Source organism: Silvimonas soli (assembly GCF_030035605.1).
Taxonomy (GTDB): domain Bacteria; phylum Pseudomonadota; class Gammaproteobacteria; order Burkholderiales; family Chitinibacteraceae; genus Silvimonas; species Silvimonas soli.
The window spans coordinates 4,319,227-4,376,897 of record NZ_CP106736.1; the positions used below are offsets into that span (position 1 = coordinate 4,319,227).

Annotated in this window: 45 protein-coding genes and 1 pseudogene (1 of these 46 running past the window's edge); 26 read left to right on the top strand and 20 right to left on the bottom strand. The window is 56.6% G+C overall.

Annotated elements, in window-relative coordinates; all coding sequences use genetic code 11:
- The first annotated feature begins 232 nt into the window (after window positions 1-232).
- From N7220_RS19825 to N7220_RS19885, 13 genes are all read left to right on the top strand, one after another.
- Window positions 233-3,010: a FimV/HubP family polar landmark protein gene (locus N7220_RS19825; protein ID WP_283149263.1), complete on the top strand. Its 2,778-nt coding sequence runs from the start codon at window positions 233-235 to the stop codon at window positions 3,008-3,010.
- 70 nt (window positions 3,011-3,080) lie between these two features.
- The gene (locus N7220_RS19830) at window positions 3,081-3,662 is read left to right on the top strand and encodes a hypothetical protein (protein ID WP_283149264.1); all 582 of its coding nucleotides are present in this window, start codon (window positions 3,081-3,083) and stop codon (window positions 3,660-3,662) included.
- A gap of 39 nt (window positions 3,663-3,701) precedes the next feature.
- Entirely contained in the window at window positions 3,702-4,484 is a 783-nt protein-coding gene (gene truA / locus N7220_RS19835; protein WP_283149265.1) for a tRNA pseudouridine(38-40) synthase TruA, read from the top strand.
- Window positions 4,485-4,588: 104 nt separating this feature from the next.
- The gene (locus N7220_RS19840) at window positions 4,589-5,209 is read left to right on the top strand and encodes a phosphoribosylanthranilate isomerase (RefSeq protein ID WP_283149266.1); all 621 of its coding nucleotides are present in this window, start codon (window positions 4,589-4,591) and stop codon (window positions 5,207-5,209) included.
- Window positions 5,206-6,417: a tryptophan synthase subunit beta gene (gene trpB, locus N7220_RS19845; RefSeq protein WP_283149267.1), complete on the top strand. Its 1,212-nt coding sequence runs from the start codon at window positions 5,206-5,208 to the stop codon at window positions 6,415-6,417. The genes N7220_RS19840 and trpB overlap by 4 nt, the downstream gene beginning before the upstream one ends.
- A gap of 223 nt (window positions 6,418-6,640) precedes the next feature.
- A complete protein-coding gene (gene trpA, locus N7220_RS19850; RefSeq protein ID WP_283149268.1) occupies window positions 6,641-7,444 on the top strand; it encodes a tryptophan synthase subunit alpha in 804 nt (267 codons plus the stop codon).
- Between the two features lie 17 nt (window positions 7,445-7,461).
- On the top strand, window positions 7,462-8,337 hold the full coding sequence (accD, locus tag N7220_RS19855; RefSeq protein WP_283149269.1) for an acetyl-CoA carboxylase, carboxyltransferase subunit beta: 876 nt from the start codon (window positions 7,462-7,464) through the stop codon (window positions 8,335-8,337).
- Window positions 8,337-9,620, top strand: a complete 1,284-nt coding sequence (gene folC, locus N7220_RS19860) for a bifunctional tetrahydrofolate synthase/dihydrofolate synthase (protein ID WP_283149270.1) — start codon at window positions 8,337-8,339, stop codon at window positions 9,618-9,620. Before accD ends, folC begins: the two co-directional genes overlap by 1 nt.
- Window positions 9,607-10,440, top strand: coding sequence for an SPOR domain-containing protein (locus tag N7220_RS19865; protein ID WP_283149271.1), 834 nt, complete (start codon window positions 9,607-9,609; stop codon window positions 10,438-10,440). The genes folC and N7220_RS19865 overlap by 14 nt, the downstream gene beginning before the upstream one ends.
- A 59-nt stretch (window positions 10,441-10,499) precedes the next feature.
- Window positions 10,500-10,991 carry a CvpA family protein gene (locus N7220_RS19870; RefSeq protein ID WP_283149272.1) on the top strand — a complete coding sequence of 164 codons (492 nt, stop codon included), beginning with the start codon at window positions 10,500-10,502 and terminating at the stop codon, window positions 10,989-10,991.
- A gap of 69 nt (window positions 10,992-11,060) precedes the next feature.
- Complete coding sequence (gene purF / locus N7220_RS19875) at window positions 11,061-12,593, top strand: amidophosphoribosyltransferase (RefSeq protein WP_283149273.1); 1,533 nt, start codon at window positions 11,061-11,063, stop codon at window positions 12,591-12,593.
- A 149-nt stretch (window positions 12,594-12,742) separates the two neighbouring features.
- Window positions 12,743-13,927: an O-succinylhomoserine sulfhydrylase gene (locus N7220_RS19880; RefSeq protein WP_283149274.1), complete on the top strand. Its 1,185-nt coding sequence runs from the start codon at window positions 12,743-12,745 to the stop codon at window positions 13,925-13,927.
- Between the two features lie 206 nt (window positions 13,928-14,133).
- Window positions 14,134-14,463, top strand: coding sequence for a DMT family transporter (locus N7220_RS19885; protein WP_283149275.1), 330 nt, complete (start codon window positions 14,134-14,136; stop codon window positions 14,461-14,463).
- A gap of 65 nt (window positions 14,464-14,528) precedes the next feature.
- Here the strand turns inward: N7220_RS19885 and ppk2 are convergent, their stop codons facing one another.
- Both ppk2 and N7220_RS19895 read right to left on the bottom strand, forming a co-directional pair.
- Window positions 14,529-15,356: a polyphosphate kinase 2 gene (gene ppk2 / locus N7220_RS19890; protein WP_283149276.1), complete on the bottom strand. Its 828-nt coding sequence runs from the start codon at window positions 15,354-15,356 to the stop codon at window positions 14,529-14,531.
- Between the two features lie 14 nt (window positions 15,357-15,370).
- Window positions 15,371-17,116, bottom strand: coding sequence for a SulP family inorganic anion transporter (locus N7220_RS19895; protein ID WP_283149277.1), 1,746 nt, complete (start codon window positions 17,114-17,116; stop codon window positions 15,371-15,373).
- Window positions 17,117-17,388: 272 nt separating this feature from the next.
- Here N7220_RS19895 and N7220_RS19900 point away from each other — a divergent pair, with 272 nt between their 5' ends.
- From N7220_RS19900 to nirD, 8 genes are all read left to right on the top strand, one after another.
- Entirely contained in the window at window positions 17,389-19,458 is a 2,070-nt protein-coding gene (locus N7220_RS19900; RefSeq protein ID WP_283149278.1) for a carbon starvation CstA family protein, read from the top strand.
- Window positions 19,451-19,822 carry a YbdD/YjiX family protein gene (locus N7220_RS19905; RefSeq protein ID WP_283149279.1) on the top strand — a complete coding sequence of 124 codons (372 nt, stop codon included), beginning with the start codon at window positions 19,451-19,453 and terminating at the stop codon, window positions 19,820-19,822. The genes N7220_RS19900 and N7220_RS19905 overlap by 8 nt, the downstream gene beginning before the upstream one ends.
- A gap of 354 nt (window positions 19,823-20,176) precedes the next feature.
- Window positions 20,177-22,165, top strand: a complete 1,989-nt coding sequence (locus N7220_RS19910) for an arylsulfatase (protein ID WP_283149280.1) — start codon at window positions 20,177-20,179, stop codon at window positions 22,163-22,165.
- A 2-nt stretch (window positions 22,166-22,167) separates the two neighbouring features.
- Entirely contained in the window at window positions 22,168-23,199 is a 1,032-nt protein-coding gene (locus N7220_RS19915; protein ID WP_283149281.1) for a formylglycine-generating enzyme family protein, read from the top strand.
- A gap of 3 nt (window positions 23,200-23,202) precedes the next feature.
- Window positions 23,203-23,973: a MetQ/NlpA family ABC transporter substrate-binding protein gene (locus N7220_RS19920; RefSeq protein WP_283149282.1), complete on the top strand. Its 771-nt coding sequence runs from the start codon at window positions 23,203-23,205 to the stop codon at window positions 23,971-23,973.
- Window positions 23,967-24,878 carry a YkgJ family cysteine cluster protein gene (locus tag N7220_RS19925; RefSeq protein WP_283149283.1) on the top strand — a complete coding sequence of 304 codons (912 nt, stop codon included), beginning with the start codon at window positions 23,967-23,969 and terminating at the stop codon, window positions 24,876-24,878. The genes N7220_RS19920 and N7220_RS19925 overlap by 7 nt, the downstream gene beginning before the upstream one ends.
- 496 nt (window positions 24,879-25,374) lie before the next feature.
- Window positions 25,375-27,798, top strand: coding sequence for a nitrite reductase large subunit NirB (nirB, locus tag N7220_RS19935; RefSeq protein WP_283149284.1), 2,424 nt, complete (start codon window positions 25,375-25,377; stop codon window positions 27,796-27,798).
- Between the two features lie 87 nt (window positions 27,799-27,885).
- Entirely contained in the window at window positions 27,886-28,203 is a 318-nt protein-coding gene (gene nirD / locus N7220_RS19940; protein WP_283149285.1) for a nitrite reductase small subunit NirD, read from the top strand.
- A gap of 107 nt (window positions 28,204-28,310) precedes the next feature.
- Here nirD and N7220_RS19945 read toward each other — a convergent pair whose 3' ends face one another.
- The 3 genes from N7220_RS19945 to N7220_RS19955 all read right to left on the bottom strand — a co-directional run bounded on the left by N7220_RS19945 (window position 28,311) and on the right by N7220_RS19955 (window position 33,719).
- Window positions 28,311-30,203, bottom strand: coding sequence for an MFS transporter (locus tag N7220_RS19945; RefSeq protein ID WP_283149286.1), 1,893 nt, complete (start codon window positions 30,201-30,203; stop codon window positions 28,311-28,313).
- A gap of 110 nt (window positions 30,204-30,313) precedes the next feature.
- The gene (locus N7220_RS19950) at window positions 30,314-32,353 is read right to left on the bottom strand and encodes a methyl-accepting chemotaxis protein (RefSeq protein ID WP_283149287.1); all 2,040 of its coding nucleotides are present in this window, start codon (window positions 32,351-32,353) and stop codon (window positions 30,314-30,316) included.
- A 262-nt stretch (window positions 32,354-32,615) separates the two neighbouring features.
- Window positions 32,616-33,719 (bottom strand): anhydro-N-acetylmuramic acid kinase, encoded by a 1,104-nt coding sequence (locus tag N7220_RS19955; protein ID WP_283149288.1) that lies wholly within the window; start codon window positions 33,717-33,719, stop codon window positions 32,616-32,618.
- Between the two features lie 200 nt (window positions 33,720-33,919).
- Between N7220_RS19955 and tyrS the strand changes: the two genes are divergently transcribed.
- Both tyrS and N7220_RS19965 read left to right on the top strand, forming a co-directional pair.
- Window positions 33,920-35,158 carry a tyrosine--tRNA ligase gene (gene tyrS / locus N7220_RS19960; RefSeq protein WP_283149289.1) on the top strand — a complete coding sequence of 413 codons (1,239 nt, stop codon included), beginning with the start codon at window positions 33,920-33,922 and terminating at the stop codon, window positions 35,156-35,158.
- Window positions 35,159-35,344: 186 nt separating this feature from the next.
- Complete coding sequence (locus N7220_RS19965; RefSeq protein WP_283149290.1) at window positions 35,345-35,650, top strand: hypothetical protein; 306 nt, start codon at window positions 35,345-35,347, stop codon at window positions 35,648-35,650.
- On the opposite strand, the gene N7220_RS19970 is transcribed toward N7220_RS19965, so the two are convergent.
- The 9 genes and pseudogenes from N7220_RS19970 to N7220_RS20010 all read right to left on the bottom strand — a co-directional run bounded on the left by N7220_RS19970 (window position 35,629) and on the right by N7220_RS20010 (window position 49,001).
- Complete coding sequence (locus N7220_RS19970) at window positions 35,629-36,546, bottom strand: histone deacetylase family protein (RefSeq protein ID WP_283149291.1); 918 nt, start codon at window positions 36,544-36,546, stop codon at window positions 35,629-35,631. The genes N7220_RS19965 and N7220_RS19970 overlap by 22 nt on opposite strands.
- Window positions 36,547-36,565: 19 nt before the next feature.
- Window positions 36,566-37,297: a lipoprotein-releasing ABC transporter ATP-binding protein LolD gene (lolD, locus tag N7220_RS19975; RefSeq protein WP_283149292.1), complete on the bottom strand. Its 732-nt coding sequence runs from the start codon at window positions 37,295-37,297 to the stop codon at window positions 36,566-36,568.
- Entirely contained in the window at window positions 37,290-38,525 is a 1,236-nt protein-coding gene (locus tag N7220_RS19980) for a lipoprotein-releasing ABC transporter permease subunit (RefSeq protein ID WP_283149293.1), read from the bottom strand. The genes lolD and N7220_RS19980 overlap by 8 nt, the downstream gene beginning before the upstream one ends.
- A gap of 114 nt (window positions 38,526-38,639) precedes the next feature.
- On the bottom strand, window positions 38,640-39,431 hold the full coding sequence (gene pflA, locus N7220_RS19985; protein ID WP_283149294.1) for a pyruvate formate-lyase-activating protein: 792 nt from the start codon (window positions 39,429-39,431) through the stop codon (window positions 38,640-38,642).
- A 165-nt stretch (window positions 39,432-39,596) separates the two neighbouring features.
- Window positions 39,597-39,767 (bottom strand): annotated as a pseudogene (locus tag N7220_RS19990) (glycine radical domain-containing protein); the annotation flags it as partial.
- A 79-nt stretch (window positions 39,768-39,846) separates the two neighbouring features.
- Entirely contained in the window at window positions 39,847-42,162 is a 2,316-nt protein-coding gene (gene pflB / locus N7220_RS19995; RefSeq protein WP_283149296.1) for a formate C-acetyltransferase, read from the bottom strand.
- A gap of 363 nt (window positions 42,163-42,525) precedes the next feature.
- On the bottom strand, window positions 42,526-44,118 hold the full coding sequence (locus N7220_RS20000; protein WP_283149297.1) for a peptide chain release factor 3: 1,593 nt from the start codon (window positions 44,116-44,118) through the stop codon (window positions 42,526-42,528).
- Between the two features lie 56 nt (window positions 44,119-44,174).
- Entirely contained in the window at window positions 44,175-47,081 is a 2,907-nt protein-coding gene (locus N7220_RS20005; RefSeq protein ID WP_283149298.1) for a PAS domain S-box protein, read from the bottom strand.
- A 6-nt stretch (window positions 47,082-47,087) separates the two neighbouring features.
- The gene (locus tag N7220_RS20010) at window positions 47,088-49,001 is read right to left on the bottom strand and encodes an ATP-binding cassette domain-containing protein (protein WP_283149299.1); all 1,914 of its coding nucleotides are present in this window, start codon (window positions 48,999-49,001) and stop codon (window positions 47,088-47,090) included.
- Window positions 49,002-49,291: 290 nt separating this feature from the next.
- Here N7220_RS20010 and N7220_RS20015 point away from each other — a divergent pair, with 290 nt between their 5' ends.
- The 3 genes from N7220_RS20015 to N7220_RS20025 all read left to right on the top strand — a co-directional run bounded on the left by N7220_RS20015 (window position 49,292) and on the right by N7220_RS20025 (window position 51,455).
- On the top strand, window positions 49,292-49,552 hold the full coding sequence (locus tag N7220_RS20015) for a hypothetical protein (protein WP_283149300.1): 261 nt from the start codon (window positions 49,292-49,294) through the stop codon (window positions 49,550-49,552).
- Window positions 49,553-49,625: 73 nt separating this feature from the next.
- Window positions 49,626-49,877 carry a hypothetical protein gene (locus N7220_RS20020; protein WP_283149301.1) on the top strand — a complete coding sequence of 84 codons (252 nt, stop codon included), beginning with the start codon at window positions 49,626-49,628 and terminating at the stop codon, window positions 49,875-49,877.
- 129 nt (window positions 49,878-50,006) lie between these two features.
- Entirely contained in the window at window positions 50,007-51,455 is a 1,449-nt protein-coding gene (locus N7220_RS20025) for an MltF family protein (RefSeq protein ID WP_283149302.1), read from the top strand.
- A 70-nt stretch (window positions 51,456-51,525) separates the two neighbouring features.
- Here N7220_RS20025 and N7220_RS20030 read toward each other — a convergent pair whose 3' ends face one another.
- The 6 genes from N7220_RS20030 to ppsR form a co-directional block, all read right to left on the bottom strand.
- Window positions 51,526-54,093 carry a [protein-PII] uridylyltransferase gene (locus tag N7220_RS20030; protein ID WP_283149303.1) on the bottom strand — a complete coding sequence of 856 codons (2,568 nt, stop codon included), beginning with the start codon at window positions 54,091-54,093 and terminating at the stop codon, window positions 51,526-51,528.
- A 19-nt stretch (window positions 54,094-54,112) separates the two neighbouring features.
- Window positions 54,113-54,922, bottom strand: coding sequence for a type I methionyl aminopeptidase (gene map, locus N7220_RS20035; RefSeq protein ID WP_283149304.1), 810 nt, complete (start codon window positions 54,920-54,922; stop codon window positions 54,113-54,115).
- Between the two features lie 95 nt (window positions 54,923-55,017).
- Entirely contained in the window at window positions 55,018-55,278 is a 261-nt protein-coding gene (minE, locus tag N7220_RS20040; RefSeq protein WP_283149305.1) for a cell division topological specificity factor MinE, read from the bottom strand.
- A gap of 3 nt (window positions 55,279-55,281) precedes the next feature.
- Window positions 55,282-56,091, bottom strand: a complete 810-nt coding sequence (minD, locus tag N7220_RS20045; protein WP_283149306.1) for a septum site-determining protein MinD — start codon at window positions 56,089-56,091, stop codon at window positions 55,282-55,284.
- 85 nt (window positions 56,092-56,176) lie between these two features.
- Window positions 56,177-56,899: a septum site-determining protein MinC gene (gene minC, locus N7220_RS20050; protein ID WP_283149307.1), complete on the bottom strand. Its 723-nt coding sequence runs from the start codon at window positions 56,897-56,899 to the stop codon at window positions 56,177-56,179.
- Window positions 56,900-57,088: 189 nt separating this feature from the next.
- Window positions 57,089-57,671, bottom strand: partial view of a posphoenolpyruvate synthetase regulatory kinase/phosphorylase PpsR gene (ppsR, locus tag N7220_RS20055; protein WP_283149308.1) — the 3' portion only. Its footprint extends 236 nt past the window's final position; 583 of the gene's 819 nt are visible here — the last part of the coding sequence; its start codon lies off the right edge, out of view; its stop codon occupies window positions 57,089-57,091.

The following is a 57,671-nucleotide window of genomic DNA, read 5'->3' on the forward strand; positions in this document are numbered from 1 at the left end:
TTGAAAAATAACAATTGCTTATTAAATTTGACAATTCTTATTGAATTGGCGATTTTTCGGATTATCCACTACTGGTAATCAGTGTGCTTGCTGCTTCACCTTGCGTCTTTTTGGCGTCGGGTGTTATGTTCGCGGCCCGGAATTTATGAATTTGCCAACCCTGTTTTGGGTTGGTCTATGCGAAAGAAATTGGGGGAAGTCTGTGCCTATCAAACCTGGAGTCAAAGCCTGCGTGCTAGCACTGATGCTGGCAGCGCCGTGGAGTGCCCAAGCGGCGGGGCTGGGACGTTTGAATGTCTTGTCCGGACTCGGACAACCGTTCCGCGGGGAAATCGATCTGGTTGCCGTGCAGCCAGAAGAGGCTGATTCGTTGGTTGTTGGCCTGGCGCCGCCTGATGCTTATGGCGCTGCGCAAGTGCCTTATCCATCGTCGTCGCTTGGTCTGCGTTTCAATATCGACAAGCGGGCCAATGGCCAGTACTTCGTGACTGTTTCTTCCAGCCAGGCCATCAGCGAGCCGGTTCTGGGGTTGCTGGTCGATCTGAACTGGGCGTCTGGTCATATCCAGCGCGAATACACGGCGCTGATTGATCCGGTCGGTTACGGCTCGGGCAACAATGCCAGCGGTACGGCGGCATCGGGTACGACTGCTAGCCACGCGCTGACAGGCGCCATTACCCCGGCTCGTCCGCAAACGGGCAGCTCAGGGACATCCCGCAAAGGTCGCAAGGTGCAACACGCACCTGCTGCGGCGGCAAGCAACGACACCAGCACCACCACGACGCCGGCAGCTTCGGCTGGCGCACAAGCCGGGGCAGATAGCTATACCGTCAAGGCTGGCGATACCTTGTCTACCATCGCTCATCAGGTTCAGCCGGATGGCGTGAGTCTTGAACAAGTATTGGTCAGCCTGTACCGCAGCAACGAAGATGCGTTCAACGGCAACATGAACCGCCTCAAGCGCGGCAAAATTCTGCAGATTCCGTCGGCTGCCAAGATGGCAGAAGTGACGCGTGGTGAAGCTTCCAAAGAAATTCATCTGCAATCGCAAAACTGGCACGCATATCGTCAGCAAGTAGCGGAAAACGCTAGCAAGACGCCAGCGGAAGATACGCAAAACCAAAGCACCAGCGGCAAGATCGGTGCCAAGGTTGAAGACAAGGGCGCAGCATCCGGCCAGCAAAGCAAGGATGTGCTCAAGCTGTCGAACGGCAGCAAGACCGGCGCTGCCGGTGCTGGTTCGAGTGAAGAAGACAAAGTTGCCCACGAAAAGGCGTTGAAAGACGCGCAAGCCCGGGTAGACAGTCTGCAAAAGAATGTCAAAGACATGAAGGGCCTGTTGGCACTGCAAGGCAAGGCGGTGGCTTCGCAAGCTTCTGCCGTTGCTGCGCCGGTCGCATCTGCCGTGGCTGCTGCATCGCAAACCGCCGCAGCGGCTGTCGCCGAAGCCAGCGCCACTGCCAGCGCTCCAGTCGCTGAGCCCGTTGCGTCGGCTGTGGCCGCCAGCAAGCCAGCGCGTCACCACGTGATGCCAGCTCCGGCGCCGGTTGCCGAACCGTCATTCTTTGATTCGCTGATGGAAAATCCGGTCCTGCCGGGTGCTGGTTTGCTGGTGTTGTTGCTGGGCGCGGGTGCGTTTGTTTATAACCGCCGCCGCAAAAAACCGGCTGCCTTTGATGACAGCATCATCACCGGTGGTGACCTCAAGCCCAACACGGTGCTGGGTCAGACTGGCGGTGCGGTCATCAGCACGCAACCGACAGAAAACTCATTCCTGACGGACTTTAGCCGCCAGGGTCTGGGCACTATCGATACCGATGAAGTGGACCCGATTGCCGAAGCTGAAGTGTATATGGCCTACGGTCGTGACGCTCAGGCTGAGGAAATCCTCAAGGATGCGTTGGCTCGCGATCCATCGCGTAACGAAATCCGCCTGAAGTTGCTGGAAATCCACGCGGCACGCAAGGACAAGACTTCGTTCGAAGAAGTGGCATCTGATCTGTACGCCAACCAGAACGGTCGCGGTCCGGTTTGGGAGCAAGCTGCCTATATCGGGCATAACCTTGATCCGGAAAATCCGCTGTACTTGCGGACCGAAGCTGCTGCACGTGCTGCTGAAGCGCATCCTACCGGCGCAAGCGGCACGGCGATCGCTGCCGGTGCGGCAGTCGCTGGCGCGGCAGTGGCAGGGCTGGCGGCAGAAGCTGCTCACCACGATCACAACCTGGACTTTGATCTGGGTCTGGATCATCCGGCCGCTACAACTCCTGTGGTTGAGCATGTAGCACCGATTGAAGTTGCCGCTCCTGCGGTCGCTCAATCCGAAGCGATGATTGATCCGCTGGCGGATCTTGATCTGGGCCTGGATATGCCGGCTGCAACGCCAGCGCCGGTTTCAGAACAAGCAGTTCCGGCTCCGGCGGTGCATGAAGACCTGGCTTCTGGGCTGGACTTTGATCTGGATTCTTTTGACGTTCCAGCAACTGCCGCTGAGCCAGAAACCCACGAAGTAACCGATGCCCTTGCCGATCTGCATTTGCCGCACGCAGACGACGATGAGTTGGTGTTCCCGCTGGATGAATCGCTAAGCGAAGAACATCTGGAAGCTTCGTTGCCAGAAATTGCGCCCGCTGATCTTGATCTGGATTTGCCAGGTTTTGAATCGACCGCAACTCCGGCCACGCATCACGCTGAACCTGCAGTCGCTGACGATCTTGGGCTGGATTTCAGCTTTGATCTGAATGACGAGTCTGGTGCAGCAGCAACGCCGACCGCATCTGGTATAGCTCCGGCACCGTCGTTTGATTCCACTTTTGGCGCTTTGCAAAGTGCGGATGAATCAACAACCGACTACGGCAGTGATGATCCGGTGCAAACCAAGATCGACCTGGCTCGCGCCTATATCGATATGGGTGACGTTGAAGGTGCTCGCGAGATTCTGCATGAGGCCGAAGCTGAAGGTAGTGCACAGCAGAAACAGGAAGTGCGTGGTCTGTTGAATGGCTTGTAATTGCAGTAAACGACGTTTGCGGGGTGTGTGAAGCTTGCATCCCGCAAACGCAATTCTCTGCTGGATATGGGTGGCGTGCTGGTTGCAGTTGTTGCAGCCCACGCCACTTGTCGTTGTAACTGCGCTACTGGTGACGGTGACTCTGTGGCAAGAGCGCGCGCGCATGCTGCGTATGTTGCGGCGAGTGCGCGTGCTGCTTGCGGCCATCATCCTGGTTTACGGCTGGTCGACGCCGGGTTTGTATGTCTGGCCGGGCTGGTTGTCGCCAACGCGTGAGGGTCTCTGGTTTGGTTTGATCCAGGGTTTGCGTCTGCTGGCGGTGTTAACCAGCCTGCAATGGTTGCTGCGGGCATTAAAACGCGATGATCTGTTTGCCGGGGTTTACCTGCTGGCCGCGCCGCTAGGTTGGCTGGGTGTGAATCGGCAGCGTTGGGCGCTGCGTCTGGCGTTGACTATGGACTATGCCGAGACCTTGCTGGCCGAGCGCCAGGACTGGCGTAGTTTGTGGCAACAACTGGCAAATCCGGCGGCCGATGAGCCAGAAAAGGCGGTAGTCGTCGATTTGCGGATTCGCGCGCTTTCACCGGTACAGACCAGTCTGATGTTCCTGCTGCTGGTCAGCATCGTGCTAACCTTACTGTTTTTGCGCTGACCCAAGTGCAGTCATCCTCATTCTTCTGACCCGAAACCCATGAAATACGCGCTTGCCATTGAATATGACGGCCGGGCCTTTTATGGCTGGCAAGTTCAGCCCGATCGGCCGACCGTACAAGCCGCGGTGGAAGCCGCCATTTCGCGCATGGCGGGCCATGCCTTGCGCGTGCACGCGGCTGGCCGTACCGATACTGGTGTGCATGCCAGTGGTCAGGTTGTGCATTTTGAGACCGAGGTCAATCGCCCGCTCACCGCTTGGGTGCGTGGCGTAAACAGCTTTTTGCCCGATGGCGTAGCAGTGCGCTGGGCACAAGAAGTGCCGGAAGAATTTCATTCGCGCTTTTCTGCCACCGGCAGGCACTACCGATATCTGCTGCTGAATCATCCGGTGCGCCCCGCGTTGTGGTCGGGCAGGGTGGGTTGGACTCATTCCGCGCTGGACATTGATGCGATGCGCCAAGCAGCGGTGTTGTTGCTAGGGACACACGATTTTTCCAGCTTCCGGGCGGCGGAATGCCAGGCCAAAACGCCGGTCAAAACCTTGCGCAGGATTGAATTGATTGAGCAGGGCACGTTGCTCGCGGTCGATTTTGAGGCTGATGCCTTTTTGCATCATATGGTGCGCAATCTGATGGGCGCGTTGTTACACATTGCCAAAGGCAACGCGCCGCCAGAATGGATTGTGACTCTGCTGGCCCAGCGCAACCGCAGCGTGGCACCGCCTACTTTTATGCCAGATGGCTTATATCTGACTGGTGTGAGTTATCCTGCACAATTCGGCCTGCCAAGCGAGCCTGATCCGCGTTATGGCTTGATCTAGCTGGATTGGCGGGGTATTGGCCTGATCTTGCTAGCACATAGAATATTTTTGTCCTTGCTGCTTTCGCAGGGATATTCATCGAGAACAATCTGGAACAGCCACTCATGAGCCTGCCTCGCATCAAGATCTGCGGTCTGCGGGATGCCGAAACAGCCAGAACGGTCGCCGCAATGGGCGCAGACGCCATAGGTCTGGTGTTCTACGCGCCCAGCCCACGCAACGTGAGTATCGAGACCGCGCAGACGGTGCTGGCGGCATTGCCGGCGTTCGTTACCAGCGTGGGACTGTTTGTAAACGCGGATGCAGAATGGCTGCGTGACCTGCTGGAAGTACTGCCGTTAGACCTGCTGCAGTTTCACGGCGATGAGTCACCGGCGTACTGTCGAAGTTTCGGGCGACCTTATATCAAAGCGGTTCGCGTAAAACCTGACACAAATTTGTTAGAATACGCCGCCCAATACCGTGACGCGCGCGGTTTGCTGGTGGATGCCTTTGTAGAAGGCACGCCCGGCGGTACTGGTGAAGCTTTTGATTGGTCATTGATTCCACAGGATTTACCGCTGCCACTGATCTTGTCCGGTGGCCTGCACCCGGACAATGTTCGGGAGGCGATTGCGGCGGTTAAACCTTGGGCAGTTGATGTTTCCAGCGGTGTGGAAAGCACCCGTGGCATAAAAGACCTGAGCAAGGTTGAACAATTTATCAAGGCGGCGAGACTCGCATGAACGACTTCCTTCGTTACCACCAGCCCGATTTGCAAGGTCACTTTGGCCAGTTTGGCGGCCTGTACGTTGCCGAAACGCTGATGCCAGCGCTCGATGAGCTGCGTATCGAATATGAAAAAGCCAAGGCTGATCCAGCCTTCATGGCCGAGTACAACTATGAGTTGGCCCACTATGTTGGCCGTCCGTCGCCGATTTATCACGCCAAGCGCTGGTCCGAAGCCTTGGGTGGCGCACAGATTTATCTGAAGCGTGAAGACCTGAATCATACCGGCGCGCACAAGGTAAACAACACCATCGGCCAGGCCTTGCTGGCTCGCCGTATGGGTAAAAAACGCGTGATTGCCGAAACCGGCGCGGGTCAGCACGGCGTGGCGACGGCCACTGTGGCGGCGCGTTACGGTCTGGAATGCGTGGTGTACATGGGCGCTGAAGACGTCAAACGCCAATCACCCAATGTGTTCCGCATGAAGTTGCTGGGCGCGACCGTAGTTGCCGTTGAGTCGGGCTCCAAAACGCTGAAAGACGCCATGAACGAGGCGATGCGTGATTGGGTGACCAACGTCGATAGCACTTATTACATTATTGGCACCTGCGCAGGCCCGCACCCGTACCCGATGCTGGTGCGTGACTTCCAGTGCGTGATTGGCGAAGAAGCCAAGGTGCAGATGGTCGACATGATTGGCCGTCAGCCCGATTACGTGGTGGCATGTGTCGGCGGTGGCTCCAACGCCATTGGTATCTTCCATCCGTATATCGAAGTGCCTGGCGTGCGGCTGATTGGCGTTGAAGCCGGTGGTGATGGCGTCGAAACCGGTCGTCATGCTGCGCCGCTGACCGCCAACGTCGGCACTGGCGTGCTGCACGGCAATCGCATGTATCTGATGCAGGATGAAAACGGTCAGGTTGCCGACACGCATTCGATCTCCGCTGGTCTGGATTATCCAGGCGTGGGCCCGGAACATTGCTACCTGAAAGACATTCACCGCGCCGAGTATGTGGCGGCGAACGACAACGAAGCGATTGCAGCATTTCACGATCTGAGTCGTTTTGAAGGTATCATCCCGGCGCTGGAATCCAGTCACGCTCTGGCGCATGCCAAAAAGCTCGCTCCGACGCTGCCGAAAGACCAGGTCATTCTGGTGAATCTGTCTGGTCGTGGCGACAAGGATATTCCGACCATGGCCCGTATGGCCGGTATCGAACTCTAGAGCGACTGACAAAACCCTGCTGGCTGCGTTGTGCTCGCTTGCCGTACTATTTTGTACTGTCTGCGCGTCGCACGCCTTGTGCCCGTATGGGTACACCGCTTCGCTGGGTTTTGTCACCCACTCTTTTGTAGAGAGTTAGATAGAAGAACGTGACGACATGCGGCGTTGGCTTTCATCGGCCAATGCCGCACAATCCTTCCAAATTACGAACGCATACGAGAATATGTCCCGAATCCAGACCACCTTTGGCGCGCTGAAACAACAAAATCGCCAGGCATTGATCCCGTTTATTACTGCTGGCGATCCTCGCCCTGGTATTACCGTTGAGCTGATGCACGCGCTGGTGAAGGGCGGGGCAGATGTGATTGAACTGGGCGTGCCGTTTTCCGACCCAATGGCCGACGGCCCGGTGATCCAGCGTGCCAGTGAACGTGCCCTGGCGCACAAAGTCAGCCTGCGTAACGTGCTGGAAATGGTGCTTGAGTTCCGCCAAACCAACAATCAGACCCCAGTGGTGCTGATGGGTTATGCCAACCCGGTTGAACACTGGGGTTATGAGTCTTTTGCCAAGGCAGCTCATGCTGCAGGCGTGGATGGCGTACTGACGGTAGATATGCCGCCAGAAGAAGCCGAAGACCTGGCGCGCATCTTCAAAGCCAATGATATTGATCCGATTTTTCTGCTGGCGCCAACCACGCCGGTATCGCGCATTCAGGCGGTAGAGCGGTTGGCCAGCGGTTATGCCTATTATGTTTCGCTCAAGGGGGTGACCGGTGCGTCCAACCTTGATGTTGCCAATGTGGCCGAACGTCTCGCTGTAATCAAACAGCATCTGAGCGTACCGGTCGGCGTGGGCTTTGGTATCCGTGATGCCCAAACCGCCCGCAGTGTTGCGCAGATTGCCGACGCCGTGGTGATTGGTTCGCGTCTGGTGCAGGAAGTGGAAGCGGGTGAGGAAGGTCTGGCTGAGCGCCTGACCACATTCCTTGCCGGTATTCGTTCTGCCATTGATACCGCTCGCGCCTGAGTAAGGAGTACCAAGTAATGAGTTGGCTGCAAAAACTGCTTCCGCCCAAGATCAACAAACCGCGTGAGCCGGGCAAATCGGCCGTGCCGGAAGGCCTGTGGCACAAGTGCTCGGCCTGTGGTGCCGTGCTGTACCGCACTGATCTGGAAAAAAACCTCGATGTTTGCCCCAAGTGCAACTACCACAATCCGGTGTCGGCCCGTCGCCGTCTGGATTTGCTGCTGGATGCAGAAGGGCGCTTTGAGATTGGCGCAGAAGTACAGCCAGTCGATCCGCTCAAGTTCAAAGCCATCAAGCGTTATGGCGACCAACTGGTTGCTGCGCATGAAGCCACTGGCGAAGACGACGCAATGGTCGTGATGCAGGGTTCCATCCTGACCGTGCCACTGGTTGTGGCCGCATTTGAATACAAGTTCATCGGCGGTTCGATGGGCTCGGTAGTCGGCGAGCGCTTTGTTCGCGGTGCCAAAACGGCGCTGGAAAACAAACTGCCGTTTGTGTGCGTCTCCGCTTCGGGCGGCGCGCGGATGCAGGAAGGTCTGAATTCACTGATGCAGATGGCCAAAACCAGCGCCATTCTGACTCGCCTGTCCGATGAAGGTCTGCCGTTTATTTCGTTGCTGACCGACCCGACCATGGGTGGCGTTTCGGCTTCGTTTGCCTTCCTGGGCGATGCCGTACTGGCTGAACCAGGTGCACTGATCGGTTTTGCCGGCCCGCGCGTGATCGAACAAACCGTGCGCGAAACCCTGCCGGAAGGCTTCCAGCGTTCCGAGTTCCTGCTGCAAAAGGGCGCGATTGACATGATCGTGGACCGCCGTGAACTGCGCCAGAAGATCGCCTCGCTGGTTACTTTGTTCTCCAGACAACCTGCCGTGACACAAGCCAGTTAATGCCGCTTTTCAATGCCGAAACCCTGGCCGAATGGCTGCAGCACCTTGAGGGGCTGCACCCTTCGGCCATTGACATGGGCCTCACCCGCGTTGCCACGGTGCGCGATGCGATGGGCTTGAAGCCTACCTTCCCCGTATTGACGGTTGCCGGTACCAACGGCAAAGGCTCGGTCTGCGCCATGCTTTCGAGCATGTTGCGGGCGTCGGGCTACAAGGTGGGCACGTACACCTCGCCGCATCTGCTGGATTACAACGAGCGCGTGCGCATCAATATGCAGCCCGCTGCGGATGTTGATCTGGTTGAGAGTTTTCGCGCCATTGAACAAGCACGTGGCGACGTTACGCTGACCTATTTCGAGTTCGGCACACTCGCCGCCATGCGCCAGTTTATTGACGCTGGCGTTGACGTGGCGGTCATGGAAGTCGGGTTGGGCGGGCGGCTGGATGCGGTCAATGTGTTTGATCCCGATGTCGCCGGCGTTGTCAGCATTGATCTGGATCACCAGTCTTATCTGGGCGATACCCGCGAGGCTATCGGCGCTGAAAAAGCCGGTATCTTCCGCGCTGGCAAGCCTGCGCTGTGTGCGGACCCAAATCCACCGCAATCATTGCTGGATGTGGCAGAAAAGGTCGGCGCGCCATTGCAACTGGTTGGTCGTGACTTCGGCTTCATGAAAGAGGGCGAAGGTAATCAGTGGATGTTCTGGGGTAAGCATGGCAAACATCATGCCTTGCCGATCCCGGCGCTGCGCGGTTCTTATCAGATGGGTAATGCCACCTTGGCGATTGCCATGCTCGACGAGATTCGCCCGCTGCTACCCGTGGGCATCAGTGATATCAAACGTGGTTTGCTGGAAGTTGAATGGCCTGCGCGCTGCCAGGTTTTGCCGGGCCGCCCGCAAACTGTGCTGGACGTGGCACACAACCCGCACGCCGCCCGCGCCTTGCGCCTGGCGCTGGATCAAATGGGCTATGCCGCCAAAACCCACGCCGTGTTTGGCGCCATGTCGGACAAGGATATTGCCGGTGTGGTGAGCGCACTGGCCGACCGCATTGATCACTGGTATCTGGCCTCTCCGCAGTTGCCGCGCGCGGCCAGCGTAGAGCAATTGCAGGCCGCTATTGAGAGCGTTGCCCCTCAAGCACATACCTCGGGATTCACATTGGTGAAAGACGCATGGAATGCGGCCTGTGAGCAGGCCAGTGATAATGATAGAATCCTTGTCTTTGGATCCTTCTACACCGTCGCGGAAGTGATGGCTGCACAGCATGGCTCGAGATAACGCTCCCGACGAACTACAACATTTGCGCAAACGTGCCCGCCGTCGTCTGGTCGGTGCGGTTGCTCTGGTCCTGTTTTCCCTCACCGTTCTGTGGACGGTGCTGGACTCTCAACCTCCGGCGAATCTGGCGGCACAACATCCGGTCGAGATCATTGCCAGCGCGCCTAGCTCCGGCAATGCCTCCGATGTGATGGTGGTGCCTGCAATGTCGGCATCCGTGGCGGCAGCCAACCAGCCAGACGGGCTAACCCCGCCAGCGCCGGTCGCCGCAACTCTGGCGCCTGTCGTTGCTGCGGCCAACACCAAGCCCAGCGAGACTGGCCAGACCACGCATGCGCCCGACGCGCTGCCAGGCAAGCTCTCTCGCGTGCAGGGCGATGATGCAGCGGTTGCTCCGCCTAAAACACACACTCCGACGCCAACGCCAGCCAAACTGGCGACTGCAAAGCCCAAGCCAACTGCTGCGCCAGAAAACAAGTCCGCGGATAAACCAGCACCCAAGGCCAGGGAAGTTGATCCGGAAAGCATTTTGAATGGCACTGACGGTGGCTCCACCGCACCGGTTACAACCAAGACTGATGCGGCTCCGGCAACCGGGCATCATTACGTACAGCTTGGCGCGTACGGTAACGCTGACAAAGCCAAAGAAGTTGTCGGCAAGCTAAAAGCAGCCGGGCTGCCCGCATTCTCCGAAAAAATCACCACCAGTACTGGCACGCTGACTCGCGTACGCGTCGGCCCGGTCTTGGCAAGCGAAGCGTTTAACGTCTCCAAAAAATTGAGCGGCATGGGTTACCAGGGCCAGGTGGTCAGTAAATAAACGATGCGGGCATTCACCTACCTCTCGCGCGCCAACCGATTGATGACGGAACAGCAATCGTGACCGGGTTCGATTACATCGTTCTCGGCATTCTTGGCTTATCCATTCTGCTTTCCGTCATGCGCGGCCTGGTTCAGGAGGTCATGGCGCTGGCCGGTTGGGCCGTGTCAGCCTGGCTGGCCTTTCATTATTCAACTTTGGCCGCACCTTATATGCCAGCAGCCATTCCCAGCCCGGAATTGCGTTACCTTGCGGCATTGGTGCTGGTGTTTTTTGCTTCCTGGATTGTTTGCTCGCTATTGCGGTTGACGCTGGCCCAGTTCCTGAAAGTGAGTGGCTTGCGCCCGCTGGATCGACTACTTGGCGCCGGCTTTGGGCTGGTGCGCGGTTTTTTGTTTGCATTGATGCTGGTGTTGATCGCCGGGCTGACCAGCCTGCCGAAAAGCCCGTTGTGGCGCAATGCAATGTTCAGCCCGCTGTTTGAGCAGGCTGCAGTAATGGCGCTGCCCTGGTTACCCCAGGATCTCGCCGGACATATTCATTACGACTAAGGCTCCCCTCTATAGAGAGCATGGTCGGTTTTCGCTGATCTGGTTTTGCACGTTTCGAGAGGCAATAGCATGTGTGGCATTCTGGGCATAGTCGCCAAAACTCCGGTAAACCAGTTGTTGTACGACGGTTTGCTGGTTCTGCAGCATCGTGGCCAGGACGCAGCGGGGATTGTTACCGCTGAGGACCAGCGTCTGCACATGCACAAAGGTCAGGGGCTGGTGCGCGACGTATTTCGCACCCGCAACATGCGTTCGCTGTGGGGCAACGTCGGCATTGGCCACGTGCGCTACCCAACAGCGGGTTCTGCCTCCAGCCTGGCTGAATCGCAACCGTTTTACGTCAATAGCCCGTTCGGGATCGTGTTGGCCCACAACGGCAACCTGACCAACGACGCCCAACTGAAAGACGAGATGTACCGCACCGATTTGCGGCACATCAACACCAATTCGGACTCCGAAGCGCTGCTGAACGTGTTCGCCCACGAATTGCAGAATCGCACCAAGGGTTTCGAGCTGGATGCCGATACCATTTTTGATGCGGTAGCCGCTGTTCACAAACGCGTGAAGGGCGCATATGCCGTAGTGGCGATCATCGCCGGTTACGGCATTGTCGCTTTCCGCGATCCACATGGCATTCGCCCACTGACGCTGGGTACGCACGAAACTCCCGCAGGGACTGAGTATCTGGTCGCATCCGAATCAGTAGCGCTGGACACCCTGGGCTTCAAGCGTGAGCGCGATATTGATCCGGGCGAGGCCATCTACATTACCTTTGGCGGCGAGATGTTCAACCGCCAATGCCACCCGAAGCCCAATCTGGTGCCGTGTATTTTTGAACACGTTTACTTTGCCCGTCCAGACACCATCATCGATGGTATTTCGGTGTACGAAGCGCGTCTGAAAATGGGTGAATACCTGGCGCGCAAGATCGAGCGGGTGATTCCGGAGCTGGATATCGATGTGGTGATTCCGATCCCGGATACCAGCCGTGCTTCGGCGCTGCAATTGGCTATCAAGCTGAACTTGCCGTACCGCGAAGGCTTTATCAAAAATCGCTATATTGGCCGTACGTTTATCATGCCAGGCCAGGCGTCGCGCAAGAAGTCGGTCCGCCAGAAGCTCAACCCAATTGGCGTCGAATTTGCTGGCCGTAGCGTATTACTGGTAGATGACTCCATCGTGCGTGGCACAACCTCCAAGGAGATTGTGCAAATGGCGCGTGAAGCGGGTGCCCGCAAGGTTTACCTGGCTTCTGCTGCGCCTCCTGTACGTTTCCCGCACGTCTATGGCATTGATATGCCGACACGTGCCGAGCTGATTGCCACCGGCCGCACCGATGCACAAATTGCCGAGGAAGTCGGCGCAGATGCGGTTATCTATCAAGACCTCACCGACCTGATCTCTGCTTGCCGTGAAGCCAGCGGCGGTAAAATCCAGGAGTTCGAGACTTCCTGTTTTGACGGCAAGTACATCACCGGCGACATCACCGATGATTACCTGGATCAACTGGAAGCCAAGCGTTTGTCGCCGCTGTCCAACAAGTCCAGCGACGGCATGCTGCTGGATATGAACATCGGTGTAGCAGAACAAAATCTGATCTGAACCGGGCGCGAATAAACCCGGCAAAATGTCAGGCGAATAGTTAGATGAGTTAGTTACATACACAAAGGGGGAGCTTCAGGCGCCCCTTTTGTGTCAGTACCTTCGGTTAAGCACACGGCGCGCAAGCCGACAAAGCATAAGGACCAGATATGGCAGATCTCGATTACAGCAATTTGCACCCGGATACGCTGGCAGTGCGGGCTGGCACTCATCGCACAGAATTCGGCGAGCATTCGGACGCCATGTTTCTGACCTCCAGCTTTGTGGTTGAGACGGCCGAAGAAGCCCAACTCAAGTTCACCGGGCAAGTGCCGGGGTTTATCTATTCCCGCTTTACCAATCCGACCGTGAGCGCGTTTGAAGAGCGTCTGGCTGCCATGGAAGGAGCCGAGCGCGCAGTGGCAACGGCATCGGGCATGAGTGCGATTCTGTCGCTGTGCATGGCGCACCTGAAGTCAGGCGATCATATTCTGGCTTCGAGCGTGTTGTTTGGCTCAACCATGCAGTTGTTCAACAACTATCTGGCCAAGTTTGGCGTTGAAGTCACCTATGCCTCGCCGGTTGATCTGGCCGAATGGCATGCCGGTGTGCGGCCCAATACCCGCATGTTTTTCCTGGAAACCCCATCCAATCCGTTGATCGACGTGGCGGATATTCGGGCCATTGCCGACGTTGCTCACGCGAATAATGCGCTGTTGGTGGTGGATAACTGTTTCTGCTCGCCTGCGTTGCAACAACCGCTCAAACTCGGCGCCGATATCGTGGTGCATTCAGCCACCAAATATATTGATGGCCAAGGTCGCGTGCTGGGTGGTGCGGTGGTAGGTAGCAGTGCGCTGATCGAACCGGTTTATCTGTTCCTGCGCACGGCCGGGCCGACTTTGTCGCCATTCAATGCCTGGGTGTTGCTCAAGGGTCTGGAAACACTTTCGCTGCGGATGAAAGCACACTCGGAAAACGCCATCAAACTGGCCCGCTGGCTGGAAACCCATCCAGAGGTTGAGCACGTGTATTACTCCGGGTTGAAATCACACCCGCAGCACGAACTGGCCAATCGCCAGCAATCCGGCCATGGCGGCGTGGTGTCTTTTGATGTGAAGGGTGGCAAGGATGCCGCGTGGCGCATTATCGACCGCGTGCAACTGATGTCCCGCACTGCCAATCTGGGTGATGTGCGCACCACCATTAGTCATCCAGCCACGACCTCGCACGGTCGCTTGACCCAGGAAGCGCGTAATCGTGCCGGGATTGGCGACGGCTTGATCCGCATCTCGGTGGGTCTGGAACACATTGGTGATTTGATAGCCGATCTGGAGCGCGGTTTCTCGGCGTGATTACGCGGCGGGTTGCTCTGGACGCGTAAATATTTGCCCGTTGCAACACTGGCTCGCCCCTTAATTGGGCGGCATAATTGATGCTCTACATCAAACAAAATAAACAAACCCGCCACAATGGCGGGTTTGTTTTTCTACAGGCTGCAAGGACGACCTTGCAGTGTCATCGCATTGGGGACGGCCTCGCTTTTTTTATGGAGGTTGTCATGTCCCCGAATGTTCTCGCCTGGGTTGCCCTGTTTATTGCCGGTTTGCTTGAGGTCGGCTGGGCGCTGGCCCTCAAGGCCTCACACGGTTTTTCCAGACCGCTGCCGACCGCCACTTTCATCGTATTGATTTTTGGCAGCATGGGTTTGCTGGCTTATGCCATCCGCACGCTGCCGCTGGGCACAGCCTATGCCATCTGGACTGGCATTGGCGTGCTGGGGTCAGTTGCGTGCGGGATCTTGTTCTGGGGCGAGGGATTGTCGTTACTGCGACTGGCATCCGTGGCCATGCTGGTGCTCGGCATGGCAGGGTTGAAGCTCACCAGTTAACCCGCGGTGGCGATGGGGCATTGGCGGGCCGGACATTGCCCGCCAATTCGGCCAATTTACCAAGTCTAATAGCGCTCTTCAATTTTCCGGTACGGATACTCAGGCTGCACGTAATCCCCAGCTTTCTGGCGTTTGGGCAGGCTGATTTTCTGCTCCGGGACTTTCTCGTACGGAATGTGCCGCAGAATATGGCTGATCACATTCAGCCGGGTTGTCTTTTTGTCATCTGACTGTATGACATACCAAGGCGCCCAGGCCGTATCGCTGCTTTTGATCATGTCATCGCGGGCGCGCGAGTAGTCGTACCAATGGCTATACGACGCCACATCCATCGGCGAGAGCTTCCAGGTTTTGCGCCCGTCAGTGATCCGGTCTTCCAGGCGCCGGGTTTGCTCATCCATGCTCACGTCCAGCCAGTATTTCAGCAAGATAATGCCGGAAGCGACGACGGCTTTTTCCAGAATCGGAATTGAGGCGAGAAACTCTTTGGTTTGCTCTGGCGTGCAAAAGCCCATCACGCGCTCGACGCCAGCGCGGTTGTACCAGCTGCGATCAAAGATCACCACTTCGCCTGCTGCGGGAAGATGGCTGACGTAACGCTGCATATACATCTGGCTTTTTTCACGCTCGGTTGGCGCGGGCAGGGCAACGACCCGAAAAACGCGTGGACTGACCCGTTCGGTGAGCGCCTTGATGACACCGCCTTTACCTGCACCGTCGCGACCTTCAAACAAAATGCAGACCTTCAGGCCTTTCTGTTTCACCCATTCCTGCAGATGCACCATTTCTACGTGCAAATCAAACAAGTGCTTTTCGTATTCCTTGTTGCCGAGTTTTTCACGTACTTGCGGGGCGGCGGAGAGTGCTGGCTCTTCGCGTTTCTTCTTTGACATGATGACCTCACGGATCAGGGTTGGACTGACACTGCATCGGGCGGACTATCGGGAAAAACCTCGCGCCAGGCTTGTAGCGCCGCCCGCCGATTGCTGAACAGTTTGTGGCGCAAATCGCCTTTCAGTTTGAACTTATGGGTTTGTAGCCACTGTTCCATCATATGCTGGCGGCCGCAAAAGGCCAGGTTAATGCCTTGTTCTTCCAGCGCATCGTTCAGCTCCATAATGGTAATTGCCCCGGTCAGATCGACCATGCTGATCGGGTGAGCATCAATCAATACCCAACGCACTGGTTCGCTGGCGTTCTGCACCAGTTGCTCAACGCATTGCCGAAAGTAGCTGGCGTTGAAAAATATCAGCGGCGCTTCAAAGCGGAACACCAGCAAGCCTGGCACCGGGCGTGCTTTCGGGTAATACAAATTACTGTGAAAGTCGCCATCGTCAGCCAGTGCCATCGGGTAGCTGGTCGGGCGTGCCACTTGTCCCAGAAACCGCAGCAACGCAATCATGATTGCAAACAGAATGCCCGGCATGATGCCCAGAATCAGCACCGCGGCAAACGTGCCCGCCGCGATGGCGCATTCGGCACGACTCACCCGATAAAGCGTGAGATACGCTTTGAAATCCATCAAGCCGAGTGAACTGAAAATCAGGATCAGTGCGAGTGCCGCAGTCGGCAGTGCCGCCAGTGGCACCGACAGCAACAGCAAGGCCAGCAAAATTGCGAACGCCGCAAAGATTTGCGCCATGCGAGTGCGGCTGCCGGAGGCGTCATTGACTGCAGTGCGCGAATCCGCCCCGGTAACAGCGAAGCCTTGCGACAGCGCGGACACAATATCGACGATGCCCAGCGCAACAAATTCCTGATTGCCATCGATCTGATAGCCGTTTTTTGCTGCAAAGCTGCGAGCCGTGAGCATGCCACTACTGAAGCTGACGAAGGCCAGCAAAGCCGCCGAAGGCAGAATTGAACCCCAGTCTTCATGCGGCAGCGCTGGCCAGTGCAGGCGCGGCACTGAAGATGGAATATCACCCACCGTCACTACATGGCGCGCATCCAGATCGAATAAAAACGATGCAGCGATGGCCACTGCCGCGACCACCAATGCCACCGGGCCATTGGGCCGCAGCCGCTTCAGGACGATATACAGCAGGAACAAAGCCAGTGAAAGCCATAGCGTGGGCAAATGGGGATGGGCCAGTTGGGGCACCAGCGAGATTATCTGTCCGACTACATCCTTGCTGGCGACACTCACGCCCCAGACCTTGCCCAACTGCCCGACGATGATGCTGACAGCTACGCCGTTCAACAGACCGGTCAGAATAGGGCGTGACAACAAGTCCGCCAGGAACCCAAGGCGCAGCCGCCCCGCCAGCAGGCAAAACAAGCCCGTAAACAAGGTCAGGGAAATGGCCAAAGCGTGATAACGCTCAGGATCACCTTGCGCCAGTGGCCCCAAGGCTGCGGCGATCACTGCACAGGTGGCCGCATCCGGCCCGACAATCAGTTGGCGGGAAGACCCGAAAAAAGCGTAGGCAATCATCGGCAGGATGGCGCTGTACAACCCGACCACCGGGCTGAACCCGGCCAATTGCGCATAGGCAATACAAACCGGCAGCGCAACGGTGGCGACCGATACGCCTGCAATCAGGTCAGGCCGAAGGTCTGCCCGCGAGTAATGTCTGATATCCGGTAAACCGGGTATCCAGTGAGCCAGGCGGGCCCGCATCAGCGGCAACGAACGCGAAAAATTGAGCATCTATTCTTTGAATGTTTTGACCGCTGTTAGCCAGTCCTGGCGGGAATCAGGCTGGTTTTTCTGTATTCATTATTGCAGGCCAGATCAAATATGAAAGAAATGCGTTTGGAATACTGAAAAAAGAACAGAACGGCGGGTGGCTACCTGATTTGATGACGCAAGGATGAATTGTGTAGTTCATGTTGATAGACTACATATGCATGGCAAATAGTCATGTCGCAGGCTCTGCGCGGCCGCACCCAGTCGGCCGCACACAAAAAAAGGGGAAAATGATGGGTCGTAGCAAGGAGTGGTTAATCTGGATCGTGGTGGCGATCCTGGGCGCTTTTGCTTTTGGTGTGCTGGCGTTAAGCCGGGGCGAGCACGTAAACGCGGTATGGATGGTGGTGGCTGCAGTAGCCTGCTATTCCATCGCTTACAGGTTTTACAGCAAGTTCATCGCCAACAAAGTCTTTGAACTGGATGATCGTCGCATGACGCCCGCCGAGCGTCGTAATGACGGGCTCGATTACGTCCCCACCAACCGCTGGGTGCTGTTTGGTCACCACTTTGCTGCCATCGCCGGCGCTGGCCCCTTGGTCGGGCCTATCCTCGCGGCACAGATGGGTTATGTGCCCGGTACGCTGTGGATTTTGATCGGCGTGATGCTCGCCGGAGCCGTGCAGGATTTCCTGGTGCTGTTTATTTCCACCCGGCGTGATGGCCGCTCGCTGGGCGAAATGGCCAAACAGGAACTTGGGCCGTTTGCTGGCGTTATCGTCATGCTCGGCGCATTGGGCGTGATGATCATCATCCTGTCCGCGCTCGCACTGGTAGTGGTCAAAGCATTGGCTGACAGCCCATGGGGCGCATTTACCATCGCCGCGACTATTCCGATTGCGCTGTTTATGGGCATTTACATGCGCTACATCCGGCCAGGCCGCATTGGTGAAATCTCGGTGATTGGCTTTGTGCTGATGATGCTGGCCATTGTTTACGGTGGCGATATCGCCAAAGATCCAACCTGGGGCCCGATCTTTACCCTCAATGGCCCGCAAATGGTCTGGGCGCTGGTGATCTATGGTTTTATTGCTTCGGTCTTGCCGGTCTGGCTGCTGTTGGCTCCGCGTGATTACCTGTCTACCTTTCTCAAGATCGGCGTGATCCTTGGCTTGGCCATTGGCATTGTGTTTGCCGCACCTGATCTGAAAATGCCGGCAGTCTCGCGCTTTATTGATGGTTCCGGTCCGGTATTTGCCGGTAGTTTGTTCCCGTTCCTGTTCATCACCATTGCCTGCGGTTCGATCTCCGGGTTCCACGCGCTGGTCGCTTCCGGCACCACGCCCAAGTTGATTGAGCGCGAAAGTCATATGCGCATGATTGGTTACGGCGCGATGCTGATGGAGTCGTTTGTCGCCATCATGGCGCTGATCTGCGCTTCGGTGATCGACCCGGGCGTGTACTTCGCCATGAATTCGCCTGCCGCGCTGATCGGCAAGACGGTGGTAGAAGCGTCAACCGTCATCAACGGCTGGGGTTTTGCCATTACGCCAGACGCGTTGACGTTGATCGCACAAGAGGTAGGCGAGAAGTCGATCCTGTCGCGCGCTGGCGGTGCACCTACCTTTGCGGTGGGCATGGCGCACATCATTTCAGAAATCTTCAACAGCCGGGCGCTGATGGGCTTCTGGTATCACTTTGCCATTCTGTTTGAAGCGTTGTTCATTCTGACTGCCGTTGATGCGGGTACTCGCGCTTGCCGCTTCATGGTGCAGGACCTGGCTGGCGTAGCGATTCCTGGTTTGGGTAAATCCCGTTCGTGGCTCGGTAATCTGATTGGCACAACCATTGCAGTTGCCGGTTGGGGTTACTTTGTTTATCAGGGCGTGATCGACCCTCTGGGCGGCATCAACACCTTGTGGCCGCTGTTTGGCATTGGCAACCAGATGCTCGCTTCCATGGCGCTTATTCTGGGCACCGTCGTGCTGTTCAAGATGAAAAAAGAACGCTATGCGTGGGTCACTATCTTGCCTACGGCGTGGTTGTTTATCACCTCAATGACGGCGGGTTGGCAGAAGATTTTCCATGAAAACCCGAAGATTGGTTTCCTGGCGATTGCCAACAAGTTCAACGCCGCCGCCAGCCAGGGCACCATCATTGCCCCGGCTAAAACCGTGGAGGACATGCAACGCATTGCCTTCAATAACCAGATCAACGCGGCGTTGTGCGGCTTTTTCATGATTGTGGCGGTAGTGATGCTGATATCCGCCTTCCTTAATATCCGTAAAGCGCTGGCATCACGGCAACCTACGGCGAGAGAAGCCGATGCCAAATGGCGCGGCGAGGCGGCCAGCAATGCTTGATCTATCTCCGTTTTTGGGGCGGCGCGAATCGCCACCTCCTGTTGCGGGCGCAGTGAACGCTTACGATCACTACCTCGCTGATCATGCCTCACGCCACGATACGGGCGTGCCGATGAGTGCCGCCGAGTTCGAGCGTTACAGCTTGGGTTCTGACTGGCTCACCGGCCTGAAAGATGCTGCAAAGAAAGTCGTGCAGACCTGCCGGCTGATGGTGGGCATTCATGACTACGAGTATTACTTGCAGCACATGCGGGAAAGGCATCCGGACGCCGTTCCGATGAAGCGCGATGAGTTTTATCGTTACTGCCTGGAGGCTCGCTATCCGAGCGCGGATCGGCCGGGTGGCGGCAAATGTCCATGCTAGGAACGTGAGCATCGTACGACACGAAACGGTCAGCGCAAGGCTGACCGTTTTTTTTCAGTGGGATCGGTACGTGTATCGCGAGGGCGCATGGCAAGGCGTCTGAAATGCATGCATTGGCTCGGACGACGCTAAGTCTTCGGCACAGGTAACCCACGGGAGGCGCTGGCCCAAGGTACATGGATTGTTGCAAATATAAGCCATTGTCATTTTTGTCAGGGCTCAGGCGCTCCCTTGATTCCGTTAAGTAAATCTCACTTTATAATTAAAGGAAATTAAAAATATATTTAATATTCTTTAATTGATTAAGTGGCCGCCATTACCATCGCGCAGTTTTCAACTACGCGACGCACAATGATGAGCCATCTGCCACCGTATTCCCTTCGCAATACCTTATTTGGCATTGCTCTGATCGGCAGTGCTGCCCTGGCAGGTTGCGGGTCGGACTCCAGCACCCTGACCAATGGCAACCCCTCCGCACCCTCGGCTACGCCAACGCCCACCGTTACGCCTACGCCAGTACCGGTTGCACAGAAGAAGCCCAACATCCTGTACATCATGGCCGATGACCTGGGGTATTCAGACATCCACGCCATGGGCGGCGAGATTGATACGCCCAATCTGGATGCACTGGTCAGCACCGGGCGACTACTCACCAACCACCATGCCGGTACCGTATGCGCAATTACGCGTTCGATGCTGATTTCCGGAACAGATCATCATCTGGTGGGTGAAGGCACGATGGGTGCGCCCAGCGACGAACGTAAAGGCTTGCCGGGTTATGAGGGCTATCTGAATGATCGCGCTTTGTCGGTGGCGCAATTGCTCAAAGACGCGGGTTATCACACCTACATGGCGGGCAAGTGGCACCTTGGCTCAGGCATAACGGGCGCGGCGAGTGGCTCGGGCCAGACACCCGACCAATGGGGGTTCGAGCGCAGTTATGCGCTGCTGGGCGGCGCGGCAACAAACCACTTTGCCCATGAAGCGGCCAATTCCAGAAATTACACGGAAGATGGCGCCTACGTGCAGCCGGGTCAACCGGGCCAGCCCGGTGGGGCTGGTGGCTCGCCAGCAGTGTTTTATTCCACCGACTTTTACACACAAAAGCTGATCAGTTATATCGACTCGCAGCATGGCGATGGCAAACCGTTTTTCGCCTACGCGGCCTACACCTCGCCGCATTGGCCTTTGCAGGTGCCGGAACCTTATCTGCACCAATATGCCGGCAAATATGACGCAGGCTACGATGTGATCCGTGCTGCGCGAATTGCACGACTGAAGTCACTTGGGCTGATCCCCGCCGATTTCACCCCCAGTGCCGGTTTTGCAGAGACGTTGACACGTTCTCCGGCCACGGCCAACAACGGCACGGCCAGCGCCAAATATATCAACGCACTGAATGGTCCAGCTCAAGGGTTTACCGACTATGGCCAAGGCTACGTCAACAAAAAGTGGGCAGATCTGACACCGGCAGAGCAAAAAGCCCAAGCGCGTTATATGGAAATCTATGCCGGGATGGTGTCTAACCTGGATCACAACATTGGCTTGTTGATCCAGCATTTGAAAGACATCGGCGAATACGACAACACCTTCATCATGTTCCAGTCTGACAATGGTGCCGAAGGCTGGCCGATTGATTCCGGGGCGGACCCGAAAACGACGGATGAAGCCAACGCGCAGGAGCCGGTGTATTCAACGTTGGGCACTGATAACGGTCTGGTCAGTGCCAAACGTCTGCAATACGGGTTGCGTTGGGCTGAAGTCTCCGCCACGCCGTTGCGCCAGCTAAAAGGCTATATGGGTGAGGGCGGCGTCTCGGTGCCGGCGATTGTGCATTTGCCGGGACAAACCGCTTCGCAGCCTCTCATCAATACCTTTACCCACGTCACCGACAATACGGCAACGTTCCTGGCGCTAGCTGGAACCACACCGCCAAGCGAGCCCGCGCCGCCATTGATTGACACCCTGACCGGGGTTGATCACAACAAAGGCAAGGTGATCTACAACAACCGCTATGTTTATCCGGTCACTGGGGTTTCGTTCCTGGCATTGCTGCAAGGCAAAGCAAGCCCGCCGCTGCATACGCAGGCATTTGGCGACGAATCCTACGGGCGCGCTTATCTGCGCAGTGCGGATGGCAAGTGGAAAGCCTTGTGGACGGAACCGCCAAGTGGTCCAGTGGATGGCCATTGGGAGTTATTCGACATCCTGAATGACCGGGGTGAAACCAACGATTTGTCCGGCGCCAATCCCACTGTCATTAACGGGCTGGTGCAGCAGTGGCAAACATATCTTTCCGGGGTAGGTGGCGTGGAGCCATTGCAACCCAAGGGATACTACTGAACATGCCAGCAGCGATTGTTTTACGTCGCCGCTGGCTTGCCATAACTGTGCTGCTCGCCGTCGCGGCGGGTGGCACAGCCTGGCGGGTACAGGCCCACACAACGCCGACACCGGTACTCGCCAATCTGGGCAGTCCGGCGCAATGCGCGCGCTACAGCGGTTTGCCCAGCGGCTGGGGTGAGGGCAAGGAGGCCGGGATGGTGCATCTGGCTAGCGGTGATTTCACTTTTGGCACAAAGCTGGGGTATCCGGACGAACGCCCACAAGGCGATGGCCGCACTCATGTGGATGCTTTCTGGATCGACCAGACCGAAGTCACCAACGCCCAATTTGCCAGTTTTGTGAAAAAAACAGCATATATCACCGACTCCGAGCGTCAGGGCGGCGCGGTGGTATTTCACGTGCCTACCGACCAGGAACTGCACGCGCGTCCTTATGCATGGTGGACATGGGTAAAAGGAGCTGACTGGCGCCATCCTTCCGGTCCGGGAAGTAACGTGCAAGGGCTGGACAATCACCCGGTCACGCTGGTTACCCAGGCTGATGCGCTGGCCTATGCACATTGGCTAGGCCACGAATTGCCTACGGAAGCCGAGTGGGAATACGCGGGCAAAGCGGGGCATGATGGGGTGAAGCTGGAAACAGCACCGAAATACGCCAACGGCAAACCATCGGCCAACTATTGGCAGGGCGTGTTTCCGCAAGTCGATACGGCCAGCGATGGTCACGCCGGGCTTGCCCCGGTGGGTTGTTATCAGCCCAGCGATTTCAAGTTGTACGACATGATCGGCAATGCGTGGGAGTGGACACGCGATGTCTATAGCGGCGAACACCAGTTCCACAGCAATGGTGATACCGCCGCTGTAGCCAACCAGGCAATCACCCGTAAATCAGATACGCCGATGGTGATCAAAGGCGGTTCGTTTTTGTGCTCGCCTGACTATTGCGTGCGTTACCGCGCCTCCTCGCGAGAGGAGCAGGAAGCTGACCTGCCAGCGTCGCATATCGGGTTTCGGACCATCAAACGGGGCTAGGGCATGCAGATTAAGTGGATGGCCGGATTCGCCGCACTGGCGTTGGTGCACGGCATGGTGTGGGCTCAGTCGGCACGGATTGGCGTCCTGCCCGGGATAGACGAAGAAGTCATGCAGCAAGCTGCGCAAGTGGCGGCCGGAAAAGGGCTTACCCTGCAGATCAAATCCTATTCCAATGCTGGGCAACTTGAGCGGGCGTTGGTTAGTGGTGAGATTGATGGCGCAAGCGTGCCGGATGCGCCAACTCGCGCGATCTGGCAACAACACAGTCAGCGCCCACTCAGAGAACTGGGCACCAGCATCACCTTGCCAATGGGCTTGTATTCGCGGCACTTTGCCAGTTTGCGGCAGTTACCTGTGGGTGCAAAGATCGGCATTCCGAAGGAGCCACAAGCTCAGAGCAGGGCGCTGGTACTGTTGCAAAATTACGGGCTGATCCAGTTCCGTGATGATGCTGGTTTGCAAGCGCGGATTCGCGATATCACGGTCAATACTCGCCATTATCAACTTGTGGCTTTGCCACAGGCCCAGTTGTGGCGAGCGCTGCCGACACTGCCACTGGTGGCGCTGACGGGTGACTTTGCCATGCAGCGGGGTTTGTTCCCGGCGCGCGACGCTATCGGGATGGAGGACGCCCGCTCGCCGTGGGAGGGTGTACTTGCGGCGGCTTCGCCTGGAGACTGGTCGGCGCAATGGCTGTTGGCTTATCAATCGCCAAAGGTGGCCGCCTTTGTACTCCAGCGTTACCAGGACTCTGTACGGCGGCCATGGTGAGTGACTCTGCGGACTGGTCACTACAGTGCAATGGTTGTGGCCGCTGCTGCAATTCGCCGCCGCTGCTGTCGCTGCCGGAACTATTTCATCACCGACGCCGATTCATCGGCTGCTTGAGCGTGCGGCGTTTGCCTGCGCACAGCACCAGCGCGCAGCGTGAACTGGCCGGGCAATTGTTGCCAGGAAGCGCGGCCGCAGGCGTGGTGTTGCTACTGCAGGGCTATACCTGGCCAAGTCAGCAACGCTGCCCAGCATTGGGGCCGGATCAGCTTTGCAGCGTGCACCATGACCGCAAGCCGCTGACTTGCCGGGTGGTGCCGCTCGACGCATTGACACCAGATTCCGAGCAATCGCCGTTGCTAGCGGAACGGGCGGCGCAATCGGAGTGGCTGGGCGCAGATTGCCTGCGCCCGTTTACGGCCAGCGCCACTGGGCAGATTCTGCTGCGACAGCATCGTGTTGAGGATACGGACTACCTTGCAGCGCTGGCGCAGCGTCGGAGAGATCTGCAACTTGAGCGACAGTACTGGGGCGATGCCATTCACGCCATGCTGTTGCCAGAACTCGCAGGTACGTCGCGCTTGCCCGTGCAGGGCTATATTTCCTTGCCGTTGGTGCCGATACTGGCGCACCTCGCAGTACAGTCCAACGCACTGCGGTTGCAATGCCAGCTTTTTTTGGTCGATCAACTGACACTCATCAACAGCCGGATCAGCTCTGCTATCGCCAGCAAAAACCCGCAAGACCGGGCCTCGACCCAAGAGCTGCGTGGCTTTGCCGACGCCTACCAGCGCCTGCTTGGGCATTTGCAGCGCGATTCGATCGCAAAAACGACTTTGTCTGGCGAGGCTAGCTTGCAATGGCTACTGGGTCTGGCAGAGCCGCAGGCCGGCGTTACAACGTAGCCGGTTTGGGGTTACGGGAGCTAAAAAGTTTACCAGCGGGTGGTTGATCCTTTGGGCGAAGGCATCCGGATGCCGTGCCGATGAAGCGCGATGAGTTATATCGTTACTGCCTGGAGGCTCGTTATCCGAGCGCGGATCGGCCGGGCGGCGGCAGGTGTCCATGCTGAGATATTGGTGATCGCAATAGTCTTGAAATGATAAATCGCAACAGCCGACAGCCATCTGTCGGCCGTTTTTATATGTAAATTTTGCTTCTCAATCTCCGCTGAAATTGGCGGTGGCTGGGTGTTCTAGTTCTTATGGCCTAGTTGGTTTAGGTCATCAGGTGGGTCAAACGATCAATATATACAAAATGCATAATCTGCCGCTTGAGCGTTGATATTAATCAATATTTTGACGCGAGCTATTTACCTGTTCGTCATCTTTTTATTTCCGGATCATTCTCCCAATCAACATATTTTGGCTGTCGGCAGCGCCCGCCGACGAGGAGTGATCTGTGCAAAAACAGCGACTGGTATTGATCGGAAACGGCATGGCCGGCATTCGTGCGATAGAGGAAGTGCTCAAGCATGATGCGGCTCGATACGAGATCACCGTCATTGGCGACGAGCCCTGGGGCAATTACAACCGCATCCAGCTCTCGCCGGTACTGGCTGGCGAGCAGAAGCTTAAAGACATCATCCTGAACGATCTGGACTGGTATGCCAGCAATGGCATCCGCTTGATCAAAGGCATGGCCGCCACGCAGATCGACCGCGCTGGTCAGTACGTGATTCTGGCCAGCGGTGAGGCGATCAGCTATGACAAGCTGATTATCGCTACCGGCTCGCGCCCATTCATGTTGCCGATTCCGGGTGCAGACCTTGATGGCGTGATTGGTTTTCGCGATATCAAAGATACCGAGAAAATGGTGGTCGCAGCGGCCTTGTATCGCCACGCCGTAGTGATCGGCGGCGGCTTGCTGGGGCTGGAAGCGGCTCACGGCCTCAAGTTGCGCGGCATGGAAGTCACGGTAGTGCACTTGGGCGAATGGCTGCTGAACCGGCAACTGGACCAAAGCGCCGGGCGATTGCTGGAAAAAGCCATGCAACAGCATGGATTGAAACTCAAGCTGGGTATCAGTGCCGACGCCTTGCTGGGCGATAACGGTCGCGTAACGGGCGTGCGCCTGACCACGGGCGAGGTCGTCGAGGCTGACCTCGTCGTGATGGCCGCCGGGATCGTACCCAATGCCGCGTTAGGTCAAGCGGCGGGTCTGAATGTCGAGCAGGGCATTGTCGTCGATGATTGCTTGCAGACTTCGGACGAACATATCTACGCCTTGGGCGAGTGCGTTAGCCATCGCGGCATGTCGTATGGGCTGGTCGCGCCCTTGTTTGAAATGGCCAAGGTGCTGGGCAATCAACTGGGCGGTTGTGGCAAGCAGCGCTACACCGGCACCATGACGTCGACCAAGCTCAAAGTCACCGGTATCGATCTGTTTTCCGCCGGGGAATTCTTTGGCGGTGAGGGCTACGACGAACTGGTGCTATCGGACCCGGCTGCAGGCATTTACAAAAAGCTGGTACTTAAAGACAACCTGCTGGTGGGGGCCTGTCTGTTTGGCGATACCAGCGATGGCGCCTGGTATTACCAGTTGCTGCGCCAAGGCCGCAATATCGCTGATCTGCGCGCAGGTTTGCTGTTCGGGCAGCAAGATCTGGGCGATGCCGGTACTTCCGGTGCCAGCCGCGCCGGCGGTTTGCCAGACGACGCGGAAGTCTGCGGCTGTAATGGCGTTACCAAGGGCGTGATCGTCAAGGCGATCAAGGAAAAGGGTTTGTTCACAGTGGATGACGTGAAGAAACATACCCGTGCCGGTGCGTCGTGCGGTTCCTGTACCGGTCTGGTCGAGCAAATTCTGATGAGTACCGTCGGTAGTTCTTTCCAGGCTGCGCCCAAGCGCAAGGCCATGTGTGCTTGTACCGAACACACGCATGAAGAAGTCCGTGCAGCGATTCGTGATCAGCATCTGATTACGCTCAGCGACACCATGCGGGCACTGCACTGGAGCACGCCTGATGGCTGCCCGAGCTGTCGTCCGGCACTGAACTACTATCTGATCTCAACCTGGCCGGGCGAAGCCAAAGATGATCCGCAAGCGCGGCTGGTCAACGAGCGTATGCACGCCAATATCCAGAAAGACAGCACGTTTGGTGTGATACCGCGCATGTGGGGCGGCGTAACGACGCCCGATGAGCTGCGCAAGATTGCCGACGTGGCGGATAAATACGCGGTGAAGATGGTCAAGGTCACCGGTGGCCAGCGGCTGGATTTGCTGGGCGTCAAAAAAGAAGACCTGCCCAAAATCTGGCAAGACCTCGATATGCCTTGTGGCATGGGTTATGCCAAGGGTTTGCGCACGGCTAAAACCTGCGTCGGTAAACAGTTCTGCCGCTTTGGCACGCAAGACTCCACCGGTATGGGTATTGCGCTGGAAAAAGCGCTGGACCGGATGTGGGCACCGCACAAGGTCAAGCTGGCCGTGTCGGGTTGTCCGCGTAATTGTGCGGAAGCAGGCATCAAAGACGTTGGCATTATCGCGGTGGATTCCGGCTGGGAAATCTACATCGGTGGCAATGGCGGTATCAAAACTGAAGTCGCCGAGTTTTTGATCAAGCTGAAAACAGAAGACGAGGTCATGGAATACACCGGCGCCTTCCTGCAGTTGTACCGCGAAGAAGCTAATTATCTGGAGCGCACTGTGCATTTTATGCGGCGCGTGGGCATGGATTACATCAAAGCGCAGGTACTGGAAGACGCAACCCGTCGCCAAGCCTTGTGGGCGCGCCTGCAACTGGCATTGGCCGATGAGCCCGACCCATGGCAGGCCCGTATCGGCGAAAGTGCCGCCGCCCCGTTTGCCGACTTGCCCCAGTAATTCCGGACCAGACCGGTTTTGATCGGACCAGATCAACTCGCTTAATTGGTAGTCGCTACAACAGGCGGCTGCAGAAGGATGAAAATCATGACTCAACAATGGCAGCGCATTTGCGCTCTGACTGACATCCCAACGCAAGGTGCGCGGGCAGTACAACTGGGGGACATGGCGCCGATTGCCATCTTTCGCACCACGGGTGACCGGGTGTTTGCGCTTGATAACCGCTGCCCGCATAAAGGTGGCGAGTTAAGCCATGGCCTGGTTTATGGTGAAACGGTGGCGTGCCCCATGCATAACTTCAAAATTGATCTGAAAACCGGCCAGGCTTTGGCCCCGGAACAAGGGCAGACCGCATGCCACAGTGTGGAAGTGCGGGATGGCGAGGTGTGGCTGGCCCGGAGCTAACCACCAATGGATCAATGAGTAAGCGTGAGGCTTGAAACAACAACGGCGTGGTTCAGTCCACGCCGTTGTTGTTTTGTGCGCAAACTCAGACGGAGCTGAGTCGCCGCTTAGCGCCAGTCGCCACGCAAAGCGCGCACATCTGCTTCCAGCCGCTGGCGCGTGGCCGCTTCTGGCGGTACCGGCTCACCGACGACAAAGCCAATCTTGGAGAAGATGCCGCGAGGCATTTTCATCATGGCAGCACCGTCTTTGCGGCTGAAAAAGCTCCCCCACAACCCTTGCAGCGCCAAAGGAATGACCGGCACCGGCGTGCGGCGGATGATTTCTTCTATCCCTGGGCGGAAGGTCTGGATTTCGCCGTTCCGGGTAATGCCACCCTCGGGGAAAATACATACGACTTCGCCTTGCTGCAGATACTCTGCCACCCGGTCAAAAGCCTTGGTTTTCATGGTTGGATCTTCTTTGGCCGGGGCAATGGGGATCGCACCAGCGGTTTTGAAGATGAACTTGAGAATCGGGGTTTTAAAAATGCGGTGATCCATCACAAAGCGCACCGGGCGCCGCACCGCGCCAGCCACAATCAGCGCATCCATGAAACTGACGTGATTGCAGACTAGTACGCAGCCGCCTTCATCCGGAATGCGCTGCAAGCCTTGTGAGCGCACGCGATACAACAGGTGGGTGAGAATCCACACCAGAAAACGCATCAGGAACTCGGGGATCAGCGAATAGATATACAGCGCTACCACCACGTTCATCAACGCAACGGTTAGCAGCAAACCTGGAATGGACAGACCTGCTTTGAGCAGCACGATACTCATGACCGACGCCACCACCATGAACAAGGAGTTCAGGATGTTGTTGGCAGCAATGGCGCGCGAAACAAAGTCTTTTTCCGAGCGTGTCTGAATCAGCGCATAGAGCGGCACAGTGAAGAAGCCGCCAAACACACCCAGCAGCAGCAGATCGGCCATCACGCGCCAGTGTTTGGCTTCGTGAATGAACGACACCAGGTCGTAAGTGCTAACCGGGCTGTGGCCCACCGCAAAATACAGATCGACCCCGAACAACGACAAGCCAATCGAACCAAACGGTACCAGACCCAGTTCAACGCGATGCCCGGACAGACGTTCGCACAACACCGAGCCCAGCCCGATCCCGACCGAGAACATGGTCAGCAGCAGGGTGAACACCGTGGCATTGCCGCCCAACACATGCGCGGTCAGCGGTAGCAGGTAAGTGAGATACACCGCGCCAAAGAACCAGAACCAGGATAAGCCCAACAGACTGTTGAACACGGTTTTGTTGCCGCGCGCGTGCTTGATAATGCGCCAGGTTTCTTTGGGCAGATTCCAGGAAATTTTAAGATTGGGCGCAGGAGCCGGGGCGGGCGGCATGCTCCGACTGGCTATCCAGCCGATGATGGCAACGCCGACGCAAGCCCAGACAATCAGCTGTTCGCCGTGCGGTTGATGCTGGACGATGGTGGCGCCAGCAATCTGGCCCAGCAAAATTGCCACAAACGTCGCACCCTCGATCAGCCCGTTGCCACCCATCAATTCATGTTCGCGCAGGTATTGCGGCAATACCGAGTATTTGAGCGGCCCAAACAGCGTTGAATGCACGCCCATCATGAACAGGCAACCCAGCAATACCGGCACGTTGTGCTGCCAGAAGCCGTATCCGGCGGCGGCCATGATACAGATTTCAAGAACCTTCACGCATTGCGCCAGAAACGCTTTGTCGTACTTTTCTGCCAGTTGCCCGGAGATGGTCGAAAACAGAAAAAAGGGCAGGATGAAAATACCTGCTGCGGCGCTCACCAGCGTATCGGTACTCATGCCCGCGGTAGTCAGGCCGCGAAATACCAGCAGCACCACCATGGCTTGCTTGAACAGATTGTCGTTGAACGCGCCGAAAAACTGCGTAATGAACAACGGCAAAAAGCGCCGGGTCCGGAACAGGGCAAACTGGTTGTGCTGGTGGTCGTGCTGGGGCATGAAAGGGGCTCCGGAGCAAAGTCCGGCGTAGTCTACCGGAATGCGGGCATCATGCCAGAGCCATGCTTTCCGGGCGTGGCAAAAGTGCCCAATCTGAACGTACGTGAAGATTACATCTGGAACTGCGCTAGTTTGCTGCGCAAGGTTTGCGCTTGTTCGCGCAACTGGCGGGCGGCGGTACGGTTGTCTTCTACCAGCGCTGCGTTACTTTGCGCCGTTTGCGCTACCGATTCCACATTACCGGCCAGAATGGCGCTCGCAGAGGATTGTTCACGCGTGGCGTGGGCGATGTCATTCACAATGCCCGCCGTGCGCTCGGTGTGTGCCGCAATGGTGCTGAGCGCGGAGCCCGTTTCGTTGGCCAGCGCTACGCCGCTTTGCATCTGATCGGACACCGCCACAATTTCACCGGCGACCAATTGGGTGTCGCTAACCATGCCGCCAATCAAGGTGCTGATCTCACGCGTGGCATTGCCGGTGCGTTCCGCCAGCTTGCGCACTTCATCGGCCACCACCGCAAAGCCGCGACCTTGTTCGCCCGCGCGGGCGGCTTCAATCGCCGCGTTCAAAGCCAGCAAGTTGGTTTGATCGGCAATGTCCTTGATGACTTTGACAATGCCGGAAATCTCGTTGGATCGCTCGCCCAGACTGGCAATGCGCTCGGCTGCCAGGCGCGAGGCATTGGAGAGCGTGTGCATCTGCTTCTCCATGCGCCCGACCACATTGGTGCCTTCCTGCGACGATCCTTGTGCTTCGCGCGCGGTGCTGGCAGCGTCGCCCGCATGATCGGCAATATGGCTGATGCTGACGGTAATCTGCTCGACGGTTGCGGCCATGCTGGAGGCAGATTCGCTTTGCTGGCGGCTGTCGGTGGCAATTCGCGAGATGGCGTTGTCGAAATGGCCGGTGGCTTGATCCACTTCGCCCGCAGTGTTGCGTACGTCCTGCATCAAACCCTGTAATGACACCGCCGCCTGATTGAATTGCACCGTGATGCGGTCCATTTCGTTGGCGCTGGGCCCTTCACGCACGACCGGGATACGCGCAGTGAGGTCGCCCGTGCCAAAGCGTTCAATGGCGCGGACGACGTTGGCCAGCGGGCCAAGGCGATGCTTGAGGCCGACATACAGCATTCCCAATGTTAACAACGCCAATACAACACTCACCATAATCAGTCGATTGCGCAGCACAATGCTGTGGCCGGTGAACTCGTCGGTGAAGCTGCCACTGGCGACGATCCAGTTCCAGTTGGGAACGGTGGCGTAGGCCACCATTTTGTCTTCTTCCGCGTCGCCGTGGGCGGGATTGGCCAGCGGGTAATGCACCAGACCTTCTTTCTGGGCCAGCATCTGTTTGTACATCCAGACAAGCTTGCCGCCGTTGGTTTCGGTAACCAGCTTGCCTTCGTTTTTCGGATGAATAACGTAGCGGGCGATTCCGTCATCGTTGGTGGGCGCGACTGCGTAGACATAACCGCTATCGCCCACTTTGAGGCTGGCCAGCATCTGGCGCAGGGTAGTGACTTCAGGGGTGAGATCGGCCCGTGCCTGAACCCAGCCCGCGACCTGGCCTGCGGCATTCTTGATGGGTACGGCGTTGGTCATGTAATAGCGGCCATTGCGCATGACCAGACCGGAGAACGTTTCGCCTGAACTGATGGCTTTGGCAATCGGGTCATCTGCCTTGACCTCGCTGCCGATCATCAATTTGCCGCTAGCGTCTTTCAGCAAGGTGTTGACCCGCACAAATTTGCCAGCTTCGTTTTTGGCGACGATGGCGGTGTCGGCACCGGTATGACCACGAAACTGCTCCAGCAGCGTGGTGTCCTGACTTAATACGTGATCACCAGATTTGACGACAGGCAGACCGGTTTCGGTTTTATCCGTTGTAACCACAATCTCGCCCGGTAGCTGCCGCACAAATTGGTCTAGCAATCCTTTGCTGCGGGTCTGCGCATCCATATAGGCCAACTGGAAGGTGTCTTTAACCAGCTGCAATTGCGTGGTGAGGTTGTTTTCGGCAATGGTTCGCGCGGTTTGCTGGACATTGATGCTGGTGTACACCACCAGCCCACCGAAAACCACGATACAGACCAGTGTTCCCAGAATCAGAAACTGCGTAACAAGCGGGCTGCGGCGAATGGCGAACATGGGCAGAGTCTCCTCCCGGTCACATTGCAGCGGTGCCGGAATAATTTGTTTAATCACTTCAAATGTATATCGCCAGCGGGCGGAGTCAGCCCCGACCCGAAACAGGCCAACTTGCACGCCAGAAGTGCAGGCAGCCCGGCGCTGGGGCAGGGTGCTGATTTCAGCATGGCTGATATGCACGCATCATGCAGATTCTTTTATCAGAAATACATGATGCTGCAGGCAAAACGCGACAGAAATTGCTAGCGCAGGAGGAGGAGGATCAAGCTGGCCAGATGGCACCCAGAATGCGCGGACCATGCGCGCCGGTTACTTCCGGCAAATTGGCCGGTTGCCGCGCCAGGCAGCGCCAGGCCAGCCAGGCAAAGGCATAGGCTTCTACCCAGTCCGGATCAACACCCAGTGCAGCGGTGGTTTCCACACGTTGGCTTGGCAACCATTGGCGCAATTGCTGTTGTAGATGCAGGTTGTGAGCGCCTCCACCGCAGAGATAAACCGAAGTGGCGTGCGGCGCATGCGCGCGGATTGCATCGGCAAGGGTCCGGGCGGTCAGGGCACTCAAGGTGGCCTGTACGTCTTGCGGGGCGTGACTGTAGCTGGTCAATTGTCGCCGCAGCCATTCACCATGGAACAGATCGCGACCGGTGCTTTTCGGCGGCAATAGCGCGAAATAGGGCTCGGACAACATGGCTTGCAGCAAATCCGCCTGCAAGTGCCCTTGGGCCGCCCAGGCACCGCCCGCATCGTAGTGTTCACCGCGGTGCTGCAGCGTCCACATATCCATCAGGACATTGCCCGGCCCGGTATCAAAACCGATGATCGAGCCGCTTTGGTCCAGAATGGTGATATTGGCAATGCCGCCGATATTGGCAATGACACAAGGCTCGCCAGTATGGCCAAAGATGGCCTGATGAAACGCCGGGACCAGCGGCGCTCCCTGACCACCAGCCGCAATGTCGCGGCTGCGAAAATCACCCACAACCGTAATTCCGGTTAGTTCGGCCAGTCGCGCGTGGTTGCCCAACTGCACGGTGTAGCCGACTTCTGGCCGGTGCCGCACGGTTTGGCCGTGATTGCCAATGGCTTTGATGTCTGCTGTGGTGAGATGGCTTTGTACCAACAAACGCGAAACTGCCTCGGCGTATAGATCTGCCAAGGTATTCCCAGCCATATGGGCCAGATGTAATTCGTCCTCGGAACGCGCCTGTAACTGCATTAACAAGGCGCGCAGCTGTTCTCCCAACGGCAACGCCACAGCCGCGTGCAATCGGGGTTGGCCACCGGAAAAATCCACCAGCGCGGCATCTACCCCATCCAGACTGGTCCCGGTCATCAGGCCGATATAGAAATCATGGTTCGCGGTCATGGGGTTTTCCAGTGGGTTAATCGCCTTGTCCGAGGCGACGGCGCGCTTGGCAGGTAGGGGAAAAGGGCGAATTGCAGTAGAATTGCGCGTTTATTGCATCCGTTTCCGGGCTCAACGCGCACTAGAGCGTAACAAAGCTGCCCGGCTATGCCAATCAACTGGAACGCCGCATCCGCTTCCAGACATCAGATCGAACTGCCATGACCGTACAAGAAAAAGCGCCGCTGCATCCGGACACTCTCGCCGCCCTGCAAATCATCAAACGCGGTGCCGATGAAATCCTGCCAGAAGACGAACTGATCAAAAAGCTGGAACGCAGTCGCACTACCGGGGTGCCGCTCAAGATCAAGGCTGGTTTTGACCCGACAGCGCCAGATCTGCATTTGGGCCATACGGTGCTGATCAACAAAATGCGGCAGCTGCAGGATCTGGGGCACGAAGCGCAATTTCTGATTGGCGACTTTACCGGCCGCATTGGTGATCCAACCGGCAAAAACACTACCCGGCCCCCGCTGACCGAAGAAGACGTCAAGCGCAACGCCGAAACCTACGAACGCCAGGTTTTCAAGATTCTGGACCGCGAAAAAACCCGCGTCATGTTCAATTCGACCTGGCATAACGAACTGGGCGCGGCGGGCATGCTCAAGCTGGCATCGTCCATTACGGTGGCGCGCATGTTGGAGCGGGACGATTTCTCCAAGCGCTTTGCCAATAATCAGCCCATCGCTGTGCATGAGTTCATGTATCCGCTGCTGCAGGGTTATGACTCGGTAGCGATGGATGCAGATGTTGAACTGGGCGGCACGGACCAGAAATTCAACTTGCTGATGGGCCGCATGTTGCAGCAGCAGCATGGCAAAGAGCCGCAAGTGGTGCTGATGATGCCACTGCTGGAGGGGCTGGATGGCGTCAACAAGATGTCCAAATCGCTGGGCAACTATATCGGCATCGATGAACCGGCCAACGAAATTTTCGGCAAGGTGATGAGTGTTTCCGATGTGCTGATGTGGCGTTATTTTGAGTTGCTCTCGTTCCGGCCGATGACCGAAATCGAAACCTTCAAGGCAGAGATCGCTGCAGGTCGCAACCCGCGTGACGTAAAGGTGTTGCTGGCACAAGAGCTGGTTGCTCGTTTTCACTCGCAAGCGGCCGCCGAAGCTGCGCTCACCGACTTTGAAACCCGTTTCCAGAAAGGCGCGATGCCGAATGAAATGCCCGAGTTCACCCTGGCAGCGGAAGGCGAAGGTTTGCAGATCGGTAACGTTCTGAAAGAAACACAGCTATGCCCGTCTACCTCGCAGGCGTTCCGCGATATTCAGGCGGGTGCGGTGAAGCTGAATGGCGAAAAAGTGGCAGACAAAAATCTGCTGATCGCCAAAGGCGAAACCGTCGTACTGCAAGTAGGCAAGCGCAAGTTTGCACGCGTGACGGTCGGCTGATTGTTGGTTTGAGTAGTTAACAAGCTGGCAAGCCGAAGCAAGGGAAAGGCGAGGGTAGTTGACCTCGCCTTTTTTGTTTTCTTTCAACGGGATGCAGAGACGCCGAATATTGTATTTTGTTACTGAATTACAGATTGGCACGCAGTATGCTTGTAGTTTTGTAACGCAATTACGATGGACCGCAGGATGAGTACTCTGGAAATCCCCCGCCCACGACGCGCTTTGGGGGTAATGCGTCGCATGCAATGTGGCTATCCGATTCTGGAAGCCGGGCCGTTATCCATGACCACCTACCTGGATGGCTACGGTCCCGAGGCCGCAATGTGGCTGAGCTTTTTCAATCACTACGGCTGGGTTACACCACGCGAATGGACCAACGGCATTCGGGCGTGGGTACTGTCGGATAAAGGCCGGTCGGTGCTGGAGCAGGGTGAAAACTGGTGGCAACAACTCAGTTGGTCGCAACGCCTCTATGTATGCTTCTTCGGCTGAGCCGTAGCAGCAAATAGTGTTACCGCAGCCTGCAAAGTTGCGGCATGAATGGCTACGGTCTGGTTGATATCCCGACCGTACCCACCTCCCATGGTGATGGCTACCGGCACATCAAATTGCTGGCAAAGTCCAAGTACATACTGATCCCTTTGCAGTATGCCTTGGGCTGACAATCCCAAGCGCCCAAGGCGATCTCCTTCCCAGGCATCGGCCCCGGCTAAATACAGCACCAGATCGGGGCGTTGTTGCTGCAATAGCGCGGGTAAAGTGCATTCGAGTTGCGCGAGGTAAGTGACATCATCGCAAGCGTCCGGCATTTCGATATCCAGATCACTGCGAGCTTTTTGAAACGGGAAGTTGTTGGCGCCGTGAATGGATAGCGTAAACAGCGCTGGGTCATCCGCCAGGATATCTGCCGTGCCATTGCCCTGATGCACATCCAGATCAATCACCAACGCGCGGCGGATCAGGCCTTCCCGCTGTAACACCCGCAGCGCCACGGCGCTGTCGTTGAAGACGCAAAACCCGCTACCGTGATCTGTGTAGGCGTGGTGCGTGCCACCCGCCAGATTTGCACCGCAGCCTTGCAGCAACGCCGTGCGGCAAGCGGCGAGCGTAGCGCCGGTAGAACGGCGTGACCGCTCCACCAACTCAGCTGACCAAGGCAACCCCAAAACACGCTCTTCGGCCTTGCTAAGCTGGCCGTCCCGCAGTTTTTCCAGGTATTGAGCACTGTGCGCGGTGAGCAATTCGAAGTCTGTGGCCGCCGGAGCGGTCTCGATCAAATCCGCAGCAAACGTGCTGACCGCCTCAAACAGCAAACGATATTTTTGTGCGGGAAAGCGATGGCCAGGCGGTAACGGCAGCGGATATTGATCGGTGCGAAAAATAATCACCGCGTACCTCGCGCCCGGATTACAGGGTCAACCCGCTGACCAATTGATGCAGATGGCCATCGGTAAGCTGCAATTGCCGCTGGCAACGCTGGGCCAAGGTGACATCGTGGGTCACGATGATGAAGCTGGTTTGCAGCGCCCGGTTTAATTCCAGCATCAAACCGAATACCGTTTCTGCAGTGCCCCGATCCAGGTTGCCGGTGGGCTCATCGGCCAGCACACAATCGGGCTCGGTCACCAGCGCGCGGGCAATGGCTGCACGTTGGCGCTCGCCGCCAGACAATTCGCCTGGTTTGTGATGGCTACGACGTCCCAGTCCGACTCGTTCCAGCATGGCCTCGGCTTGCTTGAGCGCCGCTGCTTTGGGCATACGCCGGATCAACAAGGGCATGGCGACGTTTTCGGCGGCGGTGAATTCCGGCAGCAGATGATGAAACTGGTACACAAAACCCAAGTGGCGATTCCGTAGCTCACCACGTTTGCTATCGGGCAGTGTGAACGGATTGGCTCCCAGGATGCGTACGCTGCCAGCCGATGGCACATCCAGCGCGCCAATCAAATGCAGTAACGTGGATTTGCCAGAACCCGATGCACCAACAATCGCTACCGTTTCGCCCTTGGCCAGCGTGAGGTCGACGTTGCTCAGCACGTGGGTTTCCAGCTTGCCGCTGATATAGCTCTTGCTGATACCTTGGGCCTGGATCACCAGATCGGAAACGGTGGTTGGCATGGCTGTTGGCTGCTTATTCATAGCGCAGTGCCTCCGCCGGATTGACACGGGAGGCGCGCCAGCTTGGATAAATAGTGGCGAGCAGCGCCAGCACAAGCGAGATCAGACCGATGCTGCTGACATCGCTCCATTCCACTTTGGAGGGCAACTCGGTAATCAGGTAAACGTCTGGCGAAAGGATGTGGGTGCCCAAGATGCGTTCAATAAACGGGACTATCGTGCCAATGTTCAGAGCGACCAATACACCGCCGAATACGCCGGTGAATGTGCCAACAAAGCCAGAGACCGCACCCTGAATCATGAAGATTTTCATGATCGAGGCCGGTGATGCGCCTAGTGTGCGCAGGATGGCGATATCAGCTTGTTTGTCGGTGACGACCATAACCAGCGTGGACACCAGATTGAACGCAGCCACGGCCACGATCAGGGTCAGAATCAGAAACATCATGCGTTTTTCAATTTCTACCGCGCGGAAATAGGTGGGGTTTTCCATGCTCCAGTCGCTAACCATCTGGTTCGGCATCTGGCCAGCCATTTCCAGCGCGACATTGCGCGCCAGCAAAGGATCATCCAGCCGCAAACGCACCCCCGAGATGGCATCACCCATGCGGAACAGCTTTTGCGCGTCGGACATTTCAATCAGCGCTACGCCCGCGTCGTAGGGGTAGTAATCCGCACGAAACAAGCCGACCACGGTGAACTGGCGAAAACGGGGAATCAATCCGGCGGGGGTAACTTGGCCATCCGGTGTGATCAAAGTGACCTTGTCGCCGGGACGAACACCCAGATCATTGGCCAGCTGCCAGCCCAAAACCACACCAAAGGTCCCGGGGATCAAGTTGGTGAGTTTGCCGCCGTAAACGTTGGCAACCGCCGGGCTGACGCCAGGTTCTTGCGCGGGGTCGATGCCTCGAATCAACGCACCTTTGACCTGACCACCCGCAGTCAGCAAGCCCTGGCCCAGCACATAAGGCGCGGTAGCTTTGACATGCGGATTTTTGGCAGCCTCTTGCGCCACGGTTTGCCACTGTTGCAGATGATTGTCTGCACCGCTGATTTGTACGTGGGCGGCCATGGCCAGAATGCGATCGCGCACCTCACCCTGGAAGCCGTTCATGACGGACAGCACAATGATCAGCGCGGCAACGCCTAGCGCGATACCCAATATGGAAATCAGGGAGATAAACGAGATAAAGCCGTTGCGCCTTCGCGCTCGGGTGTAACGCAGGCCGATCAGGAGTTCGTACATGGGCAGGGGACTTGTTCAAGGCAGGGCAAGTTTAACATGCCTGCCGCAAAACGCCCCACGAATCCGGAAATGGCCTGCGCGGGGCATGGGGTCATCCTGAAAGGCGATTTCAGCTTAGTAGGTGATTAGCCCGTGCTTGCGAAATTGCTCGCGTACGCGATGGGTCAGTTCGGGCGAAGGCGGTTGAACGTTGGTGAGTTCGTAATCCAGCCCGAGCTCTTGCCACTTGGATTCGCCCATTTTGTGAAAGGGCAATACTTCTACTCTCTCGACATTGCCCAGGCTGGCCACGAAAGTGGCAAGACCTTCCACATCGTCTTCGAAGTCCGAAAAACCGTGCACTAGCACGTAGCGCAGCCAAACCGGCTTTTTCATGGCGGCTAAACGTTTGGCGAACAGCAAACTGGGTTCGACCGGTTTTCCGGTAAGACGCTCATGCCGCTCGTTGTTGAATTCCTTGATATCCAGCAGCACCAGGTCAATAGGTTCAAACCACTCATCTGGCAGGTTGCCAGACAGGAAGCCTTGGGTGTCGAGCGCAGTATGCAGTTTCAGTTCGTGTTTGGCGCGACGGAAGATTTCACCGGTAAAATGGGCTTGCATCATCGGCTCGCCACCGGAAATGGTCAGGCCACCGGCCACACGCAAGAAACTGGCGTATTTGCCGATCTCCGCAATGACATCATCGACTGTGTAGACCTTGCCGTTATGCAGCTTCCAGGTATCCGGGTTATGGCAGTACAGGCAGCGGAACTGACAGCCACTCACAAATAGGGCAAAGCGCATACCCGGACCATCGACCGCAGCGCCGGTCTCGATGGAATGCACAAAGCCAACCTGGCGGCCCTGCGCATCGTAAGCGGCAGGGGCGATCTCGCCGACCTTTTTCAGTTCGATGGTTTCCATGTGATCTCCGGGGTGCAAATTCTGATTTTTATGGGTTTGCCCAAGGGCCAACTGGGGCCGACTGGCAAAACCAGCAGGCGATAAAGCATATATAAAACGGACCGGGGGCAAATGCCATACCGGTCCGCGATTTGATGGGTCAGCGGTAAGGCTGACGCGCTACGGTTATACCGTTGCGTGGAAAGTGCGGTTGATCACGTCCAGCTGCTGCTCACGCGTGAGCTTGACGAAATTCACGGCATAGCCGGACACACGAATTGTCAGTTGCGGGTATTTGTCTGGATTTTCCATTGCGTCCAGCAGAGTGTCCCGATTCAACACATTCATGTTCAGGTGAAACAATTGATTCTGAGCCATTTCGAAATCCTTGTTACCGGGATGCCGGAGTAAAACTCCGGACATCCCTCTTGCTGGTTTAAACCCGATCGTGGAACGTGCGGTTAATCACGTCCATTTGTTGCTCGCGGGTCAGCTTCACAAAATTGACGGCATAACCAGAAACACGCACGGTCAGTTGTGGGTAGTTTTCCGGGTGCTCCATCGCATCCATCAGGGTGTCGCGATTCATCACATTCATGTTCAGATGGAACAGCTTGTCCATGGCAGTTTCAACGGCTTCAGTTGCAGCACAAGCCGAACCACCACCTTCACCGTGCGGGCCAAACAGACCGTCAATCGAGGCAGCCAGAGTCTTGATACGGTCTTGCGGGTTGTGACCCAGCGAGTCCGGTGTCATCGAGGCTGTCCATGAAATACCATCCAGCGCAGCTTCGTATGGAATCTTCGAAACTGAGAAGCCCGCAGCGATAAAGCCGTTTTCATCCCGACCATTCATTGGGTTGGCACCCGGTGAGAACGGTGCACCTGAACGGCGACCATCTGGCGTGTTACCGGTCTTCTTGCCATAAACCACGTTAGAGGTAATGGTCAGTACGGACTGGGTTGGCGTGGCGTTACGGTAGAAGGCCGGTTGGGCTTTGATCTTCTTCATGAACGATTCGGTCAGCCATACCGCGATGTCATCGACACGGTCGTCGTTATTGCCGTATGCAGGGTAGGTGCCTTCGATCTTGTAATCGACAGCCAGACCGTTTTCATTACGGATAACGTGAACCTTGGCGTGCTTCACGGCCGACAGCGAGTCCGCTGCGACTGACAAACCGGCGATACCACATGCCATGGTGCGCAGGATATCGCGGTCATGCAGGGCCATTTCGATGCGTTCGTATGCATATTTATCATGCATATAGTGGATGCAATTGAGCGCCGTGACGTAAGTCTTGGCCAGCCAGTCGAGCATCAGGTCGTACTTGGGCAGGAGTTCGTCATAGCTCAGCACATCACTCTTGATTGGCTCAAAACCCTTGGCCACGACTTTGCCGCTCTTTTCATCCACGCCGCCATTGATGGCATACAGCATGGCTTTAGCCAAGTTGACGCGAGCGCCAAAGAACTGCATTTGTTTGCCTACGGCCATTGCCGAAACGCAACATGCAATTGCGTAGTCATCGCCCCATTGCGGGCGCATCAGATCGTCGTTTTCGTACTGGATGGCAGAGGTATCAATCGACACCCTGGCGCAGAATTCTTTAAAGCCCTGCGGGAATTGAGTTGACCACAACACAGTCAGATTAGGTTCTGGTGCAGGCCCGAGGTTGTACAGGGTATGCAATACACGGAAGCTACACTTGCTGACCAGAGGGCGACCATCCAGGCCAACGCCACCAATCGATTCGGTAACCCAGGTCGGATCGCCGGAGAACAGTTCGTCGTACTCTGGTGTGCGCAGGAAACGCACGATCCGCAGTTTCATGACCATGTGGTCAATCATTTCTTGCGCTTCGGCTTCGGTGATGCGGCCTTCTTTAATGTCGCGCTCAATATAGATATCGAGGAAGGTCGAGATACGACCGATAGACATAGCTGCGCCGTTTTGTTCTTTCACGGCAGCCAGATAGCTCAGATACAGCCATTGCACAGCTTCTTGCGCGGTAGCAGCAGGACGAGCCAGGTCAAAGCCGTAGGACTTGCCCATTTGCTTGAGTTCAGCCAGCGCCTTGATTTGTTCCGACAGTTCTTCACGCAGACGAATGACTTCTTCGGTGAACGGAACGTTATCCAGTTCAGCCTTTTCACGTTTTTTATCCGCGATCAGGAAGTCCACGCCATACAGTGCCACACGGCGATAGTCACCGATAATACGGCCACGTCCATAGGCGTCAGGAAGACCGGTGATCACGCCCGAACTGCGGCAAGCCATGATTTCCGGGGTATAGGCATCAAATACGCCCATGTTGTGATCTTTACGGTATTTGGTAAAGATTTCGGTAATCAGCGGGGACTCTTCAAAGTGGTAGGCTTTGAGGGAGTTTTGCACCATGCGCAGACCGCCGTTTGGCATGATGGCGCGGCGCAGCGGGGCATCGGTTTGCAAACCAACAATGGTTTCCAGATCTTTGTTGATATAACCTGGGCCGTGCGAGGTAATCGAAGAACCAACCTGAGCGGAGACTTCCAGCACGCCGCGTTTGCGTTCTTCTTTCAGCAGGACGGAGAGTTCGTTCCAGAGTTGGGTGGTGCGTTCGGTCGGTCCGGCAAGGAAGCTGTCATCACCATCGTACGGGGTATAATTTTCCTGGATAAAATCGCGGGTAGCGACTTTTTTCTGCCACTCGCCAGCGGTAAAACCACGCCAGGCTTCAAGCTGCAGATTAACTTCCGGTGCGTTCATGGTTTGATGCTCCTTGGTGACTGTCTGTTTGACATAAACCTTCAGACTACTCCCCCAAAGGGTTCACCTCAGGGGCCTTAGATGCAGTTAGAATAGCACCGCGCCACGGGGAAAGCCTGGCAAATATCTACACAGATCAAGAGCTTATTGAAGCTGGAATTTATTGATCTGCGTCAATAATTTGACTGGGAATGTGATGCAGAATGAATATTCTCGTAGTTTTATTTCGTAGTTTTTGCTGGTGTTGAAGAGACAATTGCAGGAAGTGTCCTCTAAGGCTCGAACAGAATCGGCAGATTGCAAGCGCAATAAAAAAAGCACCGGATAGCCGGTGCTTTTTTTATTGCGCTACAACCAGAGCCGTTAAAGAGTAACGGCGTGTTCCCGCGTTTCGTGGAACACGATTTCGGGCCAGCGTTCCTGAGTCAATGCCAGGTTGACCCGGCTGGTTGCCAGATAGGCCAGGCTATTGGCTGCGTCACGGGCCAGATTGTTTTCGAGCGCCCGTTCAAATTCGGCCAGGCGTTTGGCATCAGCACACGAAGCCCATCGCGCGGTATAGATGGTCACCGGTTCAAACATGGCATCAACGCCGTATTCGTTGGCCAACCGGCTAGCCACCACTTCAAACTGCAGCACGCCCACGGCACCCAAAATCAGATCCGAGCCATTCAGTGGCTTGAATACCTGCACGGCGCCTTCTTCACCCAGTTGCTGCAAGCCTTTCTGCAATTGCTTGATTTTCAATGGGTTGCGGATACGTACGATGCGGAACATTTCCGGTGCAAAGTAAGGAATGCCGGTAAAGCCCAGCACTTCGCCTTCAGAGAACGAATCGCCAATCTGGATGTTGCCGTGGTTGGGCAAACCAATAATGTCGCCAGCATAGGCTTCTTCGACTTGTTCACGCCCTTGCGCCATAAAGGTCACCACCGAATTAGCCGCGATTTCCCGGCCCAAGCGCAAGTGCTTGAATTTCATGCCCCGTTCAAATTGGCCAGAACAAACGCGCAGAAACGCAATCCGGTCGCGATGGCGCGGGTCCATATTGGCCTGAATCTTGAACACAAAAGCAGAGAACTTCTCTTCGGTTGGCGAGACTGCACGCGCTGTAGCATCACGCTCTGCCGGAGCCGGGGCCCAGTCAATCAGTGCGTTCAGAATTTCACGCACGCCAAAGTTGTTGATGGCCGAGCCAAAGAACACCGGCGTCAGATTGCCGGAGAGGAACTCGCCCAGATCAAACGGGTGCGAAGCGCCGCGCACCAGATCCAGTTCCATGCGGGTTTGTTCGATTTCCAGCGGAAACAACTCATCCAGGCGTGGGTTATCCAGGCCTTGAATAATCTCGTCAGCGTCACTGGAGCGGCCTTCGCCCGACTTGAACAGCAAAACCTGGTCGTTGAGGATGTGATACACCCCGCGGAAAGTCTTGCCCATGCCGATAGGCCAAGTGACCGGAGCGCAGCGAATCTTCAGGACTGATTCGACTTCATCCAGCAATTCCAGGTTGTCGCGCACTTCACGGTCATATTTATTCATGAACGTGATGATCGGGGTGTGGCGCAAGCGGCAAACGTTCAGTAACTTGATGGTTTGCTCTTCCACGCCTTTGGCCGCGTCAATCACCATCAGTGCTGAATCGACAGCGGTCAGCACGCGATAGGTATCTTCTGAGAAGTCCTGGTGGCCTGGAGTGTCGAGCAGATTGACCACGTGATCGCGGTAATCAAACTGCATGACCGACGATGCAACCGAAATACCGCGTTGCTTTTCGATATCCATCCAGTCCGAAGTGGCAAACTTGCCGCCTTTCTTGCCCTTGACGGTACCGGCGAGCTGAATCGCACCTGAAAACAGCAACAGTTTTTCAGTCAGCGTGGTTTTACCGGCATCGGGGTGAGAAATGATGGCGAAGGTACGGCGGCGCGCAACTTCGCGAGCAATATCGGGCATGGTCTGGGGCAGTTGAAAGCGAAACCGGCAATTGTACGGCAAAGCGTCGGTGGCGGCTAACCGACGGTGCTGGCCGTCAGTTGTTGCTCCATTTGCAGCAGTACGGTAAATACCGCGCCTCCGTCGGGGTGGTTGCACGCGGTCACGCTGCCGCCGTGGTCTTCCATGATCTGCTTGCTGATTGCCAGCCCAAGACCAGTGCCGCCAGCCTCGGCCCGTACCCGCGCGCTCTGGATGAACTTGTCAAAGATGGCATCCAGTTCGTGTTCCGGAATGCCGGGTCCATGGTCACGCACGGTCAAACCGACCGCAGCGGCGCCTGATGCCAGCGTCGCCTGTTCCAGATAGCGGATTTCGATAACGCTATCGGGCGGACTGAACTTGATAGCGTTGGATAACAGATTAACCACCACCTGCATCAGTCGCGCCTGGTCAAATACGGCGTAGAGCGGTTCGCTGTCGTCTTCAATATCCAGCCGCAGATTGAGCGTGCTGAGTAGCGGGGCAATTTCAGAGGCAGCGCCTTGTACTGCCAATTGCAGGCAGTGCCGGGTTTTGTCGTAGCGCATCTTGTTGGCTTCAAGACGGGACATATCCAGCAAGTCATTCAGCAGCACCAGCAAGCGGTTGCCGCTGGAATGAATGCGCTCAAAATAGCGCCCCAACGCGCCTGGCTCACCGCGACTGGCCTTGGAAATGCCCATTTCCGAGAAACTCAGAATTGCGTGCATCGGCGTGCGCAGTTCATGCGACATGTTGGCGAGGAAGGCCGATTTGGAGATATTGGCTTCTTCCGCGGCATCTTTGGCTTCAACCAGCTTGCGTTCAATATCTTTCAGATGCGAGATATTGGTCAGGAACGCAAAGGCGTATTCCAGGTTGTGTTGCTCATCCAGAATGGCGGCCGAACTCACCAGGAAAGGCTGACGCTCGCCATTGGCGTCAACCAGCGTCACCTCAGACAACCGGTTTTCACCGGCACTATCGTTGACCAATGACACCGGGAAAATCTGCAGTGCGGGCTCGCCCCAGATGGTGTGCGGCTGCTCGCCGATCAAGTCTTCGCGCCGCAAGCCCAGCACCTGGCAAAAGGCGTGGTTTACATCGACGATATGACGATGGGTATCGATCAGGATAAAACCGTCGGCCGTGGTATCAATAATGGTGCGTTTCAATCGCTCGGACTGGCGTAGCGCCTGTGCGGCAATACGTTGGGCGGTGACATCTTCGATGACCGTGATCATGCCTTTGCCAGGGTCGCCAGGCACCAGTGCTTTGGCGTACATCATGGCCCAGAAGCCTGAGTGATCGCGGCGGAACAATTCGATTTCGCCGCGAAACACACCGCCGGTATTGATGCGGGCCCAGATGGTGGTGGCTAGCTCGTTGTAACGCGCCTCAGACCCATGAATGACCCGCGTGGGCAGACCAATGATGTCGCTGGCGGCGTAGCCGAACAATATTTCAAAAGCCGGATTAACCAGGCGAATGGTATTGCGCACCGACAACATGATGGCCAGCGGACTGGCATCCAGCACTGTACGGATTTCTGCCGTGCGTTCCAGCACTAGATCTTGCAAGTGGTCGCGGTGGCGCCGCAGTTCGCGTTCGGAGTTTTGTTGCTCGGTGATATCGCGCACCGTGCTGCAGATATACGCTTCCTGAAAGAACTCCACGTAATTGAAAGTGATTTCAACAGGCTGCAGCGCGCCTTCCTGATTACGCTGATGCGTAATGTGGACCATCCGTTTTTCGAGTCGCAGACGCTGCCAGAATTCCTGCCATTGCGGGTCGGTAATGTGTGGATAGAGATCAAGAAAACGTAGCTTGAGCAGTTCGTCGTGGCGGTAGCCTGTGGTGGTTGAGGCCGCCCGGTTGGCGTAACGCACAAACGCTTGGCGATCAGCCCACAAAATAACGTCTGGCGCTTCATCAACGGTGAACTGGGTAAGGTAGAGCCGAGACTCGATCTGCTCGACTCGCTTGATTTGCCGTAGCAGCAAGAACAGCAAAACGCTCACGACCAGGATCAGCACCAGTGCCGATACGGCGCGCCCCAGGAGGTCGCTGTGAAATTTCTGCAGCACGATGTCCAGATCGGACGTCACCATCACGATGATCGGTAGTTCGCCTTCCGACACCAGGAAAGTAACCAGCGTGTCGCTGCCGGACTGGGTGCTGTCCATGTAAAACGCGCCGTGATTCTGGCGGCTTTGTTCAAAACGCGAGACATTGGCGCTGCGTAAATTGCGGCCCAGTTCTCGGGTATCCAGCGGGTAATTCAGTAGCAAGATGCCGTCGTTGCGCAACAACTTGATATGCGTGCCCGCTGGCAGCTTGAGTGAGCGATAAAAGCGGTTGAAATAGTCAGGCTCGATGCCAGCGACCACCGCGCCGCCAAAACTGCCGTCAGGCCGGTCAACGCGATGTGAAACCGGAATATTCCAGGTAGCGGTGATTTTGCCAATCAGCGGGCCGGAGACCAGAAAACGCGGGTCGGTGCTGTCGCGATGGTATTGCAGCCACGCGCGATCAGAAAAGTCGATATCGTGTGCGCCCGGATGCGCTGCACTACTGCGCACCACACCCTGTTCATCGACCGTCACGATATCGCTGATTTGCGGAGTCAGCCGCAACTTGTTGCGTAGCTCGCGGGAGATTTCCTGCGCGTCGGCATTGCCAACACCGCCAGCAATTTCCAGCCGGTCCACCGTGCCTTGAATGGCTTGCTCGGCCGAGATGAACGTGCGGGTGGTGTGCTCATCCAGCGAGCGGGCCAGCAGCAGATTCTGCCGCCGCGCCTCATCCAGACTGGCATCGTAATCACGCAGGGTGAGCCAGGCGAGTATCAGTCCGCAGATCAGCAACAAGATCACGTAAAACGCCACCAGCCCGACTCGCATCGGGCGTAGTGACGATTGGCGCGGCAGGGTGGGTCCGCGTGGGCTGAACAGCCAGGCCATGAATGTTTAGCGCCGCGCTTCCAGTTGTTCCCAGCGTTCCAGCTTTTCCATCAAGCTGGTTTCAATGAGTTCTACCCGATTTTGCATCTCACGTGCCTTTGTTGGGTCGTTCCGGTATAGATCCGGGCTTTGCATTGCATCGTGCAAACTGACTTGTTCCTCTTCCAGCGCGGCGATCTCGGCAGGCAATTTCTCCAGTTCGCGCTGCTCATTAAAGCTGAGGCGGGCAGGGCGCTGGCGATTGCGATCAGCCTGTTTGTCGCCGGCATTGGTCGATTCTTTGGCGGGCGAACTGCTCGCTGCAGCGCTTGCGGCCCGGGCTTGCATCATCCGGGCACGCGCTTGCTGCCAGTCGCTATAACCGCCAGCGTTCTCCAGCAATACGCCGTCGCCCTCAAAAGCTACAACCTGGGTGACCACGTTGTCCAGGAATGCCCGGTCATGTGAGACCAGAAACACAGTGCCCGGATAATCAATCAGCAACTGTTCCAGCAATTCGAGAGTGTCGATGTCTAGATCGTTGGTGGGTTCGTCCAGCACCAGCACGTTGGCCGGACGGGTAAACAGGCGCGCCAGCAACAGCCGGTTGCGCTCACCCCCCGACAAAGACCGCACCGGGCTGCGTGCGCGCTCAGCCGGGAACAGGAATTCTTCCAGATAGCCCATGATGTGTTTGCGGGCGCCGCCAATTTCGACGAACTCGTTACCTTGGCTGACCACATCGGCCACGGTGGCGTTTTCGTCCAGTTGCTCACGGAACTGGTCGAAATACGCCACTTCGATTTTGGTACCGCGTTGAATGGTGCCGGAATCAGCTTCCAGTTCGCCCAGCACCATCTTCAGGAAAGTGGTTTTGCCCACGCCGTTCGGGCCGACCAAACCAATCTTGTCGCCACGAATCAAGCGACTGGTGAAGTCTTTCAGAATGATCTTGCTGCCGAAGGACTTGGTGGCGTTTTCAAACTCGGCAATCAGCTTGCCTGAGCGCTCGCCCGCATCCAGCTGGAACGAGACATTGCCAATGCGTTCACGCCGCGCTGCGCGTTCGCGACGCAGTTTTTCCAGTTGCCGCACGCGGCCTTCATTGCGGGTACGACGCGCTTCCACGCCTTTGCGAATCCAGACTTCTTCTTGCGCCAGCACTTTGTCGAACTTGCGATTTACCGTTTCTTCCTGGGCGATCAGTTCGGCCTTGCGCACTTCATAGGTCGAGAAATTGCCTGGGAAACTGGCGATATTGCCGCGATCCAGCTCGATGATGCGCGTGGCGACATTATCCAGAAAGCGTCGATCGTGAGTAATAAACAGCACGCTGCCGGAGAAGTTGTTGAGCAAACCTTCCAGCCATTCAATGGCGCTGACGTCCAGATGGTTGGTCGGCTCATCCAGCAACAATATTTGCGGCTCGCTCACCAAGGCGCGAGCCAGCGCTACGCGTTTTTTCCAGCCGCCCGACAATTCGGAGACCAGCGTTTGTGGTGGCAAACCCAGATGGGTAAGAGTGCCGGCGATCAGCACATCAAAACGCCAGCCATCGCGAGCTTCCAGTTCGTGCTGCAAATCCATCAGGCGGGACAACGCCTCTTCACTGCCGTCTTGAGTTTCGGCGCAGGCGTGGTAATCAATCAGAATCTGCCGCAAATCGCCCAAGCCTTCGGCGACGGCTTCAAAAACAGTTTGGCCAGGCTGAAACTCAGGCTCTTGCGCTACAAATGCCAGACGAGCGTTCTGGCTGACACGAATGGCGCCTTCATCCAGCGTTGCCACTCCGGCAATTGCCTTGAGCAAGGTTGACTTGCCCTGACCATTGCGGCCAATCAGCCCAACGCGCTCGCCTTCCTCCAGCGAGAAAGTGGCGTGGTCAAGCAAGGGCCAGTGACCATAGGCAAGGCTGGCATTTTCGACGTAAAGCAAAGGCATTTCAGATTCCTGAACGGTGATCCATAAGGGTTTATGTTTTTGATTTGAGCTTTTACACCCGCTTGGATACCCGCTTTGTGTGGGCTGTATCCGGGCCAATCTGGCGCGACCCGCCATTCTACCAATTCAAACGCCCGCTTGACTGTCTATCCGCGTAATCCTGGTAACATGGTGTGGTTTTCGATACCGTCAGCCTGTTCCTGGTGAGGTAATCCATTTGCCGGGAAAATTCCCAGCGCAATGCCTCGGTAGTCTATGCTGGACCGAAATGACCACCCGGAGGACGCCCCATGGCCCAGAAACTGTTTTACCAATTTGATGCCGATGAACAAACCAGTTTCATCAGCGCATGTGAGCGCCACGGTTATGTTTACGAAGATTTTGATGTGGTTGCCAATGACTCATTCCTGAATGGCAGCGCCGGGGCGCACCAGCGGGAGGTCAGTGTGGCCAGGTTTGACCGCATCAAGCTCTATCTGGGTGAGAGCAACACCGGTTGGCTGCACGAATTTGAAACCGATCTGGCGAAAGGCAATTTTTCCCAGCTCTGAATGAGCGGGGTCGTGCGGTAACGATACGGCAGATATGATAGACGGATTGCCATAATGACAAAGAGAGGGCTGGATGGCGCAAGCGAGTATTGATGATTTGCCTTGGGATCAGCGTGTTGCGCTGGACGCCGCCCTGGAAGCGTTGTCTTTGACCCATGAGGATTTTCGCTTCCGGATTGAAGAGGGCTCATGGTTGAGTCAGAACGGCGTCAATCCAGCACGTATCACGGTGGAACGGCTAGCAGACGGTAAAGTCGAACACTACAGTTTTGCCGACGGCGAAACTAACTGGACGCAACGTCTGGTGCATAATTTCGCGGCATGAACGGCCTGTCTGCGTCTTTCTGCGATAAGGCGAAAGACAGGCGTTATCTGCTACGGCGGGCTCCTGAATTCAACCTTCTGTGATCTGATTACTGGCTTTCGATGCGCGCTGCCCTCTACAATGCTCGCCATGAACCAGGCCAAACCCCTGATTTACCTTTTATTGTTGGCGCTCGCTTTTGGCAGCAGCAATGCAGTTGCTGCCAACCATGGAGGCAAACGCCCACGCGCCGTTGCCAGCCAGAAAAGCGAACATCCGGCACTCAATACTCCCACCGACCTTGGGGATCAGGATTTTGATCCGGCCAATCCGCCGGGGCAGATTCGCGTATTGGTCGCGCTGGGTCCATCCACCTTTTTCTTCCAGAATGGCCGTCCGCACGGGGTGGAGTACGCCATGCTGCTGGAGCTGGAAAAATACCTCAATCGCAATCGCCCCAAGGCCCGTCCGCCGACCAAACTGATGTTTGTGCCGGTCGATGCCGGGGAGTTGATTCCATCATTGCGTGCCGGCAAGGGTGATATCGCCGCCGGTTTGATGCCGGTGAATGAGGGGGCCAAGCAACTGGTGGCATTTACCCAGCCCTATTTGCGTGATCAGTGGTGTGTGGTGCAGAACCGTAACGCCACGCCTTTGACTGACATGCAGTCGGTCAATGGCAAAACACTGACGGAATCCGCTGGTAGTTACGCCCGGCGTCTGTTGCTGGATTACCCCAAGGTCAACGTGCGGGATGCGCCAATGGGCAGCACCGCCGAAAACGTACTCGGCCAGGTGCAGTCGGACGATACCCAAGCCACTTTGGCTAGCCGTTATGTGGTGGATTTATGGGGCAAAAAATTCGAGAAACTGCGCCCTGACGCCTGTATCGACACTAACGTGGACGTAGCGTGGGCGGTCGACCAGGGCAAGCCGCAACTGCTGGCTGAAATCAACCGGTTTATTTCGACCAGTGGTGCCGGTATCGCTGAGCGGGCGCTAAAGCTGACACAGCGCTATTTGCCCAGCGATGCCAAGGTGGCCAATCCTAACCAGCTTAGTGCTTATGACAAGCTCGGTTTCTTTGCACCGATGTTCCAGCTAGTGGCTTCAGCCAACAATATGGACTGGATGTTGCTCGCCGCCATCGGCCAGCGGGAAAGCACGCTCAAACCGGTGATTCGGCAAAATGGCCCGACCGGGTTAATGCAGATCAACCCGTCTACAGCCCGCAAAATGGGCGTAACCAATCCGCACGACAATCAACAGAATGTCACTGCTGCCGCGCGTTACCTGGCGTATTTGCGCGATATTTTCAGCACACCGGGCATAGAGCCGGATGACCAGCTCAATTTCATGATTGCCGCGTACAACGCCGGGGAAGGGCGCATTCAGCAATTGCGCAAAAAGGCCCAGGCGCAAGGGCTGGATCCGAACCGTTGGGAAGGCAATGTGGAGAAAGTGGCGAAGCAGACCGTTGGCAACCGCCTGCTGGATTATGTTTCTACCGTCAATCGCTACTACCTAGCTTACCAGGGTGCATCCCGTGCTGCCTCGGCGCCGCTGGATGCGTCGGCTACGGCGGCTGTCGCTCAATAGATGGAGCGTGCGGTGATTAAAAAACCAACCCGGCATCAGGCCGGGTTGGTTTTTTAATGATAAAGCACGATTACACCTGCAAGGCCGCCAGGAGATCGCCTTCCAGATGGCGCACGGCGCGCTCGTCATCCAGAATCGGCCCGGAAATCAGGAAGTTATCTTCCGCCCGTTCGCCTAATGTCATGATCTTGGCCGACTGGATTTCGATGCGGTTGCTGGCCAGAATGCGGGCGATTGTCGACAGCAAACCGGTACGGTCACCCGCAGTGATCGACAACACCTGATATTGCCCACCGCGCTCATCTGCGCTGATTTCCACGCGCGGTTGAATCGGGAAGTGCTTGAGCTGGCGGGAGACACGCGCTTTACCGCCGGCAACCAGCGGCGCTTGGCGCGCAATCTGGCTGGCCAGTTCGTATTCCACATAACCAATCAGATCGCGATAAGCCTCGTTCGCGTGGTCCGGGATGTACACGTAGAAACTGTCCAGCGCATAGCCGTGGCGCGTGGTGTGAATATGCGCATCAAAAATGCTGTAACCGGCTTTTTCAAAGAAGGCGCAGATGCGCGCAAACAAATCGGCAACGTCTTTGGTGTAAACCATGACTTGCAGACCCTCACCAGACTCCGACAGCTTCGCGCGCACAATGGGCACGTCGGTATCCAGCCGCGAGAACAACTGACGGGTGTGCCAGGCGATTTCGCGGGCGTCATGACGCAGGAAATACACCGTGTCCAGTTGCGACCAGAACGGCTCGTGCACGTCATCGCGCAAGCCATACAGCCGCAGCAGTCGCAAAGCCTCGGCCTGGCGGTCTTCCAGCCACGTTTGCGCCGGGATATTTTTGCTGTTGAGGTAACGCTGGGTCGCTTTGAATAAATCTTCCAGCAGCTTGGCCTTCCACGCATTCCAGACCTTGGGGCTGGTACCGCGAATATCCGCTACGGTGAGCAGATACAAAGCGCTGAGATGGCGTTGGTCGCCCACCATGGCAGCAAATTCTTCCACCACTTCCGGGTCATAAACGTCGCGTTTTTGCGCGAATGACGACATCACCAGATGCTGACGTACCAGCCACGGAATCAGTTTGACGTCATCCGGATGCAGCGGGTGCGCGGCGCAGAAATCTGCGGCAATTTTTTCACCCAAAGTGGAGTGATCTCCACCGCGGCCTTTGCCGATATCGTGGAACAGCGCGGCCAGATATAGCGCTTCGGGCCGATCAAATTCGGCAATCAACCGCGAGCAAAACGGATATTCGTGGGTGAACGCCGCGACCGCAAAACGGCGCACATTGCGCAACACCATCAGGGTGTGTTCATCCACCGTATAGACGTGAAACAGGTCGTGCTGCATGCGCCCGACAATGTCGCCAAATTGCGGAATGTAACGACCCAGCACGCCGTACTGATTCATGCGCCGCAAAATGCGCGTCAAACCTGCCGGTTGCCGGAAAAGGTCGATAAACAATTGCTTGTTACGCGGATTGGTGCGGAAATTGTCATCAATCAGTGAGCGGGCGTGCCACAACGCTCGCAAGGTCTCTGGAGCAATATCGGCGGCATAGTTTTCTTGCTCGAACACCAGGAACAATTCAAGAATGGCAGACGGGTCTTGCTCGAACACGGTCGGATGGGTGATTTCCAGCACCGGTCCGCGCAGCTGAAAGCGTTCGTTGATCGGGGTGATTTCCACGCCAATCTGCGAAAAAATCCGTTTACGCAATGCCTGGACCAGCAATGGCGTGAGCTGGCTGACCACACGCGCTGCCAGATAATACTGCGCCATCAACTGTTCACTGGCCCGCTGCCGGTTGTTGTCGACATAGCCAAAATCTGCAGCCAGCGGGTTTTGGTAGTCGAACAGGATGCGGTCTTCGTGGCGCTTGGCAGTCCAGTGCAACTGGATGCGAATGCAGCGCAAAACCCGCTCCGCGTGGCGCAATTTCTGACTTTCTTCGCGGGTGAGCATGCCCATGGCGGCCAGCTTGCGCCAGTTGTTGCCCAGGCCCAATGCCGCGGCAATCCAGCCAATCAGATGTAGATCGCGCAGGCCACCCGGCGCTTCTTTAATGTTGGGCTCCAACTTGTAGGTCGCACTCAGGAAGCGACCGTATCGCGCCTGTTGTTCCAGCAATTTGGCGTCAAAGAACTCTTTCGGGTCGATGTGTCGGTAAACGGTTTCGCGAAAGCGGGCAAAACGTTGTTGATCGCCCGTCAGGCAACGCGATTCCAGCAACGCCGTTTGCACGGTAATGTCTTTTTCCGCTTCAGCCAGACAATCAGCCATGGTGCGCACGCTGTGGCCCACTTCCAGTCCGATATCCCACAACTCCCCGACAAACACCTCCAGCTTTTCCAGCAAGGCGGGTGACGGTTGATCCGGCAATAGAATCAGCAGATCAATATCAGAGTACGGATACAACTCGCCACGACCATAGCCGCCGACGGCCACCAGCAGCACTTGCCCAGGGAACTGGTGCCTGTCCCACAACTCGATCAGCGTGCGATCAGTCAGATGCGCCAAGGCTTGCAGCAATGGCGCGGCCTTGGACGGGTCGCTGAACTTGCGCCGCAACTCAGCTTTCTGGGCGGCGTGATACTCACGCAGGGCAACGACGGAGCGCAGGGCAGTCATGGCAGGTTGGGGTTCCGGTTTAGCCAAGCAGGTACTGGGCAGGTTTGGCTTGTACGCCAGCCGATGTGGTCAGGATCTCATAACCGGTTTCGGTCACCAGCACGGTGTGTTCCCACTGGGCCGAGAGCGAGCGGTCTTTGGTAACGATGGTCCAGCCGTCGGGCATGGAACGGATTTCACGTTTACCAGCGTTGATCATCGGTTCCACGGTGAAGATCATGCCCGGCTTCAGTTCGATACCGGTGCCCGCCTTGCCGTAGTGCAGCACTTGCGGGTCTTCATGGAAATGGTCGCCAATGCCGTGGCCGCAGAACTCACGCACCACCGAATAACCGGCTTTTTCGGCGTATTTCTGGATGGCCTCGCCAATGTCGCCCAGATGTGCACCTGGCTTGATCTGCTCGATACCGATCCACATGCAGTCAAAAGTGACCTGGGCCAGCCGTTTGGCATGCGCGGGCACTTTGTCACCAACCATGAACATGCGGCTGTTGTCGCCGTGATAGCCATCTTTGATCACGGTGACGTCGATGTTGACCGTATCGCCATCCTTCAACGGTTTGTCGTTGGGAATGCCGTGGCAGATCACGTTATTGATCGAGGTGCAGATCGACTTCGGGTAGGGCGTATACCCCGGAGGCTGATAATGCAGCGGCGCCGGAATGGTGTGCTGCACGTTCACCATGTAATCGTGGCACAGACGGTCCAGTTCTTCGGTGGTCACGCCGGGTTTGACGTATGGGGTAATGAAGTCGAGCAGTTCCGCGCCCAGCCGGCCGGCTACACGCATTTTTTCGATTTCTTCCGGTGTTCTGATAGAAACTGACATTTTGATTTTCCCACGGCCTGGTTAGCCGGATCGCGCAAATGACAAGAGAGGCGATTGCCTCTCTGTGCCTTAACATTTGAAAAGCAAGACGTATCTTACCGCCGGGCAGGCTCTGGCAGCACGATGTTCACTTCCAGTACTTCGAAATCATCTTTCTTTTCGAGTTGTACTTTAATGTCATCGGGATTAATCGCCACATATTTGGAAATGACGGCGATCAGCTCTTTTTGCAACTGCGGCAGGTAATCCGGCGCGTCGCGACCAGCGCGTTCGTGCGCCAGAATGATCTGCAAGCGCTCGCGGGCCACGTTGGCGGTTTTTTTCTTCTCGCCAAAGAAATAACTCAATATGGACATGACTTAACCTCCGAGCAGCCGCTTCCAGAACGGCTGTTTCGGTACTTCGACAAAACGCAGGGGCTTTTCTTCACCGAGGAAACGGGATACGACATCTTTGTATGCCTCCGAGACATCCGAGCCTTCGTTATGAATGGCTGGCGTGCCCGAGTTGGAGGCCTGCAAAACGGCTTCGGACTCTGGAATCACACCAATCAGCGGGATGCGCAACAGATGCTGGACATCATCCAGCGACAGCATTTCGCCCGTGTCGACGCGCTTGGGTGAATAACGGGTAATCAGCAAATGGGTTTTGACCGAGCCACCTTCTTCGGCTTTCTTCGACTTTGCGTCCAGAATGCCGATGATGCGGTCAGAGTCACGTACCGATGAGACTTCCGGATTGGTGGTCACAATGGCTTCGTCGGCAAAATACAGCGCCAGGAAAGCCCCGGTTTCGATACCGGCCGGGCTGTCACACACAATGTAGTCAAAACCGTCGTGAACCAGGTCTTTCAGGACCTTTTCGACGCCTTCTTTGGACAGCGCGTCTTTATCACGAGTTTGGGAAGCGGGCAGGATGTACAGGTTGTCGCAGTTTTTGTCTTTGATCAGCGCCTGACGCAGCGAAGCTTCGCCCTGAATCACGTTCACAAAGTCGTATACCACGCGACGCTCGCAACCCATGATCAGGTCCAGATTGCGCAAACCCACATCGAAATCGATTACCGCAGTCTTGAAACCGCGCAGCGCGAGCCCGGAGGCGAAGCTGGCACTGGTAGTGGTCTTGCCCACGCCACCTTTGCCGGAGGTGACAACAATGATTTTGGCCACAAAAAATCCCCTGTTAGTCTGGATTCGGTCAGTGATTCAGTCGGTTATCCAACTGTCTATGTATAAGGCTAATTCGGGCAGCTGTTTACAAACTCAGCGCTTCGATAACCAGCTTGTCTTCGTTTAGCAACACTTGCGCGGGCTTGGATTTCACCGAGGCGGGCAGGGACTCTTCCAGCGTGCGATACACGCCGGCGATCGACACCAGTTCGGCTTCCATGCAAGTGGTAAAAATTCGGGCATTCACGTCACCGCGGGCGCCAGCCAGAGCGCGGCCGCGTAGCGGTGCATAAACGTGGATATGGCCATCAGCAATGACTTCGGCGCCATTTGAAACCAGTGCCAGCACCACCAGATCAGCGCCTTTGGCGTAAACCTGCTGGCCGGTACGCACCGGCTTGGTGATCACCATGGTCGGGATACGTTCGGCCACTACAACCGGAGCCGGTGCGGCAGGCGCACTGACGGTTGCGGCGGAGACCGTTTCATCGGCCAGCACTACCAGCCCGGCTTCTTGCGCAGCCTGCTGTTGCGCGTCGTTGCCACCGTAGGCCCCAATCGGCTTCAGGCCAAATTGGCACAGCAGATTGACAATGCTGCTGATTTCCAGCGCGCTGGGGCATTGGGGTAACTGATTGAAATTGATAGCGACCTGATCGCCGGTCAGCATGTGCTCGCGACCACCCAGCTTTTCTTGCAACGCAGCTTCAAGCGCGGTGGTGTCGGCGGTGGCGGGAACAAAGGTAAGCAGCTTGAGCCCGATGCTTTTGAATTCGAAGGCGGTAGCGTCAGTACGGGATCGGGACATGGGAAGGGCTGCGGGCCAGACGTTCAAAGGCGAGAGTGTACCGTCTCCCCGCCTGCGGCGGAAGTTATCCACACCATTGAGCGGCGAAACGTTGTCATTTGTTGAAAGCCGGGCGTCTGGTGCGGAAAGTGCGTTGCTGACGGTTACTCCAGCGCCGGAGATAACGCGATGAACCGGCGCACCGCAAAACTAGTAGCAACGCCGTTTCAAGCCGGTCTTCAGCATGATCGTCGTGGCCAGTTCTTCAATAGACAAGCGGGTGGTATTCAGAAACGGAATGTTTTCGTGCTGCATCAGACTTTCGGCCAGCACCACTTCTTGTTCGCAAGTGCGTAACAAGGCGTATTGGCTATCGGGCTTGCGCGACTGGCGAATCTGCGAGAGGCGGCCCGGATCAATACTGATGCCAAACAACTTGCTGCGATGCGCTTGCAAGGGTTTGGGCAGTTTGTGATCGGCAAAGTCTTCTGGTGTGAATGGATAGTTGGCCGCCTTGATGCCATATTGCAGTGCCAGATACAGGCAGGTTGGCGTTTTGCCGGAACGCGAAACGCCGACCAGGATTACATCAGCATCTTGCAGGTTGCGGGCCATGCCGCCGTCGTCGTGCGTGGTGGCGTAGTTCACCGCGTCGATACGGTGTTTGTACTCTTCAAAATTGGTGATCGCATGCACCTTGCCAGAGGTGTGCGAGGACTGGCGCTGCAGTTCTTTCTCCAGCGGGCCAATAAACGTCTCGAAGAAGTCCATAGTCAGGGCTTCCTCAATCACA

Bases quoted from the DNA above. Each gene is read 5' to 3' on its own strand.
- truA (WP_283149265.1), top strand. From the start codon at position 3,702: ATGAAATACGCGCTTGCCATTGAATATGACGGCCGGGCCTTTTATGGC.
- N7220_RS19840 (WP_283149266.1), top strand. From the start codon at position 4,589: ATGAGCCTGCCTCGCATCAAGATCTGCGGTCTGCGGGATGCCGAAACA.
- trpB (WP_283149267.1), top strand. From the start codon at position 5,206: ATGAACGACTTCCTTCGTTACCACCAGCCCGATTTGCAAGGTCACTTT.
- trpA (WP_283149268.1), top strand. From the start codon at position 6,641: ATGTCCCGAATCCAGACCACCTTTGGCGCGCTGAAACAACAAAATCGC.
- accD (WP_283149269.1), top strand. From the start codon at position 7,462: ATGAGTTGGCTGCAAAAACTGCTTCCGCCCAAGATCAACAAACCGCGT.
- folC (WP_283149270.1), top strand. From the start codon at position 8,337: ATGCCGCTTTTCAATGCCGAAACCCTGGCCGAATGGCTGCAGCACCTT.
- N7220_RS19865 (WP_283149271.1), top strand. From the start codon at position 9,607: ATGGCTCGAGATAACGCTCCCGACGAACTACAACATTTGCGCAAACGT.
- purF (WP_283149273.1), top strand. From the start codon at position 11,061: ATGTGTGGCATTCTGGGCATAGTCGCCAAAACTCCGGTAAACCAGTTG.
- N7220_RS19880 (WP_283149274.1), top strand. From the start codon at position 12,743: ATGGCAGATCTCGATTACAGCAATTTGCACCCGGATACGCTGGCAGTG.
- N7220_RS19885 (WP_283149275.1), top strand. From the start codon at position 14,134: ATGTCCCCGAATGTTCTCGCCTGGGTTGCCCTGTTTATTGCCGGTTTG.
- ppk2 (WP_283149276.1), bottom strand. From the start codon at position 15,356: ATGTCAAAGAAGAAACGCGAAGAGCCAGCACTCTCCGCCGCCCCGCAA.
- N7220_RS19895 (WP_283149277.1), bottom strand. From the start codon at position 17,116: ATGCTCAATTTTTCGCGTTCGTTGCCGCTGATGCGGGCCCGCCTGGCT.
- N7220_RS19900 (WP_283149278.1), top strand. From the start codon at position 17,389: ATGGGTCGTAGCAAGGAGTGGTTAATCTGGATCGTGGTGGCGATCCTG.
- N7220_RS19905 (WP_283149279.1), top strand. From the start codon at position 19,451: ATGCTTGATCTATCTCCGTTTTTGGGGCGGCGCGAATCGCCACCTCCT.
- N7220_RS19910 (WP_283149280.1), top strand. From the start codon at position 20,177: ATGAGCCATCTGCCACCGTATTCCCTTCGCAATACCTTATTTGGCATT.
- N7220_RS19915 (WP_283149281.1), top strand. From the start codon at position 22,168: ATGCCAGCAGCGATTGTTTTACGTCGCCGCTGGCTTGCCATAACTGTG.
- N7220_RS19920 (WP_283149282.1), top strand. From the start codon at position 23,203: ATGCAGATTAAGTGGATGGCCGGATTCGCCGCACTGGCGTTGGTGCAC.
- N7220_RS19925 (WP_283149283.1), top strand. From the start codon at position 23,967: ATGGTGAGTGACTCTGCGGACTGGTCACTACAGTGCAATGGTTGTGGC.
- nirD (WP_283149285.1), top strand. From the start codon at position 27,886: ATGACTCAACAATGGCAGCGCATTTGCGCTCTGACTGACATCCCAACG.
- N7220_RS19945 (WP_283149286.1), bottom strand. From the start codon at position 30,203: ATGCCCCAGCACGACCACCAGCACAACCAGTTTGCCCTGTTCCGGACC.
- N7220_RS19950 (WP_283149287.1), bottom strand. From the start codon at position 32,353: ATGTTCGCCATTCGCCGCAGCCCGCTTGTTACGCAGTTTCTGATTCTG.
- N7220_RS19955 (WP_283149288.1), bottom strand. From the start codon at position 33,719: ATGACCGCGAACCATGATTTCTATATCGGCCTGATGACCGGGACCAGT.
- tyrS (WP_283149289.1), top strand. From the start codon at position 33,920: ATGACCGTACAAGAAAAAGCGCCGCTGCATCCGGACACTCTCGCCGCC.
- N7220_RS19965 (WP_283149290.1), top strand. From the start codon at position 35,345: ATGAGTACTCTGGAAATCCCCCGCCCACGACGCGCTTTGGGGGTAATG.
- lolD (WP_283149292.1), bottom strand. From the start codon at position 37,297: ATGAATAAGCAGCCAACAGCCATGCCAACCACCGTTTCCGATCTGGTG.
- N7220_RS19980 (WP_283149293.1), bottom strand. From the start codon at position 38,525: ATGTACGAACTCCTGATCGGCCTGCGTTACACCCGAGCGCGAAGGCGC.
- pflA (WP_283149294.1), bottom strand. From the start codon at position 39,431: ATGGAAACCATCGAACTGAAAAAGGTCGGCGAGATCGCCCCTGCCGCT.
- pflB (WP_283149296.1), bottom strand. From the start codon at position 42,162: ATGAACGCACCGGAAGTTAATCTGCAGCTTGAAGCCTGGCGTGGTTTT.
- N7220_RS20000 (WP_283149297.1), bottom strand. From the start codon at position 44,118: ATGCCCGATATTGCTCGCGAAGTTGCGCGCCGCCGTACCTTCGCCATC.
- N7220_RS20005 (WP_283149298.1), bottom strand. From the start codon at position 47,081: ATGGCCTGGCTGTTCAGCCCACGCGGACCCACCCTGCCGCGCCAATCG.
- N7220_RS20010 (WP_283149299.1), bottom strand. From the start codon at position 49,001: ATGCCTTTGCTTTACGTCGAAAATGCCAGCCTTGCCTATGGTCACTGG.
- N7220_RS20015 (WP_283149300.1), top strand. From the start codon at position 49,292: ATGGCCCAGAAACTGTTTTACCAATTTGATGCCGATGAACAAACCAGT.
- N7220_RS20020 (WP_283149301.1), top strand. From the start codon at position 49,626: ATGGCGCAAGCGAGTATTGATGATTTGCCTTGGGATCAGCGTGTTGCG.
- N7220_RS20025 (WP_283149302.1), top strand. From the start codon at position 50,007: ATGAACCAGGCCAAACCCCTGATTTACCTTTTATTGTTGGCGCTCGCT.
- N7220_RS20030 (WP_283149303.1), bottom strand. From the start codon at position 54,093: ATGACTGCCCTGCGCTCCGTCGTTGCCCTGCGTGAGTATCACGCCGCC.
- map (WP_283149304.1), bottom strand. From the start codon at position 54,922: ATGTCAGTTTCTATCAGAACACCGGAAGAAATCGAAAAAATGCGTGTA.
- minE (WP_283149305.1), bottom strand. From the start codon at position 55,278: ATGTCCATATTGAGTTATTTCTTTGGCGAGAAGAAAAAAACCGCCAAC.
- minC (WP_283149307.1), bottom strand. From the start codon at position 56,899: ATGTCCCGATCCCGTACTGACGCTACCGCCTTCGAATTCAAAAGCATC.